We start from the raw sequence: 57671 nt of genomic DNA, 5'->3' as shown, positions 1-57671 counted from the left end.
ATTGATGGTAATGACCAGATTCTGCCATTTACCGAGAACTTCACCGCCGGTGGTGCCGATACATTGCGTGGCTTCGAGAACAATACCGTTGGTCCCCGTGGCGTGCAGTTATTTACCAATGGCCGTCTGATTGGCCCTGATGGCGAAACGTATCCGGGTGATGCGTCGGATGCACAAATTGCTATTTCACCGCGCTCACTGGGCGGAAACGCCATGGCACTTGGTGGTCTTGAGCTCATCGTACCGACCCCCTTTGTTGATGAAGACATGGATAATTCGGTCAGAACCAGTGTGTTCTTCGATGTGGGTAACGTCTGGGATACAGAGTTTGATTACAACAAGTATAAAGATCTGACACAGGCGAATACGCAGAATGCCGGACAGTTAATAGACTATTCAGACTGGAAGCAGTATCGTAGTTCCGCCGGTTTATCTGTACAATGGATTTCACCGATGGGCCCTATGGTATTTAGTTTTTCTAAAGCCATACAAGAACGTGAAGGTGATGACGCCAGGTTCTTCACATTTAATATCGGGCAAACATTCTAATTTTAAAATTGACCTCAGCGTCTTATAAATAATTAAAAAAGGAGTTCCCTTTGAAACAGTTGGCAAAACATTTTGTAGCAACCGCGATGTTAGGTAGTGCGTTGGTTAGCGGTTCGGCCATGGCTGAACAGAAAATCGGCGTTGTAGATGTACAGAGCGTTTTTCAGGCGATGCCTCAGGCAGCTGAAATCTCTAATAACATTCAGATGGAATTTAAAGACCAGATTGAAGAAGTAAACCAGCTTCAAAAAGACGGTCAGTTCTTTGCTGAGCGTTTGCAGCGTGACGCGGCGACAATGAGCGAGCAGGAAAAGAAAGAACTGCAGCAGAAAATTCAGGGTGTTCGCGAACAGTTGGCAGAAAAAGGTCAGCCGCTTCAGCAAAATATCCAGCGCCGTAGCAACGAAGAGCGTAATAAGTTGCTTGGTCTTATCAAGCAGGCAATTGACGGCGTAGCGAAAAAAGAAGGCTATGATCTGGTGCTGACGTCTAATGCAGTTTCGTTCTCTAAAGAACAACATGACATTTCTGAACAGGTACTTAATCAGGTTAAGAAAACCAATTAAGTCACCCGCCTTATGATAGGCAAAGCAATTATCGCTAAATAAAACAGGTCAGACCGATCCGCCATAGGTGTTGGTCTGACTTGTTTTTTGCGTTAAAAAGCGTATGGTTGCCGCCGATTTAAAATTCCAGTTGTCCACCTTCCGGCACCAGCATCACCGACTTTTAATCCATACGAACAATTATTAATCGGTGAGGTAGTAACGTAGCGTGAAACTTGCGAAATCCTATACTTGAGATTCGCCAGTGTATAAGCGACTATAACCCAGATAGGTAGGCTACGACGGCAAACCGTCTGCAATATTCCAACTCGCAGCGGTCAATGGCATAGGAGAGACTTTTGGCCAACTCACTCAACACAATTGATATTCAGGAAATTCTTGAATTACTTCCTCATCGGTATCCGTTTTTGCTCGTGGACAGAGTGACCGACTATGAAATCGGCGAATCCATTAAAGCGTATAAGAATATCACTATGAATGAGCCATGCTTCACCGGACACTTTCCGGGTCGTCCGATATTTCCGGGTGTGCTTATTTTAGAAGCAATGGCACAGGCTGCGGGTGTCCTGGGCTTCAAAACCATGGGCAAATCTGACAAACTTTATCTTTATGCGGGGATCGACTGCGCGCGTTTTAAGCGTCCGGTGGTTCCCGGTGATCGCTTAGACTTTGATGTATGTCTGGTAAAAGAGCGCAGAGGGATTTGGAAGTTTAAGGGCACTGCGAGCGTTGATGGTGAAAATGCCTGTAGTGCAGAATTTATGTGCGCAATCAGAGAGATCGTTTAACGTGATTCATTCTACCGCCGTCATAGCTGACTCTGCGAAAATCGGCAACAACGTCACTATCGGCCCATTTTGTTATGTGGGCGATAATGTAGAACTGGGTGACGACTGCATTTTAGAAAGCCATGTCGTTATAAAAGGTCCGTCCCGAATTGGCAAGGGTAACCGCTTTTTCCAGTTTTGCTCCATCGGAGAAGATTGTCAGGATAAGAAATATGCTGGCGAGCCAACTGAGCTGGTGATCGGTGATAACAATGTGTTTCGGGAAGGAAGCACTGTGCATCGCGGCACAATCCAGGATGAAAGCATCACCATTATCGGTTCCAACAATCTGTTAATGGTTAACGCTCACGTCGCCCATGACTGCGTACTGGGCGACAATGTGATTCTGGCCAATAATGTTTCACTGGCCGGCCATGTGCACATCGGTGACTTTGTTATTTTCGGTGGCGGTGCTGCCATTCATCAGTTTGGCAAGGTGGGTGATCATGCGTTTGTCGGGGCCGGTGCCATTGTGCTGCGCGATGTTCCTCCTTATATCATGGTGAACGGACAAAAAAATGTGCCTGCTGGCATCAATTCTGAAGGTCTCCGTCGTCGCGGGTTCACGTCTGAAGCTGTAATGGCGATAAAACGGGCGTACCGTACACTTTATCGCGCCAACAACACGGTCGATGAAGCGTTAGATATTCTGAAAAATGACGCCGGCACCCACTCAGAACTTAATGTACTGATAAAATTTTTAGAAAGTGCTGAACGCGGAATTATTCGATAAATGGCGTCCCAGAGACCGCTGAGAATAGGTGTTGTTGCTGGTGAGCCGTCCGGCGATGTGCTGGCCGCGGGCATGATTGCCGAACTCAAGCGCCAACACCCGAATGCGGTTATCGAAGGGATAGGCGGTGACAATATGATTGCCGCAGGCTGCGACTCATTATTCGATATGGAAACATTGTCGGTAATGGGGTTAATCGAAGTGGTGGCTCACCTGCCTGCCATCCTTAAAGTGAAAAACGCACTGGTTGCGCACTTTACAAAGCATCCGCCGGATATCTTTGTCGGTGTGGATGCCCCTGATTTTAATCTTCGCGTTGAGGCTGAACTTAAGAAGCTTGGTATTAAAACCGTTCATTATGTTAGTCCGACGATATGGGCGTGGCGTGAGAAGCGAATCCATAAGATTGCCAGGGCAACAAACTGTGTATTAGGTTTGTTTCCCTTCGAGGCAGAGGTCTATCAAAAGTACGGTGTACCGTACCGCTATGTAGGCCACACTTTGGCCGATGCGATTCCCCTGCATCCGGATAAACAGGCGGCACGTGATACGTTATCGCTTTCAAAAGATGATACGGTCATTGCCGTTCTGCCAGGCAGCAGAAACTCTGAGATAAAGTCTCTGCTACCGGTATTTACCGAAACTATGGCTGAAGTTGCACGCCAAAAACCAAATTGCACCTTCGTGATACCCGCTGCAAATAGCTATCGTTATGATGACATCACCGGCTATTTGAGCGAAAACCTGCCAACGACGTTATCATCGTCTCAGGTACAGGTTGTGCGGGGCAATGCCAGAAACGCAATGATCGCCAGTGATGTGATCCTGCTAGCATCAGGTACCGCGACGCTGGAAGCTATGCTGTGTAAAAGTCCGATGGTAGCCGCCTATAAGCTGTCCGGGCTAACCTATAAAATTATGCAATACCTGTATAAAGCGCCATTTTTCACGTTGCCAAACCTTCTGGCAGGTGAAAAAATCATTCCGGAACTGTTGCAGGAGGACGTCAACCCTCACACGCTTAGCGAACAACTGCTGCACTACCTGGAGACTGATAATCAGCCGCTTTTAGACAGGTTTTGTGAATTGCACGAAACACTTAAACAAGACGCGGATAAGCAATCTGCCGCTGCTATACTGGATTTAATTGATGCCTGAACTTATTGCCGGAGTCGATGAGGTGGGTCGTGGCCCCCTGGTAGGCGATGTCGTCACTGCTGCTGTGATTTTAGATCCCTCCTGTTCCATTGAGGGGCTGACCGATTCGAAGAAACTGTCAGCAAAAAAACGCGAACATTATGCCGCACTCATCCGTGAACATGCATTAGCCTGGTCTATCGGCAGGGCAACGCCGCAGGAAATCGATACACTAAATATTCTGCACGCCACAATGCTGGCAATGCATCGGGCTGTAGCAGGTCTGGCGATAAAGCCGGACTTTGTCTATGTAGATGGAAATCGCTTACCAGACTGGCCTTATGCCGCCGAAGCGGTGGTCAAAGGCGATAGTTTGCATCCTCAGATATCAGCCGCGTCCATTCTTGCCAAAGTGGAACGCGATAACGATATGTTGTTGCTGGATAAAGCATATCCGCAGTATGGATTCGCCGGTCACAAAGGCTACCCTACCAAAGCACACTTTGAAGCACTGGCCGAGCACGGCGCGTTATCCTGTCACCGTAAAAGTTTCCGGCCGGTTCAGGCTGTACTCAATCCGTAAAATTTATAAGCAAAAGCAGGTGTTATGACATCGCCCTTTATTCATCTTCGTGTGCACAGTGACTTTTCCATGATGGACGGCCTGAATAAGGTCAAACCTATTCTGGAAAAAGTCTCACAAATGAATATGCCCGCTGTGGCGTTGACCGACCAGATGAACATGTGTGGGTTGGTTAAATTTTATTCCGAATGCCATGGCCGGGGTATCAAGCCTATCATTGGTACCGACTTCTGGGTGACCAACGAGGCCTTCGGCGATACGCCCTTCAGGCTTACCCTGCTGGCAATGAATAATGAAGGTTATAAGAATATCACTATTCTTATTTCCAAAGCTTACCTGCGTGGTCATATATCGCATCGGGCCGTGATAGACCAAAGCTGGCTTGCCGAGCACGCTGAAGGGGTGATCGTCCTCTCAGGGGCACAATTTGGCGATGTTGGCGTAGCGCTCACGAAGAATAATAAGGCCTTGTTAGACGAAGCATTAGCTTTCTATCAGCAGCATTTTAACGAACGCTTTTACCTTGAACTTATTCGCACAGGGCGCCCTGGCGAGGAAGATTATCTGCACCGCGCCGTTGAGCTGGCTGAGCATAAATCCCTGCCTGTGGTCGCTACTAATGAGGTGTGTTTTGTCAGCCGAGAAGGTTTCGATGCCCACGAAATCCGCGTGTCTATTCATGACGGGTATACCCTGGAAGATGTGCGTCGGCCCAAAAACTACAGCGACCAGCAGTATTTGCGCTCAGCAGAAGAAATGGTTGAGCTGTTCAGCGATATTCCCGAGGCGATAGAAAATACGGTTGAGATTGCCAAACGCTGTAACGTCACTGTCCGTCTCAATGAATACTTTCTGCCGCAGTTTCCTACCGGCGGCATGACCACCGAAGACTTTTTGGTAAAAGTCTCGCAGGAAGGCCTGGAAGAGCGCCTGGAATTTTTATTTCCTGATGAAAATGAGAGAGCACAAAAACGACCTGCTTACGATGAACGCCTTGAGATAGAGTTAGGCGTTATCAATCAGATGGGGTTCCCCGGTTACTTCCTGATCGTTATGGAATTCATCCAGTGGAGTAAAGATAACGATATTCCGGTTGGTCCGGGGCGGGGGTCCGGTGCCGGCTCGCTGGTGGCCTATGCGCTGAAAATTACCGATCTTGACCCGCTGGAATTCGATCTGCTTTTCGAGCGATTCCTCAACCCTGAACGGGTCTCCATGCCTGACTTTGACGTCGATTTTTGTATGGACCGGCGCGATGAGGTGATTGACCATGTTGCCGAACTATACGGCAGACAGGCGGTGTCGCAGATTATAACCTTCGGTACCATGGCGGCCAAGGCCGTGGTGCGGGATGTAGGGCGCGTATTGGGCCATCCTTACGGATTTGTTGACAGAATTTCCAAATTGATTCCCTCTGATCCGGGGATGACATTAGGCAAAGCCTTTGACGTCGAGCCGCGCTTGCCAGAGTTGTACGATGAGGACGAGGACGTTAAAGATCTTATCGACATGGCGCGCATTTTAGAGGGTGTCACAAGAAACGCCGGTAAACATGCCGGTGGGGTAGTTATCGCTCCTACTACCATTACTGACTTTGCGCCGCTGTATTGTGATGATGAAGGCAATAACCCGGTTACGCAGTTTGACAAAAATGATGTAGAAACCGCCGGACTGGTTAAATTCGACTTTCTTGGTCTGCGTACTCTGACAATCATTCAATGGGCCATTGATATGATTGAAGAGGGCAAGGGTAAAAAAATCGATATTACATCAATACCTCTTGAAGACACCCGCAGTTTCAGAATGCTGCAAAATGCAGAAACCACCGCGGTATTCCAGCTTGAATCCCGTGGAATGAAAGAGCTTATTAAACGCCTTAAGCCAGATTGCTTTGAAGATATTATCGCATTGGTTGCGCTGTTCAGACCCGGCCCGCTACAGTCCGGGATGGTGGATAACTTTATCGACCGGAAGCACGGTCGCGAGGAAATTTCTTATCCGGATGCGGACTATCAGCATGAATGCCTGAAGGAAATTCTGGAACCCACTTACGGCATTATCCTGTATCAGGAACAGGTAATGCAGATTGCGCAGGAAATGGCGGGTTACTCTCTGGGTGGCGCTGACTTACTTCGTCGTGCGATGGGTAAAAAGAAGCCCGAAGAGATGGAGAAGCAGCGGGCGGTTTTTGCCGAAGGTTCGAAAGAAAATAATATCGATCCTGATCTGGCAATGAAAATCTTCGATTTGGTGGAAAAGTTCGCCGGATATGGATTTAATAAATCGCACTCGGCGGCTTACGCGCTGGTGTCTTATCAGACACTATGGCTTAAAGCACATTTCCCGGCTGAGTTTATGGCTGCGGTGATGTCCGCTGATATGGACAATACCGATAAAATCGTCACCCTGGTTGATGAGTGTCAGCGCATGGGGCTGGAAATCTTACCCCCGGATCTGAACGCCGGCCGGCACAAATTTACCGTGGATGAGCATGGTCGGATAGTCTATGGTATCGGCGCCATTAAAGGCGTAGGTGAAGGCCCGATAGAAGCGATTATAGAGGCCCGCGAAAACCAGGGTAAATTTACTGATCTGTTTGATTTCTGTGCTAAAGTGGATATCAAGCGGGTGAACAAGCGAGTGCTTGAAAAGCTGGTACTGGCTGGTGCTCTGGATAATCTCGGACCGCACCGTGCTGCGCTCATGGCAAGCTTGCCTGAAGCCATTGCTGCCGCCGGACAGCATGCAAAAGCGGAGTCATTTGGTCAGTCTGATATGTTCGGACTGTTAACCACTGAACCTGAAGCGGTGGAGCAGGCATTTGCGGATGTGCCGCAATGGCCCGAAAAAGTGTGGCTTGAAGGGGAAAAAGATACCCTTGGTCTTTACCTGACCGGACACCCTATTAACCAGTATGCGAAAGAAATCAGGCACTATACGGATGGACGGCTGGTCGACTTAAGGCCGACCGGTAAAGAGCAACTGGCCTCAGCGGTGGGTCTGGTGTTAAGTGTCAGGGTATTGACCAATAAGCGCGGTCGGCGTTGGGCAATTGTGACTTTGGACGATAAAAGTGCCAGAATGGATGTTCGCTTTTTCCCGGATATGTACGAACAGTTTGAAAGTATCCTGGAATCTGACAGAATTTTGCTGATAAAAGGACAGGTCAGCTTTGATGATTTCTCCGGGGGCAATACAATCACCGCCCGCGACGCTATGGACATTGTGCAGGCGCGTGAACGAAATGCGCGCGCGCTGGCACTGCAAATTGATTCACAGCAGTGGCAGAATGAAAAGCTGGCTGCGCTGCAAGATATTCTGCAGCAGTTTAATGGTGGCAGTTGTCCGGTCGAGTTGCACGTATTGCATCCGGATGCGGAAGCCGTGCTTGCCTGTGGCGCCCAGTGGTATGTCACTCCGGAAGACCAGCTATTGCACGATTTAAAGCAATGTCTGGGTGAGCAGGCAGTTACCCTCAGTTATCATTAGTCTGACCGGGGTGAGTGGCAGTAAAAATAGGACACAGAATGAATATACAGTTTTTGGAATTCGAACAACCCATAGCCGAACTAGAAGCAAAAATTGAAGAGCTACGGTTGGTCAATCAGGGCGGAGAATTCGATGTCAGCATCGAAGAAGAAATTAACCGTCTGCGTGCCAAAAGCGCCGAGCTGACGAAGAAAATATTTTCTGATTTAGGCGCCTGGCAGATTTCACAGCTTTCACGTCATCCAATGCGCCCGTATACAAAAGATTATCTGGGCCGGGTTTTTACCGATTTTGATGAGCTGGCCGGTGACCGTGCGTTTGCTGATGACAAGGCCATTATTGGCGGGCCGGCCATGCTGGATGACCAGGCGGTCATGCTGATTGGTCATCAGAAAGGGCGTGATACCCACGAAAAAGTCAGACGAAACTTCGGTATGCCAAAGCCAGAAGGCTACCGTAAAGCGCTACGGCTGATGAAAATGGCGGAACGTTTCAATCTGCCCATTATCACGTTAATAGACACTCCCGGAGCTTATCCTGGTGTCGGCGCAGAAGAGCGCGGACAAAGTGAGGCGATTGCCAGAAACCTGATGGAAATGGCAGAACTGCGTGTACCCATTATTTGTACGGTTATCGGTGAAGGTGGTTCTGGCGGGGCACTGGCCATTGGAGTGGGCGATCGCGTCAATATGTTGCAATATTCCACCTATTCAGTGATTTCACCTGAAGGCTGTGCATCTATTCTTTGGAAGAGCGCTGAGAAGGCGCCTCAGGCGGCCGAAGCCATGGGTGTAAGTGCCAAGCAAATCAAAGAGCTGGGTCTGATTAACAGCGTAGTGGATGAGCCGTTAGGTGGTGCACACCGTGACTTCGATGCCATGGGTGCTAACCTGAAAGCAACGTTAAAGCAGCAGCTTAGCCAGTTGCAATCGTTAGATACCAGCGACCTGATGAGTGAGCGCTACGACCGTCTGATGTCATTCGGTTACTGCTAACTAAGGACAATGTAATTGGCGGGTGAGCATAGTGGATTTCAGGACATTCAGTGGTCGCTGAGCCGGCTATTACAAAACGATAACGACCCGCAGCCAGACATCTCCTGTCTGGTTGTCGGGTTTAGCGGTGGGGTAGACTCCACCGTTTTACTTCATGCACTAAGTAATTATTCCTTCGGTATCCCCATCCATGCCGTTTATGTTAATCACGGTCTCAGCGCGTTTGCATCTCAATGGCAAGCGCATTGTCAACGCATTTGCGAATCACTTAACGTCTTGTTTGCTGCACGCACCATCAGTGTCAGCGCGCAAGCCAGACAGAGCCTTGAGGCGGCAGCGCGGGAAGGGCGTTATGACGCGCTTTTAAATTACTGTAAAACGCACCAGGGAGCGCTTGTTCTTGGCCAGCACCAGGATGATCAGGCCGAGACGTTTCTGTTGCAGGCCAAACGCGGTGCAGGGCCCAGGGGCTTAAGCGGAATGCCGTCAAGCGCATACCGGGACGGCATACTTGTGTTGCGGCCCATGCTGCATATTCCCCAGTCTCAGATTACGCAAACTGCTCACCAAGCCGGGCTCTCATGGATTGACGATGAATCCAACGCGGATAACCGCTTTGACCGCAACTTTTTAAGAAACGCTATCATGCCCTCGCTTCGTAAGCGGTGGCCGGGGATTGCCAAAACGCTGTCCCGGAGTGCGGCGTTGTGTGCCCAGCAACAGCAATTGCTTGAAGAAGTGGTTGACGAAAAATTGACAGCGGTATTAGCGGGTGACGCCATCGTTATTTCCTCTCTTCAGCAGCATTCAGTGCAGTGGCAACAGCAGATCATCAGAGCCTGGTTTTCAGCGTCTGCATTGCCAATGCCCGGAGCATCTCAGCTTGAGCAAATCCTCTGTGCGTGTTCAGCCAGAGAAGATGCCCAGCCAGACGTCCACGTGGGAGACCGGCATGTTCGTCGTTTCGCCGGCAAACTTTATCTGGTTCAGCCTCGCTGTGCGCCGGCCCAGGATACGCTGTGTGCTAAGCCTGGTGAAATCATAGATTACACCTGGTCAGCGTCAGGCAGATTTCGGGTAAATCAAGCTGTACAGGTGCGTGCCGGTATGCCATCTGTAACATGCAAAATGACAGAAAGCGGCGTATCCAAGCCGTTAAAAAAATGGATGAAAGAGTGGCAGATTCCCGTGTGGGAACGTCAACATTTGCCGGTACTGTTTGATGCGCAGCGGCCGATAGCGGTCGTTACAGCGACGCAGATATTTTATTTTGCAGAAAAGCCTGATGACTTCAGCGTGACGTTTGTTGACTAGCTAAAAGCGGCAACAGGCTGCCGCCTTTTTGGGTCAGGCGGCAGAGAATGCATTCTTGCCGTTTGCCTTCACTGCATACAGCGCGCCATCAGCGCGGTCGAATAAGCTATTGATATCATCACCGGCACGATAGGTCGCCCCACCAATGCTACAAGACACACCGCGCTCCGTCAGATAAGCATCCTGACCAACTCTGTTTCTGATCCTGCTGGCAACAGAATTTATACATTGCGCTGTCGCGCAGTCCAACAGGCAGCAGAACTCGTCGCCGCCAAATCTGAATGCTTCATCACCGGCGCGCAGCGTATTGCGGATAATGCCCGCTACACGCTCTAACACAGCATCGCCCTCATTATGGCCCATTGTGTCATTAACCGTTTTAAAGTTGTCCAGGTCTATGACGAGCAGCGCGAAGGCATCACCGTAGCGCACTGCGCGGCTAATTAGGCGGATACTGGCTTCATTGAAACCATTACGATTGCTTAAACCGGTAAGCGTATCCTTGGTGGCCATTTTTTTCAGCTGTTCAAAGGCCAGTGCCTGTTTCAGCTGCTGGACGAATATCATATGCATCTGGCCTAGCAGATTACGCTCGCCACGGGTCAAAGTTCGTGTAAAGTAATAAATGCAGGCGTGATCCGCGCGTTCATCGCAGGTATTTCCAATACACAGGCTGATTTTTACAGGGCGTGTTTCTAAAGGCATTTGCTCGCCTACACTTAATGAAGGCGAAATGCTACTAAGTTCGAACTTGCGCACGGGCAAATGGTGACGGGTTTGGTGGAAATACACAGAGCAAAGGCTGCGTGTTTCCAGTGTGGATAAGATTTTATTTACAAATGTGTGTAACTGCGAGCTGTCCAGCTCCGCTGGCGATGCGCATAGCGGATAGGATGTCTCGACAGTGCTGTCATAACCGTTGCTGATAAAATCCATGGTGAGCGCCTTTAACCTGTGCCACGTAAACACGGCAATTTCTGGAATGCGCGAATCGTCAAAAATTTGCCGAATACGCATTTAGTACTAGTTTTTGTTTTGACTAAGCAATATGTGTGCCTTTTCCAAGGTGCAACCGGGAGGTATCGTGCTGGAAAACGGATTCGCTGAAATAGTGATACTTATGACGTTGGCAGTGGCTTTAGTGGCAACCTTTCGACGCATACACTTGCCCGCTATTCTGGCATATTTGGCAGCAGGTATTATTGCAGGTCCATCGCTAAGCGGTTTGTTTACCAACGCGGATGATATGCATCTGCTGGCTGAAATAGGTATTGTTTTTCTGCTGTTTTCCCTGGGGCTGGAATTTTCCTTGCCACGGCTCCTGGCAATGCGCAATCTGGTATTCGGGGCCGGGATGGGGCAGGTATTATTTACCTCTGTATTTTTCTCCGGCATAGCCTACGCCTTTTCCCTGCCGGCTCCCGCCGCAATTATTATTGGCGGTATGCTGGCTTTAAGCTCGACAGCTATTGTTATCAAGCAAATTACCGAGCTGGGCATCATCAATCAGCATCGTAGTCAACTGGCCATCAGCATATTGCTTTTTCAGGATATTGCCGTTGTTCCCCTGCTTATCGCAGTGCCTTTGTTAGGCGATGGGGCGGATACCTCTATCTGGTTTGCGCTGGCTTTAGCGCTGATAAAAGGTGTTATTGTCGTGGCAATCCTGCTTTCAGCCGGAAAATGGGGGCTGCCCTGGTTATTTCGGGAAGTTGCCAGAACGCGTACTGACGAGCTATTTGTACTTACCACTATTTTGGTTGTCCTGCTGGCCGCCGGACTAACGTACGTATTTGGACTGTCCATGGCACTGGGGGCATTTCTGGCGGGTATGATGTTGGGTGAAAGTCAGTACAAGTATCAACTGGAGGCCGATATCCGGCCGTTCAGAGATATCTTGATGGGCCTTTTCTTCATCACGGTGGGCATGCAGCTTGATGTATCCGTGATGTTTGAGCATCTGGCACTGGTTATTGGCGGGGTTATCGGAATTATGGTGGTAAAAGTGGTGATGGTCCGGGCGGCGGCCTGGATCGTAAACTGCGACCCACAACATGCCTGGTCGGCGGGTTTTAAGCTTTGCCAGATTGGCGAATTTAGCTTTGTTATTGCTGCGCTTGCCGCCCGACATAACGTCATCACTCAGGAACAGTCTTCTGTGTTGGTAAGTATGGGTATCATCAGCATGGCGGTTACGCCGTATCTGGTATCCCGAAGCCTGGAGTTTGCCAGAAAACTGGCGCCGTACAAACACGCCAACCAGCTGGAGCAACCACCCTGCGTTACCTCACAACCTCAGACAGGCCATGTGGTCATTGCCGGATTCGGACGAGTAGGTCAGTCGGTCGCTCGTTTACTTAAAATGGAAGGGGTGGAGTTTGTGGTCGCAGACGTCGATCCCATTCGGGTGCATGAAAGTCGAAACGCCGGAGAGCCGGTCATTTTCGGGGACGCCGCTCATAAAGATATTCTTGAATCGGCCGGTGTGAAAACGGCAAAGCTGCTTCTGATCAGTTTTGACCGGCCTGATGTTGCTGTCTGTGTGATTGATGCTGCCCGGCAACTCCAGCCCGGTCTACAGGTGATGGTCAGGACGAAAAGGGATTACGAGCTGGACGGGTTATATGCGGCCGGTGCATCACAGGTTGTTCCGGAATTACAGGAAGGAAGTCTGATGCTCATCTCTCAGGTGCTCCATTATTCAGGTGTTCCCATGTCCCGAATTCTCAAGCGGGTAAGACAGGAGCGTAAAGGCCGGTACGACCATCTGCATGGTTTTTACCCTGGCGAAACAACAGAGATCAGTTACGGCACTGAAGATAAACTGGAGTTTATTCATGCCGTATCGCTGCCGGGTCATGCAGCGTGTCTGGGAAAAGCCATAAACGCACTGACACTTTCGCGCATGCGGGTTTCCGTAAAAGGGTTACGAAGAGACGGCAAGGAAATCAAAGACCCCGACGGAGAAACGTCATTACGCGCCGGCGACGTCCTCGTGATCGCCGGCAAGCCCCGCCGCGTGGAACGGGCTGAACGCTATCTGCTTGAGGGGGGATAACGCGGTCTGTAACTGGCTATGCGACTTTATCGTCTTCTAGATCTTTAAATTTCTTTTTCAGATCGTAGCCTTCATCGGTGACAATAGCTTCAAGGGTTTGAATACGTGTTTTCAGTTCGGCTATCTCGCGTGCCTGTGCACCAAGTGCATTCTTTAGCTCAGCATTTTTTCCAGATGACTTTTCGCCCGTCTTCGTCAGTTTTATAATTGTCGTGGCGATGATTGCGACTATAATGATGGCGGTTAAATTCATGGTATATCTCCTGCCCTTAGCATCCGTTTAGTGTATACAGTATTAACAAAAATTGCTTTTTTTTGCACATGAAGCGCGATCTGCTATTTGATGTAAGCAAATAGACTAAGGCAATTTTCCGGCCGGAATTTATTCTTTATAGAATTCATTAAGTTAGATATGCCAGCTGTAGATAAAATAAAAGAAAATGAGTAACCAGACTATCAATTCGTCAAATTCACCAGATAGTAAAATCAGCACCGCCGAAGATGAGAAGTGGATGCGCTATGCACTGACGCTTGCCGAAAAAGCGCGAGCTATCAACGAGGTGCCTGTAGGTGCGGTCATCGTGAAAGATGACCAGATTATTGGTGAAGGGTTTAATTCGCCCATCCAGGATAATGATCCCAGTGCGCACGCTGAAATGCGCGCTATTCAGATGGCGGCGCTCAACCTTGCTAACTATCGGTTGGTGGATGCTACTTTGTACGCAACATTAGAACCCTGCCCGATGTGTGCAGGGGCGATTGTGCATGGCAGGCTCAAACGTGTGGTGTTTGGTGCTTATGATCTAAAGACCGGTGCTGGCGGCTCTGCCATGCAACTTTTGCAACACGATAGGCTGAATCATCAGTGCCAGATTACCGGCGGTGTCCTGGAGGCTGAATGCGCACAAACGGTATCATCTTTTTTTGCTCAGCGCAGAGCTCAGATAAAGGCGGCCAGAGCAGCGGCAAAACTTAAAGGTTAGCCACCGGTTTAAGCGTAGAGATAAGATCGCTGGTTACGAACAGGCGGCGGCGTTGCAGCATTTTTTGATGAGACCGCTTAAACATAAGCCTGCGGTGGTTGTTGTTTTTCAATGTTCTTCGATTCTTCATAAAGTTGTTTCTTTTCATTCACTCTCCTGATGTTTTTAATGTGTTTTAGCAGGTTAGTGGATCACTTCTAGGGTGCAGTTGGATATCAGTAGCTAAATTAATGCACTAATCCTGCCATACCTAAATGAAGGCAATATGACAGTATTTCAAGAGGACGGCGCGGCCTGGGCACTCAAAAAGCGGGTATTTTCGTCAAGGTAAATCAACGAGTCATAATAACGCCGGATGTTTTCTACATACTGGCGTGCCTCATGTCCGCGGGCGAAGCCATAGCGCGTGGTTTTGTAGTAGCGTTTTTGCTCCAGTTGCGGAAGACGACGCTTTACATCGACCCACAAGTCCGGATTGCCGCCCTGGCGCTGGGTCAGCGTGCGCGCATCTTCTAAATGCCCCATGCCGATGTTGTAGGCAGCCAGAGCCATCCAAAGGCGATCAGGACGCCGTATGCGCGCAGGGATTCGCGCCAACAGGTTACTTACGTATTGTGCACCCCCTTTAATACTGCTCTGGGCATCAGTGCGCGAATCAATGTTCAGCTCACGGGCCGTATCCCGGGTCAGCATCATCAGGCCCCGGACGCCGGTATAGGAAGTGGCATCAGGTTTCCAGTGACTTTCCTGATAACTCATGGCGGCAAGCAGACGCCAGTCAACATCCGATGCATATTGTTTAAACCAATGTGCATAATCTGGCAGCTTTAGCCTGGCAGCCTGTAAAAATACTTTTGTGTCGACGTAGTTGAAGTCTCTGACATGGCCAAAGTATTTATCTTCAAGCGCTTTAAATACACCGGACTGATGAATGGTGCCGAAATATTCGATCACAGCCGCCCGTAGCGAATCATCCTGCTGCTGATTAAGTAACCATGCGATGGGCACCAGACGTTCTACGGTAAATCCAATGCTAAGTTGAGGATACTGCCGGCGCTGAAGCGACAACGTATTCGTGTCGACCAGCGTGTAGGGCAGGCGTCCATTGGCAACATCATCTAACAGCTCCCACGTATCCTTATTGTCTGTCGCTTTCCAGTTAAGCCCTGGATGTGAATCTTTGAGTTGTTCAAGTAAGTGCTCATTACTGCTGCCCTTAACCACGACCAAAGGCTGGGTGAGATCATCAATATCGCGCGGCCGCTGCTGGCCCTGCAAAAAGACCAGCTTGTGGCTCACCTGCTGGTAAACCGGACCGAGCTTGAACTGTTTGCCAAAGTCTTTAGGAACCGCATCGCCGGCGGCGACCACATCAATCCGACCTTGTTCAAGCTCCTTCATCAGGGCCTGATAGGAATAAAAAGGGTAAATCTGAACTTCAACGTCAAGATAACTGGCAAAGCCTTTGGCCAGCTCAAACTCAAAACCGCGCGGCGCCTCGCTACCGTGATAAAAGGTGGTTCGGCCAAACATGGTGCCGATTTTCAGTACACCATCGTCGACAACTTTTTCCAGTGACGAACGGGTAGAGACAGGCTGGCAACTGATTAGTACCAGTAACCAGAGCAAGACGATGACATAACGCACACACCCGACCTCGATACGTCTGCTACATCCTGGGGAATAGTGGTTAACGTTCTTTTGCATACTTTGAGCGATAAAAAATCCTGCTGAATCTGTGCCGCGAGGTTATCAAGCGCGCAGATTTCATCTATAATCCGCGCCGAAAACCCGTCAAACTAAAGATAGTCCGTGTTTGCACAACGCGCTATCATTAAACAATCAGGTAAAGCGATATGTTGGTCCTTCGAGGCGCTCCCGCACTGTCTGAATTTAGACAAACTAAACTTATTGAACGGCTGGGTCAATCCGGCATTACGATTAACCAGGTCACCGCGCAGTTTATCCACTTGGTGAAGACCAAAACGGCATTGAGTGATAGCGAACAGGCTGTTCTGGATAAGCTACTCACGTACGGACCCAAAAACGCCTCATCTGCCGCAAAAGGCACCCTCTTCTTCGTCACTCCCCGCCCCGGCACTATTTCTCCCTGGTCTTCAAAAGCAACTGACATCGCACACAATTGTGGTCTTGATGCTATTGAGCGAATTGAGCGGGGCTGTGCTTATTATATTGAGCATGAGGGTGAACTAAGTGCTGCAATGCGCAATGATATTGCTGCTCAGTTACATGATCGTATGACCGAGTATGTGTACGATGACCTTGAGCAGGCGCATGTTCTTTTTGAGCACGCCGATGGTAAATCGTTTGAGTCAGTTGATATCCTTGGTCAGGGCAAAGGCGCGTTAGAAGCGGCGAATCAGCGCTTAGGGCTGGCACTGGCTGATGATGAAATAGATTATCTGTTTGACAGCTTTACCCGGCTTGGGCGTAATCCGAATGATGTAGAGCTATATATGTTCGCGCAGGCAAATTCGGAGCATTGTCGTCATAAAATCTTCAATGCCAGTTGGACTATTGACGGACAGGAACAGGAAAAATCCCTGTTCAAAATGATCAAAAACACTTACGAACTGTGTCCGGACCATGTGCATTCGGCCTATAAAGATAATGCCGCTGTTATGCAGGGCTGGCCGGCAGGACGCTTCTTCCCGAACCCGCAAACCCATCAGTATGAATATTCGCACGAAGACATTGCGATTCTGATGAAGGTGGAAACACATAATCATCCAACCGCAATCTCTCCGTTTCCTGGTGCAGCGACCGGCTCCGGGGGGGAAATCCGGGATGAAGGCGCGACGGGACGTGGCTCTAAACCAAAAGCAGGTCTGGTTGGTTTCAGCGTATCCAACCTGCGTATACCTGATGCAATACAACCGTGGGAACGCGAGTACGGCAAGCCAGGGCGCATTGTCAGTGCTTTGGATATTATGATGGACGGGCCATTAGGTGGCGCGGCATTTAATAACGAATTCGGCCGTCCTAATCTGCTTGGTTATTTCAGAACCTACGAGCAGGAAGTGACCAGCTTTAACGGGACCGAAGTGCGTGGTTACCACAAGCCCATTATGCTTGCCGGCGGTCTGGGCAATATACGTCATGATCACATCGAAAAAGGTGACATCACGGTAGGTGCCAAATTAATCGTGCTGGGCGGGCCTGCTATGAATATTGGTCTGGGTGGCGGCGCCGCGTCATCGATGGCATCTGGCCAGTCCAATGAGGATCTTGATTTTGCCTCCGTTCAGCGCGACAACCCGGAAATGGAGCGTCGCTGCCAGGAAGTGATCGATGCATGCTGGCAGCTTGGCGACGACAATCCTATTCAGTTTATCCACGATGTGGGCGCCGGTGGATTGTCAAATGCGTTGCCGGAGCTGGTTAATGATGCCGGCAGAGGCGGTAATTTTGAGCTGCGTAACGTGCTGACCGATGAGCCGGGCATGTCGCCGCTTGAGATTTGGTGTAATGAGTCGCAGGAACGCTATGTATTGTCCGTGGCACCAGAAAATCTTGCTCAATTTGACGCAATTTGTAAGCGTGAGCGGGCACCGTATGCGGTAGTGGGCGAAGCTACAGAAGCACAGCATCTGAACCTTAATGATGCACAGTTTGATAATAAACCTATTGATATGCCACTGGATGTGTTGTTAGGCAAACCGCCTAAAATGCACCGTGATGTGCAGTCGACGAATGCCAGTAAAGCACCCGTTGAAAAAGCGTCAATGACAGTCAGTGATGCGGTTACCCGTATTCTTCAGTTGCCCGCTGTAGCGGAAAAAACGTTTCTGATTACTATTGGCGACCGCTCTGTAACGGGGCTGGTGCATCGTGACCAGATGGTTGGTCCGTGGCAGGTGCCTGTCGCGGATGTTGCTGTCACTGCCACTGCCTATGACACCTACCACGGTGAAGCAATGGCGATGGGTGAACGTACACCCACTGCATTATTGTCACACGGAGCATCGGCCCGTCTGGCAGTGGGCGAAGCGTTAACCAATATTGCAGCAGCAAATATCGGGGATTTGAAACGGATTAAATTATCGGCAAACTGGATGGCAGCAGCGGGCCATCCTGGCGAGGATGCCGGTTTGTACGAAGCGGTTAAAGCCGTGGGCGAGGAGTTATGTCCAGAGCTTGGGCTGACGATTCCTGTTGGTAAAGATTCCATGTCCATGAAAACAGCCTGGCAGGATGATACCGGCGCTGATAAGTCAGTGACTTCACCGTTGTCTTTGGTTATCTCTGCGTTCGGCGCGGTGAAAGATATTCGCAAAACACTTACGCCACAGCTGCGCACGGATAAAGGTGATTCGCGGTTGCTGCTGATTGATCTGGGCAACGGTCAGAACCGCCTTGGTGCTTCCGCGCTTGCGCAGGTTTATAGCCAGTTGGGCGATGAGCCGGCTGATGTAGATAATCCGGCATTGCTGAAAGGCTTTTTCAATGCAATTCAGACACTGATCGAAAAGGATTTGCTACTGGCTTATCACGACCGCTCTGATGGTGGTTTATTTACTACCGTTACAGAAATGGCGTTTGCCGGTAAGACCGGTGTTGATATTGCGATTGACGGGCTGGGTGATGATGACCTGTCTGTTCTGTTCAGCGAAGAATTGGGTGCGGTAGCGCAGATTAAAGCATCTGATGCTGATGCGGTTAATGCAGTACTGAAAGAGTTTGGTCTTGCGGATATAAGCCACGATATCGGCACACTTAACTCACATGATCAGATTAATATCGAAAAAGGTAACGCGCCGGTATTTTCTGATAGTCGCGTCAGCTTACGTACCCAGTGGGCGCAGACAACCCGCCATATGCAACGTCTGCGGGATAACCCTGAGTGTGCTGAACAGGAATTTGACGCCAAACAGGACGTTGCTGACCCGGGTTTACACGCAAACCTCACATTTAAGACAACGGAAGATGTCGCGGCGCCAATGATTGCTATCGGCAGCAGACCGAAAGTCGCCATACTGAGGGAGCAGGGCGTTAATTCTCACAACGAAATGGCTGCGGCGTTTACCCGTGCAGGCTTTGCTGCTATTGACGTGCACATGAGCGATATCCTTTCCGGGCGTCAAAGCCTTAAGGAATTTAGCGGACTGGCGGCATGCGGCGGCTTTTCTTATGGTGACGTATTGGGAGCTGGTGAAGGTTGGGCGAAGTCAATTCTGTTCAACGAACTGGCTAAAGCCGAGTTTGCTGACTTTTTTGCACGACAGGACACTTTCAGTCTGGGTGTCTGTAACGGCTGTCAGATGCTGTCTAACCTGAAATCACTGATTCCGGGAACGGATCACTGGCCGCATTTCGTCACTAACCGCTCTGAGCGCTTTGAAGCCCGTGTTGCGATGGTTCAGGTCAATGAGTCTCCGTCAGTATTACTTAAGGGGATGGCCGGCTCAATGATGCCCATCGCAGTATCGCATGGGGAAGGTCGGGCTGAGTTTGTCGCTACAGACGGCATTTCGCAGCTGCAAAGCAATCAACAGGTAGCTATGCAGTATGTCGATAACTATGGAAAAGTGACGGAACGTTATCCGGCTAATCCGAATGGCTCGCCAGAAGGGATCACGGGCTTAACGTCCCAAGATGGTCGCTGTACCATCATGATGCCTCACCCTGAACGCGTTTTCAGAACTGTCGCCAATTCCTGGTATCCGGAAGACTGGCAGGAAGACGGTGCATGGATGCGAATGTTCAGAAACGCGCGGGTTTTTGTTGGCTAAGTGTCAAAAAAACATGGCAAGGTGTCAATTTATTGAGTTGTTACCTTGTCATTTTTTAATCAGTCTATTAAAGTGGCTGGTGCCAGGGTGGCGAAAGTAAAAAGGATTATAAATTAATTAGATCATCGAAAGATGATTGTTGTAAGAACAAGAGACGACTATGAATCGTTCATCACGAGGATTTGGCTTAACAGGGGTAGCTGTAGCAGTGATCTTCATGATAGTCACAGCAGTTTTCAGTTCCTCTGCCAGTGCCAGTAGCGCAATAAGTGCCTGCGAAATTCAATCAGGCCGATAACATTTCTGTCGTACGCCGGCTTACCGGCGTACGATGAAATTACCCTTTCTTATTTTTCTCTCTGTTTATCAGCTTCTGATCCGGATGCTTTTTTAGTAAAACATACGTGGCAGCTGTGCCGCCATGTTGGCGCTGGGCCGTATGGTACGCAATGACTTCCTCAAGCTCATCGAGCCAGTGCTTAACGTAGCTTTTCTTAAGTGCGGGGAAGGGGCTGCTGTTTTCGCCCCTGCCGTGTTGTATCAGCAGCGCACGGGTTCCCCTGGCGTGACATTTTAAAATCTCTTCATAAAAGGCATCGCGACACGCTTTTAACGGCATACCTTTCAGGTTCAGGCGATATTCGATGGGGTACTTGCCCATACGCAGGTTTTTAAATACCCCATCCTGTATTCCTGGTTGCTGGTAGCTGAGAAAATCATCGGGTTGAACCGGCGTCACGCCGTCCATACTAAGCGGGTTCAATGTCGCTGAATGCAAGGCGTGGGGACGTGCCCTGGCTTGCTTTTCTTTGATTTGCTGTTCAGGAGAATGATGATGGACCTTGTCGTCAGGACCGATGGGTCTGACCCCGTCCATTTCTTCCAAGAATGCATTTAATTCTTCGTCGTACTTATGCATAGATACCCCTCGCCCAAACGACCTGTAAACTCATTACGTGACAATGTTTTTCACAGTTCACGATTTGGTTTTCTTATATATAGGGAGAAGTAACTGGATTACAAATCTTTTTGCAAAATAAGCGCCCCAAACAGGGCGCTTTAGTATTAAGCGCCAAGCTTTTGAATAGGCTCGATATTAGTAGAATTGTTTTTAATATAATCCGCTACGTCATGAATTTCATCGTCACTGAAGCCTAACTTCGCTTTGATCGAAATTTTGCCGTCAAGGTGTTCGGTCAGCGTAAACTGATTTACACCCAAAGTTCGTGAAAATAACGTGTGAACCTGCTCATTTTTTATATCTACCACTTTTACTTTTGTTGATGTGCGGTAAAAAGCCAGTGGACCTTCGGGAGTATTTACCCAACTGATTGACCAATAGTAGTGACTGTTATTAGGTAAACCCAGCTTTGTGTAAAGTGACTCTTTGAACTCAACATTTTCACACTTATTAATTACTGCATTTTGGCGCTGGCAGTTAGAGTGCTCGGCAATATTCTTACCCTTGATATTCACATCAAGGGGCACCGGCGTTGCTTTATCGAGGTTTACAAGTACGTAATGGTCGACTTTGTTCAGACCTAGCGTGTTTCCCAGGTTTGTAAACGAATCCATCAGACCACCCACGTCATCGTTTTCATCTCTCGGATCTTTTTCTAACAAAATATATCCAGTGGAGGCAGCATCACCATTTTGATATTTTGCGATGTGGTAGCCGCTTAACAAGTTTATGTCGCTAGGTTGTTCATTCCCTATAACATAACGAAAGGCTGAACCGCTGCGGCCTACGATAAATCCATCTGAGGTAGGAATGACGGAATTACCTGTAAAGGTACGATTTGTAACGGTACGCACTTTAAAGACAGCCCCATTTTTATAAACAGTCGCAATCTTCACCGGAGCGGAACTCGAGTTGGCTCTGTGATATTTGAGGTTGAATGAGCCATCAAAATTTCTGACAGCGTAAGTAAACTCGCCAGTTAGCTTGTTACCCCCAAAGTTTGCAACGGAGCCCTCATAATCATTGTATATTTCACCGTTGATTGAAATTCCATCTTTCTTTCGAAAAAAGATAGCCGGTCCACCAGTGGAATCAATGCTTGCTTTTTTCGCTAACAGCTCAGCCTCACTGATAGTTGGCTCCGGAGCAGCTTGTTGAGTTTGCTGCTGAGGTGCCTGCTGACCAAGTAAAGCCTGAGCTCCGCCTAGCTGTTGTACTTTTCCCAAGAGTGCTTGCTGCATCTTATTCATCATTGCTTTTTCTTCGGGCGTAGGCGGTGTCGAACCACACCCAGACAATAAAGTGGTGGCAATGGAAAGCGAAAGGAGTGTTTTTTTATTCATTTTTTTCTCTTGCTACAGTTGATTTACACTGAGATAGATTCAGTGCTTCGCGTGCGCGCCATGCATTACTAAGCTTAAGGAAGCATACGCGAGCGTTGACTGCGCAAGAGCAAGTCGTCACATCCTGTGAAAAGCCATCCTTAATTAGTATTTTTATTGCTGGCTAACAACAGAAAGTAATATAAATCAATTAGAAAGGAATAACAATGTGCCACAAGCATGGCGTCCCCACCGCGACTCGAACGCAGATCTAAAGCTTAGGAGGCTCTTGTTTTATCCGGTTAAACTATGGGGACGTAGGCGCATTATAACCATTCGGCCATCAAGTTGAACCCTTAGCGCTTGGCGACAAAATCATTTGGCTGAATATTCATCAAAATACCGTCATTTGCAACGGTAACCGTGGCGGAATCTGCGTAGGCGGCTGTGACCGTTACCTTCTCAGGGTAGAGGTTATACTGAATAAAATTGTCGTTGAATGGATTGCTGATTTGTTTAGTCTGGTATAAGAACAATTCATCGCCCACTTCAATGCCATGTGAGCGCCCCAGGGAGACTTCTAGCGAGTTACCGGCAACCTGAATAACTCTGCCTGTTGCAGGCTGGCAGGCAAGCTTGGCGGCAACATCACTGCTGATCTGTTGAAGAGTATTATTGATCGCCTCACCGTAGGCTGATTGCCAGAACGGTGCACCCGAGGCATCAATATCCTCAAACCGGTCAAAGTGCCATGGAGCACGGTCTCGATACTGCTTTTGCATCAGCACGCCGCCGTGGACGCCGTCAATAAGCGAAATATCCAGCGAAAAGTGACGTGTAGCCTGTTCGCCTTTCCAGAAAGAAAGCATAGATGCCTGCTTGCGTGTCAGGCTAAGATCGGTGATTGTAGCGGCAATGACATACTGTGTGCGGGACTGTCTGGCCAGCGTCGGAGCCTGGCGTCGTAAATTCTGCTTGCGCCAGTCAATGGGGTAGTCGGTAATCTGAGCAATTGTTGCTGCATTTGTTTGGTGAGCAAGCGACGTCTGCAGTTTGCGTGGAATGACCGAGGATAACTCCTGAATTTGGCCGTCCTGAGCCTGAGCTGGCGTGGCAATCAAAAATTCAGTGGTCGCGATGGTCTTCAAAAAGCCGGCCGCTTCACATGACGCAGGCTTTGGAAAAATGTCTGCACGAATTCGCACGGTGACAATATCCTGCTCCCAGATCTCATCGATAAGCTCAACGTTTTGCACCTCACCATTGGCAGTAACCGTGAGCTGTTCCTTTTTCAACAGTCCATTGGCCAGCGTCTGCACGCTTTGCACCGAGGCGCCGGCGAACAACATAGCCTGGCGCAACGCTTCTTGCGTAGCTTCTTGTTTTGCCGCTTCCTTGTCACCTTCTATTACCAGTGCCTGACCCTGCGCCTCAAACCAGGCGGCAGAAACCTGCCAGGGGCAGAGCACCGACATGCTTAAAATGGCAACAATTGCCCTGGAATAATACCCGGGTCTTAAAAATGTCAGCGTGCAAAGCATAGAAATTAATGATGTCATAAACTGCCTGAAAACCGTCATATCATGAGTAGGATTCGTTAGATAAACAACATGTAGCAGGTTTTATTCCAAAAGTTTCTCCGACGCACCAGATTTTGAGAGCAACAGGCACAATACTTGCCTTAACTGTTAAAAATGCCTGTTATGCGCCCGCCGCTGTCAGGTTATTGTCATCTGTTTTTAAGGGTCAGGTATGGTATGAAAAAGTCTCTGATAAGTTATGCAGCATTAGCACTTTGTCTTACGTTGCCGGGTTGCACGTCCATGTTTAACAAGCATGTGGAGTGGGAAACGGTTGAGCCTGAAAGCTATCCAACGCTATCGGCCGTTGGTTATGCACCTGTCACTTCTCAGCAGGGCAGTTCAGAGGCGCAACGGACGATAATGGCCATGAAAGCATCAAAGCTGGATGCTTACCGGGAATTAACCGAACAGGTTTATGGTCAGCAAATTGACGGTGAGCAAACGGTAGCAAATATGGTGATGACCAATAGCCAGCTTAAAAGCTCGGTGGAAGGGGTCATTCGGGGTGCAAGGGTGGTGAAAGCCTATCCTGTTGGTGACGATACGTATGTGACCGAACTGGAATTAGATATGGCGCGAGTTTACGATTTATATCTGTCGACCGCTAAGCCGCAGCGAATTAAAAATGTGACCTACTACTAAAGCTCTGGCAGACTTATCAGGCACTAACGCCTGAACCCAACTTACCGCCTGACGGCTTGCCTTTTTTATCATAGGTCAGCGACTCTTTAGCCCGTACCTCTAACATAAGATTACGCAGATGGGTCAGACGGAGCTGACCCTGTTCTACTGCAGTTTGGTTAATTTGCGTCTGATACTGACACTGTTCCAGGCATTTTTGCGCCTGATCAAGGCGTGCCTGAACATCCTCAGAACGATTCTCGGCTGACAGCTGTGATTGGTAGTGACGGTGTATCTCACTGTCAATCGCCTGAATGCTCTCCAGAGTTCCCTCTTTTTCTTTGAGCAACGTCATCAGTTCTTCAGCGTTTCGGGAGCTGATTAAATGCAGTTCTTTATCCAGCAGGACAGCCAAATTTTCCAGATGGGCAATTTGCGAATCCAACATTGATAATAATGACTGCATAATAGCTACCTTAAGACTTTATCCCGAATACCTGCGCTTCAAGGCGGGCGATTTTGCGTGCCAGAGATTCTGGGTCAACGCGGTATTCACCCGCTTCAATCGCTTTTTTCAGCTTATCGACTTTTTCCTGATCAACCGGCGCTTCAGAACTTTTCTTCTGTACTTGCGACAACTGTTGAGCAGATTGGGTCAGCGAAACGGAATCCTGACGAGGCGCTTTATCTGCCTGGGATTTCGATGCCGCTTCCTGTTGCACAGCAGTCTGATTCTGCGACTGCTGCTGAGAAACTTTTGAATTGTCTAACGGCGTTTTTGGAACCCCGTTATTGTTTACATTATTAATAGCCATAATTATATTCCACTACCTACAAACACCTCGTATGTGTTATCGGCAGTGCCGATAGGTTCTTTAGCATTATTTTAGTTAATTTCAACCAATATAACTACAAACGAACCACGACTTTCTCGGTACTCGCCACCTCGGCAACAACCGTCTTTTGAGAACTGGCATTGGTTACAGTAATCGTATCGCCAATTACGCCATCCTGTTTTGCGATACCCGATGTTTTCACCTGCATACCGCCTACTTCAGCGCTTATTGTAATCCGGTCACCTTCACATATAAAGCATAACATATTTGACTGTACGGGCTGGCCCTGTCGCACTCTGTGTTTCATTCGTGCACCGACAAGCTCTTCAACCTGCTGATACGCAGTGTGGCGCAGACGGTTTGTTTCAATCTGTGTGACTGCCAGATTCGCTGCGCTTAGCACTGTGCCGGGACTGAGCATGCCTGCGGTTACCACCACGGGTTGTGTTTTCTGTACCCTGGCATTGGCAAACAGATACCACGCATTATTGTCGCAACTGACCCGAACAGACACATAAGCCTGCGACAAGTTCTGTTCATCGGCAAAATATTCAAATCCTTGAGGACAGGCGGGCACACTGATTCTTTCGTCTATCTGAGAAACGTCAATATTTATATTTTGCCCGTTGCTCAATGCGGCAAGCTGTTCCTCAAGATATGATTTTACACCTTGCTGGATTTGGGCATGATTACTGCTATCTTTTGTCTGAGCTGAGGCTTCTGCCGCCATGCTTAAAAACAGCCCAATAGATAACAACACAATTTTACTGGCTTTTTTAATAATCATAACGGGATGTTCACTTTTTCGTATTCGTTCCGGACTAATTTGTCTATGATTAAAAGCAACGGTCGTCGGTACAGACCCTTTACGGTGTCACTTTTTTGGCGATTTTAATGTTCTTTATGTTGTGGCAATCTTAAACGCAATGATCGTGCCCGATTTTATTAGAGGTGATGTATGTCAGGTATTCTCGACTCCGTAAACCAGCGAACCCAGCTTGTGGGACAAAATCGTCTGGAGTTACTGCTGTTCCGGCTTAACGGTCGCCAACGTTTTGGAATTAACGTCTTCAAGGTCAGGGAAGTACTACAGTGCCCGCCGTTAACATCCATACCAAAATTAAATGCTCTGGTCAGAGGGGTTGCCCATATTCGCGGTCAGACGATTTCAGTCATCGATCTTAGTATGGCTACCGGCGGCAAGCGTATTGAGAATCTCGACAACGCCTTCATTGTAATTGCCGAATATAATCGCTCTGTGCAGGGGTTTTTAGTGGGTGCGGTAGAGCGCATCATCAACACTAACTGGGATGCCATTATGCCTCCGCCTAAAGGCACAGGACGCGCCAGCTACCTGACCGCCGTGACGGAAGTAGAGAATGAATTAATTGAAATTCTCGATGTTGAAAAAATCCTCAATGAAATCTCACCGCTGGGCACCGATGTCAGCGAAGAAGTGGCAAAAACACTGACGACAGAGGGCAGCGAAAATAAAATTATCTTTATTGCCGATGATTCTTCGGTAGCACGCAGCCAGGTGAAAAAAGCACTGACAACGCTGGGGCTTGAAATTGAAGTAGCAAAAAATGGTCTGGAAGCGTTGCGCCGGCTAAAAGAAATTGCTGAGGAAACCGGAGATGTTACCGATAAGGTGGGTGTGTTAGTGTCTGACATTGAAATGCCTGAAATGGATGGCTACACGCTGACCGCGGAGATAAAAAACACGCCGGAATTGCAGAACCTGCATGTGGTGCTCCATACCTCCTTAAGTGGTGTATTCAATCAGGCAATGGTTAAAAAAGTCGGTGCGGATGACTTTATCGCTAAGTTCCATCCGGACGAATTGGCTACCGCTGTTCAAAAATGGTTGGTCAATACAGATAAATGATGGAGCGGCTTTCGCTTGAAAAATAAAGAGGTATCGCTGAAATGTTATCAGCAGTTCAGCGAGTTTCTCGAAAAGCAGTGCGGCATTGTGTTGGGAGCGAATAAGCAGTACCTGGTGCGTAGCCGCCTCTCACCGTTACTCTATAAGTATCCCTTCGATCAGCTGGACGATGTCATTCGTGCCGTGCTGGAGAACCGTGACCGGTTATTACTGCAGGATGTTATTGATGCGATGACCACTAACGAGACATTGTGGTTTCGCGATACTTATCCGTTTGAATTACTAAAATCCCACATATTACCGCAATTGAAAGGCGCCAATCGTCGGATCAGAATATGGAGTGCGGCCTGTTCGTCAGGGCAGGAGCCTTATTCCATTGCCATGACGGTGCTGGAATACCAACGACAAAAACCCGGCGCCCTGCCATATGGTGCTGAGATCGTCGCCACGGATTTGTCATCTTCCATGCTGACCAAATGTCAGGCAGGCATATATGATGAATTGTCTCTGGCCCGAGGTTTGTCTCCGGATCGCAGGCAACGGTTTTTCAGCGCTCACGTCACTGGCATGATGCAGATTAACCAGGACGTGCGCAATATGGTGTCCTTTCGCTCGCTTAACCTGCTGCATTCCTATGCCGGGTTAGGCCGTTTCGATATTGTGTTTTGTCGTAACGTGTTGATTTACTTTGCACCTGACGTCAAACAACAAATACTGCAACAAATTGCCGCCCAGTTGCAGCCCAGCGGCATGCTTTTCCTCGGCGCCTCCGAATCCATCGGTAGCGCGGGGGAACACTTCACTATGCAACGTTGCCAGCCAGGCCTTTATTATCAACGTAAGGGCTAATATTTAGCCTTAAATTGCAGTGTCAAAAAATATTTGGCACTTCATTTGCACTATCCTCGTTGCAAATGAGGAGTGTCATTTATGGCAATAAATCTGGATAAACTTGTCGGCTTTCACCAGCGCGCTGTCAACATACGCGAAGAGCGTATGGAAGTGATTGCCGGGAATCTGGCAAACGCAAATACCCCTGGTTACAAAGCAAGAGATATTGATTTTAACAAAGCGATGTCTTCTGCCCGCGAGCACCAGCAAGGTTCTATGACCCGTACCAGCGATAAACATTTCGCCGGAAAAATGACAGCCAGTCAGTTCGACTTGCAATATCGGGTGCCCAATCAGCCGGACACCGGCGATGGCAACACCGTGGAAGTGCAGTCAGAGCGAAATGCGTTTCTGGAGAACGGGATGCGTTACCAGGCCTCATTACAGTTTCTTGATGGTAAATTAAAAGGCATGAAAAAAGCGCTGAGCGGAGGAAATGGCTAATGGGCTTATTTAATGTAATGAACATCTCTAGCACCGGAATGGAAGCGGAGAACGTCAGACTAAACACCACCGCCAGTAACATCGCCAACGCGAATACAGTCAGCAGCAGCTATGGTGAGACGTACAAGGCGCGTCATCCGGTCTTCGCCGCTGAATTACAGCGTGCCACTGACCACCAGAGCAAAGGTGCCGGTGTACAGGTAAAAGGCATCGTTGAAAGTGATGCGCCGCTGAATGTGGAGTACGCGCCGAATAACCCGCTCGCTGATAAAGACGGTTATATCTATAAACCGAATGTGAATGTGGTTGAAGAGATGGCCAATATGCTGTCTGCCTCTAAAGGGTATGAAACCAATGTTCAGGTAGCTGATACCACAAAGCGGTTGTTCCGTCGTGTGTTGCAGCTGGGTCAGGGTCAGTAGGTTCAGGGTAAAGGAAGCGCACCGTGAATACAGTAGATAACAAAGGCCTGATAAACGATCTGTACTGGCAGGAAGAGAAAAAGCCGGTAGCGGATGGTAGTGAGCAAAAACTGTCTCAGGAAGATTTTTTCTCGCTACTTACCGAGCAGCTTGCACATCAGGACCCCAGTAAGCCGGTAGATAATGACCAGATGGTCTCCCAGATGACATCGTTTTCGATGGCTGAAGGTATCACCGATCTTAACAGCAAGTTTAAAGATTTTGCCGCATCAATGACGTCTAATCAGGCGCTGCAGGCATCCAGCTTAATCGGCCAGAATGTATTGGTTGAAAGCAACATTGGCTATATGGGCAGTGCCGGCTCTGGTTTTTCCGGTGTTGTGGTCAATGAAGAAACCGTTCAGGACATGAAGATCACCATTAAAAACTCCCAGGGTGAAGTGGTGAAATCCATTGATGCAGGTACCCAGGGTGCTGGCAATATTCAGTTTGCCTGGGACGGAACCGATCAACAGGGCAATCCAATGCCGCCAGGTCAGTATGTGGTCAGTGCATCTGGTCAGGCACGGGGTGAAGGGGTTGCCATCCCTACGGCGATGAATCGCCATGTAGGTAGCGTAAGCATGGCCGGTAGTGGCCAGGGCGTAATTTTGAATTTGGATGGTGACGTCAGTATCAATCTTGATGATGTCATTCAAATCAGCTAGCAGGAGAAGTAAAAAATGTCTTTTAATATTGCATTAAGTGGCGTATCCGCCGCGCAAAAAGATTTGGATGTCACTTCAAACAACATCGCCAACGTAAATACCGTTGGCTTTAAAGAGTCACGGGCTGAGTTTGGTGATGTATATGCCTCATCCCTGCTGGCTGGCAGTAAAACCAAAGTGGGTGATGGTGTCTTGACACAACAGGTTGCCCAGCAGTTCTCACAGGGTAGTTTGCAGTTTACTAATACAGCGCTGGATCTGGCGATTACCGGCAATGGCTTTTTTGCCACTGTGCCTGAAATCACCTCGCGTGACTTTTCATTTACCCGTGCTGGTCAGTTCAAGCTGGATGAAGATAATTTCGTGGTAAACAGCAACGGCGACAATCTATTGGGCTTCCCGGTTAACTCAGATGGTACTAGCGCTTCAGTTGCACTTAGTACCACCGAGCCTGTTCGTATTCCTGATTCTTCCGGTTCGCCGCAGGCAACCAGTGAAGTCGATATCAGAATGAATCTGCCGGCGGCAGACCAGGGCAAGGATCCGGCAAAATTTGACCCAAAAGATCCGCTTACTTATAACTCGGCTACATCGGTCACCGTTTATGACTCACTGGGTGACAGCCACGTAATGACATATTATTTTATCAAAGATAATACCGCAGGCGTAGATAATGAATGGTATGTGGCGACAGCAGTCGATGATCAGATGGTTGATCTGGTTAACTCTGATGGCACCGATGCAGATCCTACGTTGTCGGCTAACTCTGTGGGCGCGGACACGGGAAATCACACTGCGGCAGCGCGCATGAAGTTCAGTGCTGGTGGTGACTTCATTGGCATTGAGTCGCCTGACGGCAATGCACAGACTGACTTTAAAATTCAGACGGAATCGCTGGGTCAAGGTATCCTGACCAATGGTTCGGACGATGGTCAACAAATCTCTGTGGATTTTAATCTTGAGCCGGGTAATGCAACACCTAACGAACCCACACAGTTTGCGTCTAGTTTTGAGGTAACGTCACTGGAGCAGGATGGGTTGCCGGTGGGGCGTCTGACAGGAATTGACATCGGCGCGGACGGTTTGGTTCGTGCAACGTTCTCCAATGGTACCTCTGAGCCCATCGTACGGGTAGCGCTGGTACGTTTCGCCAATGAACAGGGTCTGACGCAGGAAAGCAGTACCCAGTGGAAAGAAAGCCTCGAGTCCGGTGAAGCCCTGGCGGGTGAGGCAACCACAGGTACCTTCGGTGAGATTAACTCTTCGGCCCTTGAGCAGGCTAACGTGAACCTGACCACAGAGCTTATTGATTTGATCATTGCACAGCGTAACTTCCAGGCAAGTTCAAAAGCGCTGGAAGCCAACAATCAGCTTAACCAGACCATTTTGAATATTCGATAAACGATTACTCACACCGTTCGGGGGGCCGCATTCTGCGGCCCTTTTATTATCTGCACCACCTAATTGTTCACTTTTGGCACTACCCTTGCAGAATTAAGGGTAACTACACATAAAAACGTCAAAAGTCAGTCATGGATAAACTTCTGTATATCGCTGCAAGCGGCGCCAAACAAGACCTTCTGGCCACTGGTGTCAGAGCCAATAATCTGGCGAATGCGCAGACCACAGGCTTTAAAGCACAGCTGGAACAGGCAAGAGCAATGCCGGCTTACGGCGAAGGTTTGCCGACTCGCGTGTTTTCAATGACCGAAAGTCCGTCAAATAACTACGAAGGTGGTGCGATGGTGCAGACGGGACGGGAACTTGACGTTGCTATTCAGGGCAATGGCTGGTTTGCCATGCAGGGGGCTGACGGAAAAGAAGCCTTATCCCGCGACGGGAGTTTTCAGCTTGGCCCTGACGGAGTTTTGACGGACATGCATGGCAACATTGCCATGGGCGACAACGGCCCGATTTATTTGCCAGTGCCACTGGATAATCTGAACATCGCCTCTGACGGCACTATCTCTGTCCGCCCTGTCGGCGCACCGGAGACAGTCTCGCAGGAGGTTGGGCGGCTTAAGTTGGTGAACCCGGATTTAAACAGTATTCAGCGCGGTGCTGATGGCTTGTTTCATACCAAAGATGGGGCGGTGTTAAATGCTGACCCACAGGTGCAGGTTCGTTCCGGTATGGTCGAAGGCTCGAATGTAAACGCAGTAGATGAAATGGTCGATATGATCAGCCTGCAAAGGCATTACGAAATGCAGGTCAAAATGATGAAAAAAGCGGATGAATTATCCACCCGCGGCAACATGTTATTAAGAATTCTATAAATTAGATTACAAGCCCGGCGGTAAGCCCGCCCAAACGCTTGAGGAGTAGAGTATGCATCCGGCATTGTGGATTAGTAAGACAGGTCTAGACGCTGCACAAACCGATGTTTCGGTGGTTTCCAACAACCTGGCCAACGCATCAACAGTAGGGTTTAAAAAGGATCGCGCGGTATTTGAAGACTTGCTGTATCAGAATATCAATCAGCCGGGTGGCCGATCATCAGCAGACACTGAGCGTCCCTCAGGACTGATGCTAGGGTCCGGGTCTAAAGTGGTGGCCACGCAAAAAGCCCATACACAGGGTAATATTCAAAGCACGGAAAACTCGCTGGATATGTCTATTCAGGGGCGCGGTTACTTTGAAATTCTGCAACCTGACGGGTCGATAGCGTATACGCGTAATGGTCAGTTCTCATTAAATGATCAGGGGCAAATCGTCACCGCGGGCGCAGGCTTTCTTTTGCAGCCGGAAATTACCGTGCCTGAAGACGCGCAGCAAATTTCTATTTCACAGGACGGTGAGGTCTCTGCTTCCATGCGTGGGCAGGCTGAACCGCAGGTTCTGGGACAAATTAACGTGGCCGACTTTATCAACCCCACCGGCTTGCAACCTACCGGTCAGAATCTGTTTGTAGAAACGGCCTCAAGCGGCGCACCGATTCAGGGTGTACCGGGTCTGCAAGGGCTTGGGACGATTTCTCAGGGAACACTGGAAACGTCAAACGTGAACGTGACGGAGGAGCTGGTGAATCTGATTGAAAGTCAGCGCCTGTATGAAATGAACTCAAAAGTCATTTCGTCTGTGGACCAAATGCTTGGTCAGGTTATTCAGCAGCTATAACGAGTAGTCTTATGCGTATTTTCGTAGCGGTTTTCAGTGCAATGGTACTGGCAGGGTGTAACAGTACACCCAAGCCACCGGTTCAGGCCAATGATCCCTCTTTTGCACCGGTGGTGCCAAATATCCCTCGCGAGCATATTGCTGAAGATGGCGCGCTGTTTAAGCCTTATATGGCAAACAGCCTCTATTCGGATGTGACCGCACGCCGGGTTGGCGACATCATCACCGTCACACTGCGTGAAAATACCAACGCAACAAAATCGGCCGGTACAACGACGTCAAAAGAAACCGGCGTTGATGTGCAGCCTATTATCGGGCTGGGCGGCAACGCGGTAAATATCGGAGGCGAGTCCATACAGCTTGGCGTAAACGCAGCCAATGAATTTGCCGGTGATGCGCAGGCCAATCAACGAAACAGCCTATCGGGCGCCATTTCAGTCACCGTGGTTGATGTGCTGCCCAATCAGAACCTGGTAATACGCGGCGAAAAGTGGCTGACGCTGAACCAGGGTGATGAGTATATCCGGCTGACCGGCATTATTCGTCCGGCCGACATCAGCCCGGAAAATGAAATTGTTTCAACGAAAGTTGCTAATGCCCGCATTCAGTACAGTGGTACTGGAAGCTTTGCCCGGGCGCAGGAAAAAGGCTGGCTGACCCAGTTTTTTGCCTCTCAATACTGGCCGTTTTAAGGAGTGGTTATGAAAGCGGTGAAAGTGCTCTTTGGTTTGATGATTTTACTGTGCGCTGCACAGGCATCAGCCCAGCGTATAAAAGATGTGGCCAGTATTCAGGGCGTGCGATCCAACCAGCTTATTGGTTATGGTCTTGTGGTGGGTCTGCCAGGCACTGGCGAGCAGAGCCCGTTTACCGAGCAAAGCTTTCGCACCATGCTGACCAATTTTGGCATTAGTCTGGATCCGAATACCAAGCCTAAAATTAAGAATGTGGCAGCGGTCGCGGTTCATGCAGAGCTACCTGCGTTTACCAAGCCTGGTCAGACGATTGATGTGACCGTGTCGTCGGTGGGTGAGGCCAGCAGCCTGCAAGGTGGTACGTTGCTTCAGACCTTTTTGAAAGGGGTGGACGGAAAGGTCTACGCTGTAGCACAGGGCAGCCTGGTAGTCAGTGGTTTTGGCGCGCAGGGTAATGATGGGTCCAAGATTGTCATCAATACGCCCACCGTTGGCCGGATTCCTAACGGAGCATTAGTCGAACAGGCGGTGCCCAGTGGCTTCGCGGCCGGCGATTCGCTGACACTGAACCTGCACTATCCTGATTTTACGACGGCCAAACGCCTGGCGGATACCATTAATCAGCGTCTTGGGGCTGATCCGGATAAAGGCTATAGCATTGCCACGCCACTGGATGCCGCTTCGGTTAAAGTGACTGCTCCGCGCGATGCCGGGCAGCGAGTAGGGTTTTTAGCTGTGCTTGAAAATTTTGAGTTTGAGGCAGCAGAAGCCCCCGCCCGTGTTGTTATCAACAGCCGTACCGGTACCATTGTCATCGGTCAGGATGTCAGGCTTCTGCCGGCAGCGATTACGCATGGCGGTCTTACGGTTACAATTTCTGAAAATCAACAGGTGTCTCAGCCTAATGCGTTTGCCGATGGTAATACTGCGGTTACAACGCAATCCATCGTAGATGTCGATCTGGCTGACAGCAGAATGTTCAAATTTGAGCCGGGTGTCACCCTTGATCAGCTGGTCAGAGCGGTCAATGAAGTGGGCGCAGCACCGGGTGATTTGATGGCAATATTGGAAGCGTTGCGTCAGGCCGGCGCATTGCGTGGCGAGTTGGTGGTCATCTGATGGATACGCTGCACACCCGTAATCAAATGGAAATGGCGCGAAACGTTCATGATGTCAGTAGTCTGAACAATCTGCGCGAGGCTATTGCAAAAGGCGAAGATCAAAGCGCGCTACAGGAAACGGCCAAACAATTTGAAGCGATTTTTGTGCAGATGATGCTCAAGTCGATGCGTAAAGCGCAAGAGGCAATGGCGGATGAAGACAGTCCGTTTAATTCCCAGCAGGTAAAGTTTTATCGTGACATGCATGACCAGCAGCTTGCCGTAGACTTAAGTTCAAACGGCGGGCTGGGACTGGCTGACCTGATCGTGAAACAGCTGGGTCAGAATAATCCTGATTATACCTCCGCCAGCGTTATTCGCGGTGACGGTAACTTGTCGTCCATCAACCGACAAGCCGTTAACGATGTGCAAACTGCCCAGGATGCAGTTTTGCCGAACAGTCCAGCTCCTGTCGGGCCAGCTTATAAAGCGCCAATCGCAGCTGATCAAAACGCATTTATAGAAGCACTCTATCCACACGCTCAAAAAGCGGCGGAACAACTGGGTGGCGATCCCAAGGCGATTATTGCTCAGGCTGCCGTGGAAACGGGCTGGGGACAGTATGTGATTCATGATGGCAGTGGCACCCCTTCTTACAATTTGTTTGGTATTAAGGCAGATAAAGGGTGGCAAGGTAAGCAGGCTGTGGTGGACACGCTGGAATTTGACAAAGGCATGCCGTCAAAGCAAAAGGCGGCATTCCGGTCTTACGATTCCATTGATGAAGCCATGCAGGATTATGTGCGCTTTTTGCAATCCAGCCCCCGCTATGAAAAAGCGGTGTCTGAAAGCCAGGATAGTCAGGCTTATTTTAATGCCTTGCAGCAAGCCGGCTATGCCACGGATCCTGCCTATGCGGACAAGCTCATGTCGGTATACCGGGGTAACACTTTGAATGGTTTCCAGCCGTAAGCGGGTAAGAGGATTGGTACAGTGATTGATTTATTTTCTATTGCCAACAGCGGTGTAAGCGCCAGTAACAAGCTGCTGCAAACTACATCCAATAATATCGCGAACGTCAATACTGAAGGCTATGTTCGTGAACAAACTGTTTTTACCAATTCCAATACACAGGGGGCCGGCCGGGGCACCACAGAACGTGTTATCAATACCTTTGCGCAGAATCAGTTGCGCCGTGATATTACCGCCGTTGGCGAATTAGAAGCCTTTAAACAAAAAGCCAGCGCTATTGATAATCTGCTGGCCGGTGAGGCCAATGCGTTGTCGACCGGGCTGAGCAAGTTTTTCTCTGCTTTACAAACCGCAGCCGACGATCCTACGAATCTTGCATCGCGGCAGTCAGTGTTAGGAGAAGCGCAGGGGCTACTGTACAGGATGTCCACATCCTCGGACTACTTGCTGGCGAAAGAAAAAGAGCTAAACCTCGAATTTGATGCGCAAGTGACTCAGGCTAACGAACTGATACAGAACATCGGTGATTTAAACCAGAAAATACTTAGCATGCAGGGGGCCAGTAACGATCAGCCCAACACCTTACTGAATGAACGTGACAAGGCCATTAATCAACTGGCCGAAATGATGTCCATTGAGGTGCGGGAAAATAAAAATGGGACAAAGGCCGTTAACTTAAGCTCTGGCGAATCGGTGGTACTTGAAAACGGCGGCTTTAACATCTTTGAGCTAAAAACCGGTGCCGACACGGGTCAAAAGCATCTTCAGCTGGCATTTAATATGGTAGATAGCCAGCCTCAGGCATCAGTGCCCATTACAGAAGATAGGCTAGGCGGTAGTCTGGGTGGCTTGTTCCGTTTTCGTAACGAAATCCTCAGCCCTGCTCAACGGGATATAGGCCAGATTGCCGTTGCCATGGCCGATGCGGTCAATGCGCAAAATAGACTGGGCATGGATATGGACATGCAGCTAGGCGGTGATATTTTCAGTCTGCCGGAGCTTTCCGGGCTTAATTTTGATAATTCTGATAACAGTCTGACGATGGCCGGTCGGTTCACGCCGGGTAAAGGCAATGAAGTGACCGATGCTGATTTAAAGGTTGTGGTGACCTCAGTAGATGGGGCGGGTGCTCCTGCGACCTTTGATGTTCATATGATAAGTGCCGATGGCACACCAAAGCGTGATCAGAACGGAGATCCGCTAATTTACACCGGTCTTAGCGTAGTTACCGGTGGCTTTACTGAAATTCCCGGCGGAATGGAAATTGAGTTCGACGCTGCAAATCCTTACGCTGTCGACGATGCATTTTTGTTGCAACCCACCAAAGCTATCGCATCCAATCTGTCATTGGCTACAGAGCGTCCGGAAGATTTGGCCTTTGCTTCTCCGCTGCGCGTTGAATCCGGTTCTGCCAACCTGGGTGATGCCAGAGTGAGCGCAGTGAATGTGACAAATACCGAGTACGATGTGTCTGCCTTTGATGGTGCCGGCGGCATTGCCACACCACCCAGTGCCGGTACAGAGGCGCCGGTTAAGGTTGTCTTCACTTCTGCTACTGATTTTGACGTGCTGGATAGTGCAGGAAATACGCTTGCTTCTGCTACTGTGGGCAATAACTATAATGATTTACTAAAGCAAGCCGGCTTTGGTGCCGATTATCCCGGATATGATTTCTCTTTAAGTGGTCAGCCAGCGGCCGGGGATGCGTTTAACCTGGGTTATAATTCGCAGGGTATTAATGACAATACGAATGCTGTAAAGCTGGCAGAAATTCAGAAAAAAGGCGTGGTACAGTTAAGTACGAATTCTGCGAGTCAGACTCGCACCTTACACGATGCCTATTCCTCGCTGGTGGGAAGGGTAGGGGAAAAGTCCTCGACAGCAGATGTGTCTTTGCAGGCAGCTGAGGCGATGAAAGAACAATCGCAGTCATGGTTTGACTCCGTGTCAGGAGTCAGCCTGGATGAAGAGGCGGCGAATCTTATTCGTTACCAGCAGTCTTATGCAGCGGCGGCGCGGATCCTTTCCACCGCGCAGGAACTTTTTGATACCATTTTATCGGCGGCCAGGTAACGTATTATGCGTATTTCTACGAATCAACTCTATGACAGAAATATCCGTGCAATTATGGATAATCAGCGCGGGCTATCTGAAACGCAGAACGAACTAAGTACGGGTAAAAAGTTAAATAAGCCATCGGATGATCCTGTGGGGGCTGCAAAAGTTATCCGTTTGACTGAAGAGCTCGACAAATTAAAACAATATCAGCGTAATAATGACTTTCTTGTCAATGCCCTGGAGCAACAGGAAACAGTTTTTGATAGCATCAACAATACTGCAACACGCGCTCGCACGCTTATTTTACAAGCCGGCTCAGGTGCATTAAGTGACAGCGACAGAAAAGCCATTGGTATAGAGCTGGGGCAGATGAGAGATGAAATGCTGGGGTTGATGAACTCGCAGGATGCCAACGGTAATTATATTTTTGGCGGTCATCAGTCACAAAATCAGCCCTTTGTCTTCAACGGCGGTGCGACAAATGCCGTGTCCTATCAGGGTGACAGTGGTCAGAACACGGTGAAGCTTGCTGATGGTGTAGAGGTACAGCGCTCAGTTAGTGGTCAGGACGTCTTTGAAAATGTATTGGCCAGACGTAACTTCAGTGTGGTAAATACGCCGTCAGCGGTTGTAGAAAGCAGCGGTATCGACAGTCAGAAGACATTTGATGCGTTTAGTAAAGCGAATTACGATCCTGTCACACCAGCAAATAATACCTTTCAGCTTCAAATCACCGCTGCCAATCAGGTGACTTTGACTAATCCGGGAACCGGTGAGACGGTGGGGAGCACAGCATTTACTCCCTCACAGCCTTTTTCAATTCAGGGCATGACATTTACCTTAAGTGGGAACCCCGGAGATAGCGTCGAGTTTGCGCTTGACCCTCCCCAGAAAAAGAACCTCGCTGAAACGCTGCATGATGTATCGTCTATGCTTATGGATGACTCATTAACAACTGATGCTATCAGCAACGCGCTGGACGACGCGCTAATTGGCCTGGACAACGGCGTAGACAAAGTTGCACAGGAACGCTCTTCGGTGGGTGGGAGGTTGAATCTCGCCAGCTCAATGTATCAAACCAATGCAGATTTACAGATAGAAGCCAAGAAAATACGTTCGTCCATCGAAGACGTTGACTTCGCAGAAGCGGCTACTGAACTGACCAAACGTGAAACCGCGTTAAACGCAGCGTACTCATCGTTCGGGAAAGTGACGGGCCTGTCACTGTTTAATTATATTAAGTAATTGTTATATCTTTATTTTTATAATCAGGAAAAAATCTTGCGGAAAGGCCTGATTGCACCTTAAGGAATTATGTTAACTGCCGATATGATGTGTATAAAGCGGCGCACCTCAACTGCATAAGCACGGGTAGCCAGTCGCATCATTTTAATTCAGACATGCATTGAGCGTTTCATTGCACTAAAAACGAATCGGAGTTTATATGTCTTTACGAGGTATCAACGCATACAAAAAAGGTAACGTTAAGCAGGATATTTCCGCTGCCGATCCGCATCGCCTGACGCTGTTGTTATTTCAGGGCGCGCTGGACCGTATAGCTTATGCTAAAGGTGCCATCGAGCGTAACGACTTCGAGGCTAAATCAGAGAACATTTCAAAGGCTGTTTCTATATTGATCTATCTGAGAGACACGTTGGATGTTGAAGTCGGTGGAGAGATTGCGGAAAATATGTACGCGCTTTACACCTACATGATAGAAAAAGTCAATGAAGCGTTGTTAAGCAATAATATCGGACCACTGGAAGAAACCTACGCGTTGCTGGAACCTATTCGCACAGCGTGGGTACAGATTCCTGAAGCCGATAAGCAGGAAGCTTACGCGCGCCGCGCAGGGTAAAAACGTCTGCGACAGCTTTCTCATATCGAACCTCACACAATTCATTCCTGATCGATGTTTACTGACAGGCTCATTTGCTGCCAAAGCAATGACAGAGCCTGTCGCAACAGTTACGCCTCCATCCGTGCTATTTTCTTCTTTTAACATCACCGATGTATCGATACTGTTTCCTGAACCCTCTTCGCTATAAAGGTGTCGCGCGTGTTGCGTCTGACGAGTACTGGCAAGCCTGATAATAGATGTGCTCAGTGCAGCTGTCGGATTCCGATAATATAACTAAGCGGGCATAACGTCTTGCTCAGCCTCAGTACAGCGGTAGCTCAAACAGGTTATCCGGACGCGACCTGTTAATCATCCTGCTCAGTTTTCACTTACCATTTTGCTTAATACCAGCTGCCGCTTATCCACATTACTCGTGACTCAAATATGAATGACCCGGCGCCTGTCATCGGTGTGTCGAAGGAGAATTTAGGACTGGCTTTGTTCGGCACCCCTACTTCATAGAACGTAGTGCAAATGCATCGGATAAAAGATTTTTGTCATTATTTTTTAACGCGACAATAGTTGAAAAAAGATTTATAAATCATTGTCTTATTTTATTTTTACTTACCCCGCTGGTTATTCGCCCTCAGAAAATACCATCAAAAATTGAAAAAATGTCTTAAGTAATTTTCGGTAGCGCCGTTAACTTAATTGTCCGGAGATGAGAGACCGGAATCAACAAAACGAAGGGATGACCAGGCCAGAGCCGGCACACCTTTTTTAGTAAGATTGAGGAGATAAATCATGGCTTTAACAGTTAACACTAATGTAAGTTCATTGAATGCACAACGTCAGATGATGAGCTCATCAAATGGTCTGGATCAGGCTTTCGAGCGTCTTTCATCAGGCTTTAGAATTAACAGCGCAAAAGACGACGCGGCAGGTCTGCAAATCAGTAACCGTTTGCAATCACAGATTATGGGCCTGGACCAGGGTATTCGTAACGCCAACGACGGTATCTCACTAGCGCAAACTGCTGAAGGTGCCATGGATGAGATTACTAACTCTTTCCAACGCGTAAGAACGCTGGCTTCACAGGCTGCGAATGGTTCTAACACTGATGAAGACCGTATGGCGATTCAGGAAGAAATTAAATCGCTGATGACCGAAGTTAACCGGATTGCAAAGGATACTACTTTCGGTGGTCAGAACCTGCTGGACGGTACTTACGATGCCACATTCCAGGTCGGTGCGGATGCAGCACAGGCAATTGGTTTTAGTATGCAGAATGTTGGCGGGTCGGCAAACAGTTTGAGTGCCGATGGTGGTTTCTCGCTGTCGGGTATTGCCAGCGTAGCCAGTGCGGTTACAGGTAAAACTCTGGCTGCAAACGTTGCAGGCATCAGTGAAGCTGGTGGTACTGCTGCGGCGGCATCCTACGACTTTGCTGGTACGTTCGCACTAAGTACAATCAGCGTATCAAGTCAGGGCAACGCCCAAGCGGTGCTCGGCGGAATGGATAGCCTGATAGCCGTTGTAGATAAAAAGCGCGCTGAGCTGGGTGCTGTACAAAACCGGTTCCAATCGGCAATCAATAACCAATCTAATATTTCTGAGAACCTGTCAGCCGCGAAATCCCGCATCAAAGATGCTGACTTTGCTGCTGAAACAGCGAAGCTGACACAAAACCAGATTCTGCAGCAGGCATCGCAGTCTATCCTGGGTCAGGCAAACCAACGCCCTCAGGCTGCTCTTAGCTTATTACAGGGTTAATAAGTAAAGGTAGGAAAAGCACCCTCATCGTTAGGGGTAGTGATAAGGGTGCTTAAAGTATGGCAAGCTAGAAGTGGAGGCTTGTACCATAGTAACAAAAGTAAGGCGTACAAACTTTTGACACAATAAAAGTGAAGCAAAACCTGCGCCAGTTTTCCACGGGTTTATCTCTCTCAATCGTAAGTCAAGCGGAAGGTCTTTGCCTTCCGCTTTTTTTGTCCTGGTGAAAAGTGAATACCATTCTGATGAGGCGGCAATGTTTTTCATTTTTTGTGACAATTATTGCCGCCTCGGCAGCGTTTAACGAAGAAAAATATAAACGCTGATTTATATCTACATGTAATGGCGCGGCGTGCACTATCCTTAGTCGGTATCAATTAAACAAAGGCCCCAGCTCGCCTTTGTCCCTATAAAGCCTTATTAATAATTTATCTCATCCTAAAGTGTTAACCAAAAAGCAACGAAAAAACTAAAGGTTGAGGAAATGTAGTCGATATCCTTAATTAGAGGATCTATTCAGGTTACTCGTAAAACCCGGAATTACTTGCTTAGGGGTAGGCAATGATACCGGATACTATATAAAGAAGTGGAGGCTACAATGGCTTTAACTGTAAATACTAATGTAAGTTCACTGAACGCACAGCGTCAGTTAATGAACTCTGGAAATCGTTTAGATCAAGCCTTTGAGCGGTTGTCTTCAGGTTTTCGAATCAACAGCGCGAAAGACGATGCGGCGGGCTTACAAATTTCTAACCGCCTGGAAGGTCAGATCAATGGTCTGAACCAGGGTATCCGTAATGCCAACGACGGTATTTCACTGGCGCAAACTGCTGAAGGTGCCATGGATGAAATTACTAATTCATTCCAGCGTGTAAGAACTCTGGCATCACAAGCCGCCAACGGCTCTAACACTGACGAAGATCGCCTGGCAATCCAGGAAGAAATCAAGTCTTTGATGACCGAAGTTAACCGTATTGCCGAGGATACAACCTTCGGTGGTCAGAACTTGCTGGATGGTTCCTACGATGCCAAGTTCCAGGTAGGTGCAGACGCGACCCAGGCTATCGGTTTTAGCATGAAAAATGTGGGTGGAACTGCGGCCGGTAACTCGTTAACTGCCAACGGTGGATTTACATTGTCAGGTATCGCTGGTGCAGCCAGTACAGTAACTGGTAAAACTTTAGCTGCTAATGTAGCGGGTATCAGTGAAGCCGGCGGTACAGCTGCTGCTGCCTCTTACAGCTTTGCGGGATCGTTCTCGCTGAGCACGATCAGCGTTTCAAGCCAGGGTAATGCCCAGGCCGTTTTGGGTGGCATGGATAGTCTGATTGCGGTTGTTGATAAAAAGCGTGCCGAGCTGGGTGCGGTTCAAAACCGTTTTCAGTCTGCTATTAACAACCAGTCGAACATTGCTGAAAACCTGTCTGCCGCGAAATCGCGTATCAAAGATGCTGACTTTGCAGCTGAAACAGCGAAGCTGACGCAAAACCAGATTTTGCAACAGGCTTCTCAGTCTATTCTTGCCCAGGCTAACCAGCGTCCACAGGCTGCACTGAGCTTATTAGGCTAAGTTATATTTGTTTCTTTACCTTGAGAAAATGCCCGGTATGGGCATTTTCTATTAATGGTAATGAAATTGGAGACGGATATGGCGGTAAATAATTTATCAGATATTAAAAGCTATTCCTCGACACAGGGTGATAGTCAGCTTTCTGCCAAAGTAAACCTGGATGTGGAAGCCAATATCAAAGCATCAAAGGCAGAGACTGAAAAGAAAGATTCAGTCACTTCAACTGTTTCTACGTCTTCTGATGACGCCTCACAAATGCAAAACAACGCAGAGCCGGATAGTCAGGCTATTTTGGAACGTCTATCTACCATCAATGAGCAGTTTCCTTTAAAAGCGACCAGTCTTGTATTTGAATTTGATGATACAAACGATCCACCGGTCATAAAGGTTGTCGATAAAGAAAGCGGCGACGTTATCAGAGAGCTTCCGCCTAAGGAACTTCGCGAGATCGCTAAAGCGTTGAGCGATATTGCCGATAGCCTAAAAGAGCAGGCACATAATCTGCATGATGAGCAGGAAATACATGCGTCTGGCATTTTCATTAACGAGCGCTTGTAAGTCTATTTATGTAAGGGCGGAGTATGGCAACAATCACAAATGCTGGTGTAGGTTCAGGAATCGATCTCGAATCTATTATTTCAGCAACCCTTCAGGCCACTAACCAACCAAAATTACAGAAATTCGCCAAGCGCGAGTCTGAATTGTCCGTTGAGCTTACCGGCATTGGCGGTATCAAATCCGTGATGAGTAAGCTGCAGGATATTTTTGAAGAGCTCTCAGATCCTGACAAGTTTAATCAGCGCGCTGCCACCGTTCGCCAACCTGACACGTCCGGCTCATTAGGTGATCTTGTTTCGGTAAAAGCGGATGAAACCGCTACAACCGGCTCGTTTGATATCAGTGTTTTGCAACTGGCGCAGGGTAGCCGCGCTCAGACTGATACATCTAACCCCGCCAATACATTCACTTCGGCAGATGAAGTGGTAGCAACAAGCGCCAGTACTTTGACGTTTTCAGCAGGCACCAATTCGTTTGATATTGATATTGACGCCGGGGCGACTCTTGAAGACATCCGCCAGGCGATCAATGACGCAAGCGGCTCATTTGGCGTGTCAGCAAACATTATCAATACGGGTTCTGAGAGCTTGCTGGTCATTGAGTCATCTGAAGCGGGTACGGGTAATGATCTAGTCATCACCAACAACAACCCTGAACTTGACCGGTTGTCTACCGTTGCTAATGGCGGGGGAGCGGGTGGGCTGGCCATCGCACCTGAAGATGTTGCCCAGGATGCAATTATAGAAGTCGATGGAATTCAGATAACCAACGATAGCAACGTTTTCAGCGATGCCGTGCAAGGACTGACGATCACCGCCAAAAGACCCAGTGAGAATGGCGAGATTGCTAATGCGGATATCGCCTTTGACCGTGAAGGGGTGACAGAGAAAATCGATAGCTTCGTTACAGCGTTTAATAATACGATTGATATGATTAACCAGCAATCAGCATCGGTCAATGCCCCCTTGTTTGGTGATGCCACGGTCAGAGCGATTAAAGACCAGCTTACTAACGCATTAACCACACAAATCAGTGGTGCCGGTGATTTTCAAACCATTTTTGATGTAGGTTTGTCATTGAATCAGAACGGTAAGCTGGAAAAAGAGAATGTGGTTCGCAGTGTCAACGAGGCGCTGGACAGCGGCTTTTCTGATGTAGGTAAGCTGTTCACAAACCCGGGTGGTCTTGCTGAGACCTTTGGTAACATTCTTGATAGCTATGTTGACAGTGGCGGTATTCTTAAACAGCGTCAGGATTATCTGAATATTCAAAAAGATGATTTAGAAGATGACCGCAGTGACCATCAATATCGGATGCAGCAACTTGAAGCCAGTTTGCGTAACAAGTATGCCTCACTGGATACTCTGATTGCATCGATGCGAAGCACCGGTAGTTATCTGATGGGACAACTGGACTCTTTACCAGGTTTTGTCAGGGAAAAGTAATTGCCGCCCCCTGACGTTTCACTAATCGTGATACCTTTATAACGCAGTTTATGCCCGCTTGCGGGCAGGCTGCCGTTTATCAACATCTGCTTTACCGCGCTGCCCCTGCCTGATTATTGACACATATGCCGTAAAAACGACGAGGCAAAACAGGCATACTTTGTGCTTTTACCACGAACGTAGGCCAACATTGACAACGATCCTGCTTTTGCTGTTGATTACATCCAGATAACGAGCACAGAGAAATGCCAAATAATAACTTTAATGATGTCACCCTTCATGCGGCAGCGCTTGCTGAACTTATCGAACAAGAGCAGTACGATGATGCGGTATCGGTGGCAGATAAATTAGCGGCGTCAATACGGCAATTATCGCAATCGGAATTAATGGCGTTAAGCGCTGAGCAGCAGCGTTATCTCTACGAACTGGCTGCATGGCTAACGGACGAAGAGGGGGCGATGAATAAACGCAGTCGTCAGCTCATTGATGTGATCGCTCCGTTCAATAAAAAAAGCGAATTAAAAACGAACAATAAATATCAGGGTAAAAACACGCATGGATAATCTACAGGCTTCACTGCTGGAACTTGAACAAAAACTCAGGGAGACGCAGGATTACCAGGCGCGCCAGGCCAGGTTTGCCAAAGATTCTGAACAGCGTTTTCAAAATAACCTGACGGCGTTTAAAACATACTACCCTGAGCTTTTTAAACAAATTTCGGATTTTACACCGCGTCAGGATTTCAATGTATTTGCCAGCCCGTCCGGCGACGGCAATTTTGTGCCGCGTGATGCCACGGTGCCGCTTTACGGTGATGATCCGTATCAGCAGTCGCAGCGCCAGGTGTCAAAAAATACAGCGGACGCAACGTTTGGTCGCTCGCTGTTATATCGTGGTGTTGATGCATCGATAAAGGCTGATAAGCGTTTACACATGCGCTATATGGCTGAACTGGCGCAAACACTTACTGAAAACGTCCCGGAAGATGAACCGCTGCTGGAATCTCTGCCTGCGCATTATCCAACCTGTATCATGTTTGGTGTCGGACTGGGTTACGCACTCACAGCATTACTGGAATCCCATACCTTCGACTACATTTTTGTATGCGAACCGGATTTTGAGATGTTCTATGCCAGTCTTTTTTGTACCGACTGGGAAGCAATCTTTAAAAAGGCCGATGTGGAAAGTGGCTGCGTGTTTCTGCATGTCGGTGTCACTTATGATGTGTTCTTCGAACAAATTCAGCAAATTTATAATGATGTGGGTGCCTTCTCACTTATCAGTAGTTTTTGTTATCAGCACACCCCCGGCGAGACAACCAACGCGCTGATAAAGGAATTTTTTAATCACTTTCATCAGATTCAGCTTGGGTACGGCTTCTATAACGATGCGGTAACAGGGCTTGCGCACTGCATTGAGAATTTCAACGAAAATCAGTGCCCGTTATTCGTGGGGTCTAAAGAAAAAGCGAAGTTTAAGCAGTTAACAGCCTATGTTGTTGCCAACGGTCCCTCGGTTGATGAAGCTATCGACGTGATTCGGGAAAACCGCGACGACGTTATCTTATTTGCCGCGGGAACAGCCCTGCCCACGCTAACAAAGTTGGGTGTAAAGCCTGATTTTCATGTGCTGGTAGAGCGCCCAAAAATTACCTACGACGTGCTGCTGGAAACCAATGAGCGAGAGATGCTTAAAGATCTCAATCTGTTGGCAGTAGATGTTATGTATTCGGAAGTCCCCTCGCTATATCAATGGACAGGTTTGGGCTTAAAAGGCCCTGAAGCGGCGACCGTATTTTCGCAGTTTGAGTATTTTAAGCAGCATCAGCACATCGTTTCTTCGTTACCTTACGCCGGGCCTCTGGTTGCCAATACCGCCCTGTCATTTGCAGCAATGATGGGATTTGGTGAGATCTATATGTTCGGCGTTGATAACGGCTACCCTGTAGATGGCTCAACGCATTCATCCCATAGCGTATATCGCGATCCGGCTTTTAAACAAAAACTGGTTGCTGAGACAAATGCACCGTTTGAATTGGAAGGCAATCTGGAAGGGCATGTGAAAGCTACCAGTTTGCTGGTTCAGTCAAAGCAACAGCTTGAATATCTGGTCAAATACTCTCCACATTCCCAGTTTTATAATGTGGGACATGGGGCAAAGATTAATGGTGCTGAACCATTGCAGGCGGACGATATTCTGTGTGTGCCGCTTAAACACAACAAGCAGGCGCTCATTGAAGAAATAAAAAGCACCTTCTTCCGTCGCTTTACCACAAGTCAGCCTGAAGAGGCTGTCGGTATTGCCGAGTTTGAATCGCTATGTGATTATTTACTGGAGATTGCCCGGCGTCCTTATTCAACGCGCAAGCAGGCTTCGGACCTCTTACGTGCACAAGCCAGAGTCGTGTTTGCGTATCGTGGCAGACGATATGGTCATCTGTTTCACGTTATCAAAGGTACGCTTTTGTATTTTCACGGTCCGATGATAAGCCTGCTCTATCTGTATGAGAATGAAGAAAAAACGCTGGATTGGTTCGCTCAGGCGTTGGAAGTATGGTCAGCATGTCTGGAGGCGATGAAAAATGATTACCGGCATGCGTGGAATCAACGCTGCGATCACTCTCTTGAACAGCATAATAAAATTCGACAGTTAAACGATCGATCATGACACGTTCATAACTGCCCACGGTCAGGGTTTTGCTTTCGTATGTATAGTAATGCTGTGAGAACGCTCAGCTTTTTATAATTACTAAAAATTTCTTTTCCTGAAGGTGCTTTCATGACGGATGTTTTACAGCTAATCGGTCGACAGAACGAAATATTTAGCGACGATATCTATGAACGAGAGAACGCGCTTAACACAATTGTCAGCAAGTCTCGCTTTTTAGTTTTAGGGGGGGCAGGCACGATTGGCCAGGCGGTGACCAAAGAGGTGTTTAAAAGGCACCCCAAAAAGCTATACGTTGTCGATATCAGCGAGAACAACCTGGCAGAACTGGTCCGTGATATCAGAAGCAGCTTTGGCTATATAGACGGTGATTTTCAAACCTACGCGCTTGATATCGGTTCTGTCGCCTATGATGCTTTTATCAAAAGCGCAGGAGAGTTTGATTACGTACTTAACCTGTCAGCACTGAAGCATGTCAGAAGTGAAAAAGATCCATTCACGTTAATGCGTATGATTGATGTAAACATTTTCAATACACTGAAAACGCTTCAGCAATCCGTCCAAAGCGGTGTGAAAAAATATTTTTGCGTGTCCACAGACAAAGCGGCGAACCCGGTGAATATGATGGGCGCGTCGAAGCGCATTATGGAAATGTACCTGATGCGTGAAAGTCAGTCTGTTGCTATTTCCACGGCCAGATTTGCCAATGTGGCATTTTCGGATGGCTCTTTACTGCACAGCTTCAATCAGCGTCTACAAAAAAAACAGCCTATCGTGGCGCCGAACGACATTAAACGCTATTTCCTGACACCCAAAGAGTCAGGAGAACTTTGCCTTATGTCCTGTATCTTTGGTGATAACAGAGATATCTTTTTTCCTAAGCTTTCTGAGTCATTGCATTTGATTACCTTTGCTGAGATTGCAGAGAAATATGTAAGGTTACAGGGGTACGCCCCTTACCACTGTGAGTCCGAGCAGGAAGCACGATCACTCATGGCGACACTACCTGCAAAGGGCCAATGGCCTTGTTTGTTCACAAGCAGCGATACGACCGGCGAAAAAGATTTTGAAGAATTCTTCACCGCTGATGAAAACGTAAATATGGATAGCTTCAAAAGTATAGGCGTTATTCAAAATGCACTAAACGTCAGTGAGGAGCGGCTTCACTACTTTTCCGACGCTATCGACGCACTGAAGCGTGCAGGCTATTGGGAAAAAGCTCAGCTTGTTGAGCTGTTCAGCGAAATGCTGAACAACTTCAATCATTTGGAAACCGGTAAATACCTGGACAGCAAGATGTAAAGGCAAACAGATGATGAGCAAAATGATTAATGAATTTATTCGGGATTTGTACAAAACCAATGAATTCATTCCTTTACACGCGCCAACGTTTGATAGTACGGAAAAGGCGTTTTTGTTGGATACCATCGACAGCACGTTTGTTTCCAGTGTCGGCAAGTATGTTGATGAGTTTGAAAAACGGGTGGCCAACTATACCGGCGCTACCAGAGCGGTTGCCACAACAAATGGTACGGCGGCCTTACACACAAGTCTGCATCTGGCTGATATTAAAGCCGGTGATCTTGTCATTACTCAGGCCCTCACCTTTGTGGCAACCTGTAATGCATTATTTCATCTTGGGGCGGAACCTGTTTTCGTCGATGTATCTGCCAATACGCTGGGTCTGTGCCCGAACGCTGTTGACGATTTTCTTGAACAGCATGCAGTATTAAGTGAACAGGGCTGTATTCATCAAAAGTCCGGTAGACGTATTAAAGCCGCGCTGCCTGTGCATACCTTCGGCCATCCTGTGGAGTTGGACGCGCTCATCAGCGTATGTGAAAAGTGGGGTATCACTCTGATAGAAGATGCCGCCGAAAGCCTGGGCTCTTTTTATAAAGGACAGCATACCGGAACATTCGGTCTGTTCGGTGCGATAAGTTTTAATGGCAATAAGATTATTACGACCGGCGGAGGTGGTATGGTGCTTTGCAATGATGCTGCCCTTGGCGATCGGATAAAGCATATTACTACCACCGCGAAAGTGCCGCACCCCTATGAGTTTTACCATGATGAAGCGGGCTTTAATTACAGAATGCCGAATCTGAACGCGGCCCTGGGGTGTGCCCAAATCGAAAAACTGGACACCTTCATTAAAAGCAAGAGAGAGTTGGCCGCAAATTACAAAGCATTTTTCGACAACTCAATCTTCAGGTTCGTCGATGAACCAGCGCACGCAACATCTAATTTTTGGCTAAATGCGGTCCTGTGCCCTGACCAGGAAACACGTGACAAAGTATTGGCTGAAACCAACGGTGATGGGGTAATGACCAGGCCGGTATGGCGACTGATGCACAGGTTACCTATGTATGAAAATGCTTTACGGGGCAGCTTACCCAATGCTGAGTATTTTGAGGCTCACCTGATCAATCTGCCCAGCTCGCCAGTTTCTGTCTGATGTGGGTTAACAAATCATGGATATAAAAAAAGTCACCGTTTTTACCGGTACCCGAGCAGACTACGGGTTGTTGTATTGGCTGATGAAGGACATTCAGAACGACCCCGCCCTGAAGTTACAACTGCTGGTAAGCGGTTCTCACCTGAGTGAAGAGTTTGGCAATACCTATCAACAAATTGAGAAAGACGGATTTTTTATCGATGAAAAGATTGAGATTTTACTTTCATCGAATTCAGCGTCGGCGGTAGCCAAAAGTATTGGCTTGGGTGTACTGGGCTTCACCGATGCATTAGTCAGACTCAAGCCAGATATTATCGTTATTTTGGGGGATCGCTACGAGGCACTTGCCGCCGCACAGACTGCCATGATTCTGGGCATTCCGGTACTCCACCTACACGGTGGGGAAATATCAGAAGGTGCTTATGATGACAATATCAGGCACGCGATAACAAAGCTAAGTTATCTGCACGGTGTCTCAACCGAAGAATACAGACAACGGGTGATTCAGTTGGGGGAAGCGCCGGAGCGGGTCATTAATGTGGGGGCGTTGGGGCTGGATCACTTAACAAAGTCGACTCTGTTATCACCAGAAGAGCTTAGTGCATCGCTGGGCTTCAAGCTTGCCCGGCCTTACGTTGTTGTAACCTATCATCCTGTTACATCTGGCGATGAGGATCCGGAACAAACTTTCAGCGCATTGTTGAATGCTTTGGACGACTATCCTCACTTGCAGGTCATTCTGACCTATCCTAACGCCGATAATGGTGGCAGAAAAATTATTCCATTACTGGAAGCATATGGCGCAAAAGCACCAGAACGTGTGCTCACTATTCCATCACTCGGGCACATAAGATACTTAAGCGCGATAAAGCATTGCTCTGCGGTGATTGGCAATTCGTCAAGTGGCATTATTGAGGTGCCGTCCTTTGATATTCCGACCATCAATATCGGGGTTCGACAAAAAGGACGCCTGGCGGCCAAAAGCGTTTTACATTGTGAAGCGACTCACCGAGCAATCAGTGAGGCGGTGGGGGTTGCTCTTGATAGAGGTTACAAAGCGGCTGACGAGAATATTACCAACCCCTATGGTCAGGGCGATAGTAGTGAAAAAGTCCTGCAAATCATCAAACGTTTTTCCGGGCCACCATTCAAAAAATTTTTCAATCTAAAGGTAGATGACAGTGACATTGATAATTGCTGAAGCTGGCGTAAATCACAATGGTAGTGAAGATTTAGCATTTAAGCTTGTCGACGCCGCCTGTGCAGCAGGCGCTGACGTGGTCAAGTTCCAAACCTTCAAAGCGGCCAAGCTGGTTACAGCCCAGGCCAGACAAGCGGATTATCAGGTGCACAACACCCAGCGTGAGGAATCACAGTTGTCGATGCTGTCGCGCCTGGAGCTTTCTTATGAAAGCCATCACAAACTGATGTCTTACTGCCATCAGTCTGGAATTGAGTTTTTATCAACCGCATTCGATCTGACAAGCCTTCATTTTTTAGTTAACGAGCTTGGATTGTCGCGACTTAAAATTCCTTCTGGCGAGCTGACTAATGCTCCGTTAGTTTTGGAGTACGCCCGCGCCGGTTGCCAGCTTATTCTGTCAACCGGAATGGCATCGGAAGCAGAAATTGAGGCTGCCCTTGGCGTCATTGCCTATGGGCTGACAGCCGATACCACATCTAAACCGTCAAGACAGGCATTTGACGACGCTTATCATTCCATGGCAGGACAAAAAGCACTGAAAAACAGCGTCACCTTGCTGCACTGTACAACGGAGTATCCCGCTCCGTTTGACGAGATAAACTTAAGAGCCATGGATACGCTGAAACGTAAATTCGGGCTTGCTACAGGATATTCTGATCATAGCTCAGGTATATCTGTGCCAATTGCAGCGGTTGCCAGAGGCGCCGTGGTAATAGAAAAGCATTTTACGCTGGATAAAAATATGGACGGGCCGGATCACAAGGCGTCACTGGACCCCACTGAATTATCGCAGATGGTCAAGTCTATTCGTGAAGTAGAGCAGGCTTTGGGCTCTGACCAAAAATCTCCTACACCGTCTGAACTGAAAAACAAAGATATCGCCAGAAAAAGTGTAGTGGCTGCACGTGAGATCCCCAAAGGAGAAGTATTCAGCGCAGCGGATCTGACAACCATGAGGCCTGGTAGCGGCGTTTCTCCTTATCAGTATTGGGAGATGCTGGGGCGACGTGCGTTGCGGCATTATCGGGCGGGGGACCTAATCGTTGAAGAATAATACGGGCCTGCCGATAATATTAATTGGAGGCGGTGGGCATGCCCGGGTTCTGGCAGATATCTTAGTGCAGCAGGATAAGCAAATAGCTGCTGTGGTCTGCCCTGAACCACTGATGAGAAGTCCGCTGTTTGATGGTATCAAACATCTTAGCAGCGATGAGGATGTTAGACGCTATGCGCCTGACGAGGTCTCATTGGTCAATGCTATCGGGATGCTTCCGGGCGCAGACAGCAGAAAGAAAGTTTGTGAGTACTTTCTGGCACACGGGTATACCTTTGAATCGGTCATTGCACCGACTGCAACGGTCTCTGCTTATGCAACAGTAAAACAAGGTGCACAAATAATGTCGGGCGCGATCATTCAGGCTGGTGCGGTTATTGGCGAGCAGACAATCGTTAATACCCAGGCTGTCATAGAGCACGATTGCCAAATTGGTTTACGCAATCATATTGCTCCTGGTTCGACTGTTTGTGGTGAAGTAACAACAGGTAACGACGTTTTCGTCGGCGCGGGAGCTACGATAATTAATGGCATGACCATCGGCTCGAATGCCATTATTGGCGCAGGCACATGTATAACGCGCGCCGTCGAAGATGGGAAAACAGTTCGTCGCTAACTGTAGAACTTATAGTAGACCTTACGACAAGGACCTGAATTATGTCTTATCACTGGCAAAAAACGCTGATTTCTTCTTCAGGCACGATCAAAGAAGCTATTGAGATCATAAACAGCGAGTCTTTAGGTATTGCGTTGGTGGTTAGTGAGGGCAATCGCCTCATGGGCACGATCACTGACGGTGATATCAGAAGAGGTCTTCTGCGGGAAGTATCCATAGGCGACTGCGTCCAAAAGGTGATGAATGCAGCGCCAGTGACAGCACCCTACAATACGTCAAACGACAGATTGTTAGAGCTTATGAAGGGAAAACGCCTGTCGTCGGTGCCGCTTGTCGATGATGAGTATAATGTTGTTGGTCTTAAAACGCTTCATGAAGCAATCCGCAAGAGAAAGTATGACAATCCTGTTTTCATCATGTCTGGTGGGTTCGGAACGCGGTTAAAGCCGCTTACCGATAGTTGCCCGAAGCCAATGCTCAAAATTGGCGATAAGCCAATTCTTGAAATCATCATGCGGCGCTTTATAAAACTGGGCTTTTACAATTTTTATATCTCTACACATTACATGGCCGAAAAAATAACGAACCACTTTGGCGATGGTGAAGAGCTGGGCGTGAATATTACATATGTGCACGAACAGGAGCCATTGGGGACCGGTGGGGCGTTGGGTTTGTTGCCCAAAACAATATCGAATAGTCCGATAATCATGATTAACGGTGATGTATTAACCAATGTAGATTTCAAGGTTCTGATGGATTTTCATCAGGATAATGGCGCCTTCGCCACCATGTGTGTGAAGGAATACAATTATCAGGTGCCTTTTGGCGTGATTGAGAACGAAGGCAACAAGATTGTCGGCATGACAGAAAAACCTGTCCACCACTTTTTTGTGAATGCCGGTATCTATGTGGTTTCTCCGGAAATAATCGATGCCGTTCAAAAAGATACGAAAATAGACATGCCGTCATTGTTAGAGCAGTGTCTGAAGAAAGAAAAAAATATTTTGATGTTTCCTATCCATGAGTACTGGATGGATGTGGGAAGAATGGATGACTTTAATCGTGCCCAGGCCGATATAAAGTATCTGGACCTGGAATAATGTCCATGCATGTTGTAGTGGTTGGTATCGGAAATATTGCTCAGCGTCATCGCGCTAATATTAAAAAGATGTTTTCAGGGGCAACCGTGTACGCCCTGTCTTCAAGCGGACGCACACCCGATACGATACCGGACAACTGTGATGTGTTTTTAAGCTGCTTTGACGCTATCCCTTTTACTGATATTGATGTGGCGATTATCGCTTCGCCAGCCCCGTTTCATAAAACGCACGCGCTTGTTTTTATAGAAAAGAACATACCGACATTGATTGAAAAACCGGTTGCCACCAACGTTCATGATGTTGAAGAAATCATGAGCGCTTCCAGCAAAAATCGCACCCCGGTAGGCGTAGGCTATTGTCTGAGGTTTTTGTCCTCCGCTGGCGTGGTAAAAAAGTTGATCAGCGATAACAGGCTGGGAGAGATCTATAACGTGATTATCGAAACGGGGCAGCATTTGTCGCAATGGAGACCGGGCAAAGATTATACGCAATCGGTAACAGCCCAAAAGGCATTAGGCGGTGGTGCCCTGTTTGAGCTAAGTCACGAATTTGATTATTGCCAGTGGATTTTTGGCGCACTGACCCTCCGGCACGCCATTGTGCGATCCTCCGGTCAATTGAACCTGGACGTAGAAGATCAGGCAGATATTGTGGCAAGTCTGTCTGCTGGCGGGGTGGTTAACATTCATCTGGATCTTCTGCAGCATCAGGTCAGAAGAACCTGCCGGGTTATTGGAAGTGAAGGGACGCTTGAGTGGGATTTAGTTGCCAACAAAGTGGTTGTTTTTGACAAGCAGGGCGAGCGAATAATTTATGCAGACGCGCAATGGGACAAAAACTCGATGTACATTGCGATGCTCAACGACTTTATCTCCAACACTGACAACGAGCACACTGTCGCCACATTGGCAGAATCACTCAGTGTTATCAGGCTGATAAATGATATAAAACAAATTGCCCAACACTAAAATTACATCAAAGAGTCAGCTCAAATGAAAACATTTGCTTTTGTATTTGCCCGGGGCGGTTCTAAGGGACTTCCGGGAAAAAATATCAAACCATTGGCGGGCAAACCTCTGCTGGCCCACGCCATTGAGATGGCTAAAGCGAGCAGTGTGATTGACCGGGTATTTGTGTCAACCGACGACGCGGGCATTGCTGAAGTGGCGCAATACCACGGCGCTATCGTGATTGAACGGCCTGACGCGCTTGCTACCGACACCAGCCCGGAGTGGCTTTGCTGGCGTCACGCAGTAAATTGGGTGAATGAGCATTATGGCGCGTTTGATATTTTTGTCAGCCTTCCCGCTACCAGTCCAATCCGCCGTATCGGGGATGTGGAAGCGTCCATTGAAAAGATAAAAAGTAAGGATGGCGATATTTGTATTTCCATTGCTAAAACGCACCGTAATCCCTTTTTTAATGTCGTGAAATTGCGAGAGGACGGCTTGGTGGAGCTAATGAATACGCCCGATGCGATAATCACCCGCAGACAGGATGCACCGCAGGCTTTCGATATTGTCACGTCGTTCTATACCACCACACCAGATTACATTTTGACACAGTCGGGTTTATTTGAGGGCAGGGTGTCACATGTAGAGATCCCTAAAAGTCATGCGGTGGATATTGATGATATCTATGACTTTAAGCTAGCTGAAATAATGATGAGGGAAACGGGTTGTGAATGCGCTGCTAAAAAATAAAAGTATTCTGGTAACCGGTGCCGCCGGACTGTTGGGAACGCAACTGTGCCAAGCGATCCTGGCGCAGGAAGGAAAGGTCATTGCAGTAGATTTAACGTTCGACAAGAATGACTTTTTTTCTCAGAAAAACCTGGCTGAAAATAAAAACCGGCTTGAAACGGTAAAGACGGACGTGACTCAGTCCCGTGCGGTTGAAGCGTTGTTTGAACAGATTGATAGCATCGATGGTGCCGTAAACTGTAGTTACCCGCGAAATAAGAACTACGGTCAGCACTTCTTCGATGTAACAATGGAAAGTTTCAATGATAATGTGGCGCAGAATCTGGGAAGCGCCTTTTTGTTCATGCAGCAATGCGCGAAATATTTTAAAAAGGGTACGCAGCCATTTTCATTGGTGAATATATCTTCAATTTATGGGGTGGTGGCTCCAAAATTTGAAGTTTATGAGAATACACCAATGACCATGCCAGTTGAGTATGCGGCTATTAAAGCAGCCCTGCAGCATCTGAGCCGCTATGCAGCTGCTTATGTCAATGACAGTAAGTTCAGGGTGAACTGTATCTGCCCGGGGGGTATCTTTGACAATCAGTCGCAAAGCTTCCTGAGCGCCTACAAGCAGCAAACAAATGGTAAGGGAATGCTGGATGTCGACGACGTTACCGGCTCTATCATATTTTTGCTTTCGGACTTGTCATCGTACGTTACCGGGCAAAATATTGTGGTTGATGACGGCTTCTGCTTATAGCCTCAGGTCTGAGATTTCATACTTACGTATTTATAGTGTCTGCAGAATTTTTGCCTCTCAACTATACTGTGTGCAAAAAGCGGAGGCGATATGACAGGCATAGCAGACTCTACGTCCGGTCTGGGCGTTCCGAAACAGGTTCAGGATAATAGTCAGGTTCAGGAAAAAAAGACGGATCTGATGGAAAAACTGGCCAGTGGCAAGCAAATCAATAGTGCTTCAGATGGTGGCGCCGCCCAACAGATTATTGATCGGTTCACCTCACAGATTGAGGGCAATCGACAAGCTCTTAGTAATGTTTATGACGGTATTTCGTTAACTCAGGTTGCTGAAGGTGGCCTGGAGGGCATCAACAACGATGTCTCGCGCATCCGGGAATTAACACTACAGTCGGGTAACGGCATGCTAAACGATGCGGATAAGCGCGCCCTGCAGTCTGAAATTTCCGCTTTGCAGGAAAATATATCCCGTAGTGCTGAGCAGACCACTTTTGCCGGTAAGCCCTTACTCACCGAGCAGAGCGCATTGCGCTTCCAGGCCGGCGCTGATGCCGGTGGGAATATTGATGTACAAACCAATGACGTGGTGAAAGAGATCGCGTCGGTTCTGAATATTGATGTTACCACCAACAGTGTTAATGATGCGCTGGCTGCTACAGATGCCGCGCTGGAAACCGTAGGCGCGTATCGGGCTGAGCTGGGCGCTGCACAAAACCAGCTGGCCAGTTCGGCCAGAAGCCTGACACAGGCAGATGTGAATACCTCTGCGGCACAAAGCCGTATTGCTGATACGGATTATGCACAGGCGTCATCGCAGCAGGCTGCGTTGGACGTACAGAGACAGGCAGTAATGTCGGTTCAGTCGATGGCAACGCAACAGGAAGGACAGGTGTTAGCGCTGTTAAGTTGAAGCAATGTGTCGTATCCTATTAAAAAGCAGGCTCGCCTGCTTTTTTTCTGACCAATTTTACGCGATCAATTGTTGCGCTAAGTTTGATTACCGCTACAATCATGCAGATGCGCTAGATTGTTAATAATAAAATCGCATCTTTTCGGGGATTTAATGAAGGATATTCTGCTCGTTAGTGATAACGGCGATCTTATTCATAAGCTTGAAACCATTGTTTCGTTTATTGGTGAGCCTTGCTCAAGCTGTTCGTTCAAAAGCAGTGCTGAGTATTTGAAGACTCATTCGGTAGATGCGGTTTTGGTTGATTTTTCTGTGTCCACAGCACAGGAATTGATTCTTCAGTTTCCTCACATACCGTTCGTGGCGGTCGTTGCTGAAGACGGCGTGGTCAACCCGGAGCGAAATCTTGTTGGCGCCTGTATCCT

General features: G+C 48.3%; 53 protein-coding genes and 1 tRNA gene (2 of these 54 only partly in view). 44 read left to right on the top strand and 10 right to left on the bottom strand.

From position 1 onward, the window contains the following. The 9 genes from bamA to tilS all read left to right on the top strand — a co-directional run. A protein-coding gene (gene bamA / locus HHX48_RS06570) for an outer membrane protein assembly factor BamA (RefSeq protein WP_191023386.1) crosses the window boundary here: on the top strand, window positions 1-549 show its 3' end. Its footprint begins 1932 nt before the window's first position; only the last 549 of its 2481 coding nucleotides appear in the window; the start codon falls outside the window, past its left edge; the stop codon is at window positions 547-549. Window positions 550-599: 50 nt separating this feature from the next. Then, window positions 600-1115: an OmpH family outer membrane protein gene (locus HHX48_RS06565; RefSeq protein WP_191023384.1), complete on the top strand. Its 516-nt coding sequence runs from the start codon at window positions 600-602 to the stop codon at window positions 1113-1115. A 338-nt stretch (window positions 1116-1453) separates the two neighbouring features. Then, window positions 1454-1903 (top strand): 3-hydroxyacyl-ACP dehydratase FabZ, encoded by a 450-nt coding sequence (gene fabZ / locus HHX48_RS06560; RefSeq protein WP_139757052.1) that lies wholly within the window; start codon window positions 1454-1456, stop codon window positions 1901-1903. 1 nt (window position 1904) lies between these two features. Then, entirely contained in the window at window positions 1905-2675 is a 771-nt protein-coding gene (gene lpxA, locus HHX48_RS06555; RefSeq protein ID WP_191023382.1) for an acyl-ACP--UDP-N-acetylglucosamine O-acyltransferase, read from the top strand. Next, on the top strand, window positions 2676-3833 hold the full coding sequence (lpxB, locus tag HHX48_RS06550) for a lipid-A-disaccharide synthase (protein WP_191023380.1): 1158 nt from the start codon (window positions 2676-2678) through the stop codon (window positions 3831-3833). Further along, window positions 3826-4395, top strand: coding sequence for a ribonuclease HII (rnhB, locus tag HHX48_RS06545; RefSeq protein ID WP_191023378.1), 570 nt, complete (start codon window positions 3826-3828; stop codon window positions 4393-4395). The genes lpxB and rnhB overlap by 8 nt, the downstream gene beginning before the upstream one ends. Before the next feature lie 24 nt (window positions 4396-4419). Next, window positions 4420-7884 (top strand): DNA polymerase III subunit alpha, encoded by a 3465-nt coding sequence (gene dnaE, locus HHX48_RS06540; protein ID WP_191023376.1) that lies wholly within the window; start codon window positions 4420-4422, stop codon window positions 7882-7884. A gap of 38 nt (window positions 7885-7922) precedes the next feature. Further along, complete coding sequence (accA, locus tag HHX48_RS06535) at window positions 7923-8879, top strand: acetyl-CoA carboxylase carboxyl transferase subunit alpha (RefSeq protein WP_191023374.1); 957 nt, start codon at window positions 7923-7925, stop codon at window positions 8877-8879. A gap of 15 nt (window positions 8880-8894) precedes the next feature. After that, on the top strand, window positions 8895-10193 hold the full coding sequence (gene tilS, locus HHX48_RS06530; RefSeq protein ID WP_191023372.1) for a tRNA lysidine(34) synthetase TilS: 1299 nt from the start codon (window positions 8895-8897) through the stop codon (window positions 10191-10193). Window positions 10194-10226: 33 nt separating this feature from the next. Here tilS and HHX48_RS06525 read toward each other — a convergent pair whose 3' ends face one another. Beyond that, the gene (locus tag HHX48_RS06525) at window positions 10227-11129 is read right to left on the bottom strand and encodes a GGDEF domain-containing protein (protein ID WP_191023370.1); all 903 of its coding nucleotides are present in this window, start codon (window positions 11127-11129) and stop codon (window positions 10227-10229) included. 151 nt (window positions 11130-11280) lie between these two features. Between HHX48_RS06525 and HHX48_RS06520 the strand changes: the two genes are divergently transcribed. Further along, window positions 11281-13251, top strand: a complete 1971-nt coding sequence (locus tag HHX48_RS06520; protein WP_191023695.1) for a monovalent cation:proton antiporter family protein — start codon at window positions 11281-11283, stop codon at window positions 13249-13251. Between the two features lie 16 nt (window positions 13252-13267). Here the strand turns inward: HHX48_RS06520 and HHX48_RS06515 are convergent, their stop codons facing one another. Beyond that, window positions 13268-13504, bottom strand: coding sequence for a hypothetical protein (locus tag HHX48_RS06515; RefSeq protein WP_191023368.1), 237 nt, complete (start codon window positions 13502-13504; stop codon window positions 13268-13270). A 187-nt stretch (window positions 13505-13691) separates the two neighbouring features. On the opposite strand from HHX48_RS06515, the gene tadA reads away from it, so the two are divergent. Beyond that, window positions 13692-14234 carry a tRNA adenosine(34) deaminase TadA gene (tadA, locus tag HHX48_RS06510; RefSeq protein ID WP_191023366.1) on the top strand — a complete coding sequence of 181 codons (543 nt, stop codon included), beginning with the start codon at window positions 13692-13694 and terminating at the stop codon, window positions 14232-14234. Window positions 14235-14510: 276 nt separating this feature from the next. On the opposite strand, the gene mltF is transcribed toward tadA, so the two are convergent. After that, window positions 14511-15881 (bottom strand): membrane-bound lytic murein transglycosylase MltF, encoded by a 1371-nt coding sequence (gene mltF, locus HHX48_RS06505; RefSeq protein WP_317983483.1) that lies wholly within the window; start codon window positions 15879-15881, stop codon window positions 14511-14513. A 209-nt stretch (window positions 15882-16090) separates the two neighbouring features. On the opposite strand from mltF, the gene purL reads away from it, so the two are divergent. Then, window positions 16091-19987 carry a phosphoribosylformylglycinamidine synthase gene (gene purL, locus HHX48_RS06500; RefSeq protein ID WP_191023362.1) on the top strand — a complete coding sequence of 1299 codons (3897 nt, stop codon included), beginning with the start codon at window positions 16091-16093 and terminating at the stop codon, window positions 19985-19987. A gap of 337 nt (window positions 19988-20324) precedes the next feature. Here purL and smrA read toward each other — a convergent pair whose 3' ends face one another. The 4 genes from smrA to HHX48_RS06480 form a co-directional block, all read right to left on the bottom strand. After that, on the bottom strand, window positions 20325-20906 hold the full coding sequence (gene smrA / locus HHX48_RS06495; protein ID WP_191023360.1) for a DNA endonuclease SmrA: 582 nt from the start codon (window positions 20904-20906) through the stop codon (window positions 20325-20327). Window positions 20907-21052: 146 nt separating this feature from the next. Then, the gene (locus tag HHX48_RS06490; protein ID WP_223858084.1) at window positions 21053-22291 is read right to left on the bottom strand and encodes a hypothetical protein; all 1239 of its coding nucleotides are present in this window, start codon (window positions 22289-22291) and stop codon (window positions 21053-21055) included. Window positions 22292-22511: 220 nt separating this feature from the next. Continuing rightward, window positions 22512-22587 (bottom strand) — tRNA-Arg (locus HHX48_RS06485). 39 nt (window positions 22588-22626) lie between these two features. Continuing rightward, window positions 22627-23829, bottom strand: a complete 1203-nt coding sequence (locus HHX48_RS06480; RefSeq protein ID WP_191023358.1) for a flagellar assembly protein T N-terminal domain-containing protein — start codon at window positions 23827-23829, stop codon at window positions 22627-22629. A gap of 198 nt (window positions 23830-24027) precedes the next feature. Here HHX48_RS06480 and HHX48_RS06475 point away from each other — a divergent pair, with 198 nt between their 5' ends. Then, window positions 24028-24495, top strand: a complete 468-nt coding sequence (locus HHX48_RS06475; RefSeq protein ID WP_191023356.1) for an LPP20 family lipoprotein — start codon at window positions 24028-24030, stop codon at window positions 24493-24495. A gap of 16 nt (window positions 24496-24511) precedes the next feature. On the opposite strand, the gene flgN is transcribed toward HHX48_RS06475, so the two are convergent. The 3 genes from flgN to flgA all read right to left on the bottom strand — a co-directional run bounded on the left by flgN (window position 24512) and on the right by flgA (window position 26097). Next, complete coding sequence (gene flgN, locus HHX48_RS06470) at window positions 24512-24940, bottom strand: flagellar export chaperone FlgN (RefSeq protein ID WP_191023354.1); 429 nt, start codon at window positions 24938-24940, stop codon at window positions 24512-24514. Window positions 24941-24950: 10 nt separating this feature from the next. Beyond that, complete coding sequence (gene flgM, locus HHX48_RS06465) at window positions 24951-25289, bottom strand: flagellar biosynthesis anti-sigma factor FlgM (protein ID WP_191023352.1); 339 nt, start codon at window positions 25287-25289, stop codon at window positions 24951-24953. A gap of 94 nt (window positions 25290-25383) precedes the next feature. Continuing rightward, complete coding sequence (gene flgA, locus HHX48_RS06460; RefSeq protein WP_191023350.1) at window positions 25384-26097, bottom strand: flagellar basal body P-ring formation chaperone FlgA; 714 nt, start codon at window positions 26095-26097, stop codon at window positions 25384-25386. A gap of 171 nt (window positions 26098-26268) precedes the next feature. Between flgA and HHX48_RS06455 the strand changes: the two genes are divergently transcribed. The 31 genes from HHX48_RS06455 to HHX48_RS06305 form a co-directional block, all read left to right on the top strand. Beyond that, complete coding sequence (locus tag HHX48_RS06455; protein WP_191023348.1) at window positions 26269-27198, top strand: chemotaxis protein CheV; 930 nt, start codon at window positions 26269-26271, stop codon at window positions 27196-27198. 15 nt (window positions 27199-27213) lie between these two features. Next, a complete protein-coding gene (locus HHX48_RS06450; protein WP_191023346.1) occupies window positions 27214-28047 on the top strand; it encodes a CheR family methyltransferase in 834 nt (277 codons plus the stop codon). Between the two features lie 81 nt (window positions 28048-28128). Next, the gene (flgB, locus tag HHX48_RS06445; RefSeq protein ID WP_191023344.1) at window positions 28129-28533 is read left to right on the top strand and encodes a flagellar basal body rod protein FlgB; all 405 of its coding nucleotides are present in this window, start codon (window positions 28129-28131) and stop codon (window positions 28531-28533) included. Next, the gene (gene flgC, locus HHX48_RS06440; RefSeq protein ID WP_191023343.1) at window positions 28533-28955 is read left to right on the top strand and encodes a flagellar basal body rod protein FlgC; all 423 of its coding nucleotides are present in this window, start codon (window positions 28533-28535) and stop codon (window positions 28953-28955) included. The genes flgB and flgC overlap by 1 nt, the downstream gene beginning before the upstream one ends. A gap of 23 nt (window positions 28956-28978) precedes the next feature. Further along, window positions 28979-29662: a flagellar hook assembly protein FlgD gene (locus tag HHX48_RS06435; RefSeq protein WP_191023342.1), complete on the top strand. Its 684-nt coding sequence runs from the start codon at window positions 28979-28981 to the stop codon at window positions 29660-29662. Between the two features lie 15 nt (window positions 29663-29677). Continuing rightward, on the top strand, window positions 29678-31063 hold the full coding sequence (gene flgE / locus HHX48_RS06430) for a flagellar hook protein FlgE (protein ID WP_191023340.1): 1386 nt from the start codon (window positions 29678-29680) through the stop codon (window positions 31061-31063). Between the two features lie 131 nt (window positions 31064-31194). Continuing rightward, window positions 31195-31938 carry a flagellar basal body rod protein FlgF gene (locus tag HHX48_RS06425; protein WP_191023338.1) on the top strand — a complete coding sequence of 248 codons (744 nt, stop codon included), beginning with the start codon at window positions 31195-31197 and terminating at the stop codon, window positions 31936-31938. Window positions 31939-31990: 52 nt separating this feature from the next. Next, window positions 31991-32779: a flagellar basal-body rod protein FlgG gene (gene flgG / locus HHX48_RS06420; RefSeq protein WP_139757028.1), complete on the top strand. Its 789-nt coding sequence runs from the start codon at window positions 31991-31993 to the stop codon at window positions 32777-32779. Between the two features lie 11 nt (window positions 32780-32790). Further along, window positions 32791-33471 (top strand): flagellar basal body L-ring protein FlgH, encoded by a 681-nt coding sequence (gene flgH, locus HHX48_RS06415; RefSeq protein WP_191023336.1) that lies wholly within the window; start codon window positions 32791-32793, stop codon window positions 33469-33471. Window positions 33472-33480: 9 nt separating this feature from the next. Continuing rightward, window positions 33481-34593: a flagellar basal body P-ring protein FlgI gene (locus tag HHX48_RS06410; protein ID WP_191023334.1), complete on the top strand. Its 1113-nt coding sequence runs from the start codon at window positions 33481-33483 to the stop codon at window positions 34591-34593. Further along, window positions 34593-35546 carry a flagellar assembly peptidoglycan hydrolase FlgJ gene (gene flgJ, locus HHX48_RS06405; protein ID WP_191023332.1) on the top strand — a complete coding sequence of 318 codons (954 nt, stop codon included), beginning with the start codon at window positions 34593-34595 and terminating at the stop codon, window positions 35544-35546. Before HHX48_RS06410 ends, flgJ begins: the two co-directional genes overlap by 1 nt. Window positions 35547-35567: 21 nt before the next feature. Next, window positions 35568-37619: a flagellar hook-associated protein FlgK gene (flgK, locus tag HHX48_RS06400; protein WP_191023330.1), complete on the top strand. Its 2052-nt coding sequence runs from the start codon at window positions 35568-35570 to the stop codon at window positions 37617-37619. A 6-nt stretch (window positions 37620-37625) separates the two neighbouring features. Further along, window positions 37626-38849 carry a flagellar hook-associated protein FlgL gene (gene flgL, locus HHX48_RS06395; RefSeq protein ID WP_191023328.1) on the top strand — a complete coding sequence of 408 codons (1224 nt, stop codon included), beginning with the start codon at window positions 37626-37628 and terminating at the stop codon, window positions 38847-38849. Window positions 38850-39048: 199 nt separating this feature from the next. Beyond that, window positions 39049-39462, top strand: a complete 414-nt coding sequence (gene fliS, locus HHX48_RS06390) for a flagellar export chaperone FliS (RefSeq protein WP_191023326.1) — start codon at window positions 39049-39051, stop codon at window positions 39460-39462. Window positions 39463-40248: 786 nt separating this feature from the next. Continuing rightward, a complete protein-coding gene (locus HHX48_RS06385; protein ID WP_191023324.1) occupies window positions 40249-41217 on the top strand; it encodes a flagellin N-terminal helical domain-containing protein in 969 nt (322 codons plus the stop codon). Window positions 41218-41815: 598 nt separating this feature from the next. Next, the gene (locus HHX48_RS06380) at window positions 41816-42787 is read left to right on the top strand and encodes a flagellin N-terminal helical domain-containing protein (RefSeq protein ID WP_191023322.1); all 972 of its coding nucleotides are present in this window, start codon (window positions 41816-41818) and stop codon (window positions 42785-42787) included. A gap of 78 nt (window positions 42788-42865) precedes the next feature. Next, entirely contained in the window at window positions 42866-43345 is a 480-nt protein-coding gene (locus tag HHX48_RS06375) for a flagellar protein FlaG (protein ID WP_191023320.1), read from the top strand. Between the two features lie 23 nt (window positions 43346-43368). Continuing rightward, complete coding sequence (fliD, locus tag HHX48_RS06370; RefSeq protein WP_191023318.1) at window positions 43369-44790, top strand: flagellar filament capping protein FliD; 1422 nt, start codon at window positions 43369-43371, stop codon at window positions 44788-44790. A gap of 245 nt (window positions 44791-45035) precedes the next feature. Next, window positions 45036-45353 (top strand): hypothetical protein, encoded by a 318-nt coding sequence (locus HHX48_RS06365; RefSeq protein ID WP_191023316.1) that lies wholly within the window; start codon window positions 45036-45038, stop codon window positions 45351-45353. Then, window positions 45346-47457, top strand: a complete 2112-nt coding sequence (locus HHX48_RS06360) for a motility associated factor glycosyltransferase family protein (RefSeq protein WP_191023314.1) — start codon at window positions 45346-45348, stop codon at window positions 47455-47457. Before HHX48_RS06365 ends, HHX48_RS06360 begins: the two co-directional genes overlap by 8 nt. A 111-nt stretch (window positions 47458-47568) precedes the next feature. Further along, window positions 47569-48759, top strand: a complete 1191-nt coding sequence (locus tag HHX48_RS06355; protein ID WP_191023312.1) for a UDP-N-acetylglucosamine 4,6-dehydratase — start codon at window positions 47569-47571, stop codon at window positions 48757-48759. Window positions 48760-48772: 13 nt separating this feature from the next. Further along, on the top strand, window positions 48773-49915 hold the full coding sequence (locus HHX48_RS06350; RefSeq protein WP_223858148.1) for a LegC family aminotransferase: 1143 nt from the start codon (window positions 48773-48775) through the stop codon (window positions 49913-49915). A gap of 16 nt (window positions 49916-49931) precedes the next feature. Then, window positions 49932-51116: a UDP-N-acetylglucosamine 2-epimerase gene (neuC, locus tag HHX48_RS06345; RefSeq protein WP_223858082.1), complete on the top strand. Its 1185-nt coding sequence runs from the start codon at window positions 49932-49934 to the stop codon at window positions 51114-51116. Beyond that, window positions 51097-52173, top strand: coding sequence for an N-acetylneuraminate synthase (gene neuB / locus HHX48_RS06340; RefSeq protein WP_317983482.1), 1077 nt, complete (start codon window positions 51097-51099; stop codon window positions 52171-52173). Before neuC ends, neuB begins: the two co-directional genes overlap by 20 nt. Continuing rightward, window positions 52163-52789, top strand: coding sequence for an acetyltransferase (locus tag HHX48_RS06335; RefSeq protein WP_191023306.1), 627 nt, complete (start codon window positions 52163-52165; stop codon window positions 52787-52789). Before neuB ends, HHX48_RS06335 begins: the two co-directional genes overlap by 11 nt. A 41-nt stretch (window positions 52790-52830) precedes the next feature. Next, window positions 52831-53889: a nucleotidyltransferase family protein gene (locus tag HHX48_RS06330; protein WP_191023304.1), complete on the top strand. Its 1059-nt coding sequence runs from the start codon at window positions 52831-52833 to the stop codon at window positions 53887-53889. Further along, window positions 53889-54857, top strand: a complete 969-nt coding sequence (locus HHX48_RS06325) for a Gfo/Idh/MocA family protein (protein WP_191023302.1) — start codon at window positions 53889-53891, stop codon at window positions 54855-54857. Before HHX48_RS06330 ends, HHX48_RS06325 begins: the two co-directional genes overlap by 1 nt. A 24-nt stretch (window positions 54858-54881) precedes the next feature. Continuing rightward, window positions 54882-55592 carry an acylneuraminate cytidylyltransferase family protein gene (locus tag HHX48_RS06320; protein ID WP_191023300.1) on the top strand — a complete coding sequence of 237 codons (711 nt, stop codon included), beginning with the start codon at window positions 54882-54884 and terminating at the stop codon, window positions 55590-55592. Further along, complete coding sequence (locus HHX48_RS06315) at window positions 55570-56337, top strand: oxidoreductase (protein WP_191023297.1); 768 nt, start codon at window positions 55570-55572, stop codon at window positions 56335-56337. Before HHX48_RS06320 ends, HHX48_RS06315 begins: the two co-directional genes overlap by 23 nt. Before the next feature lie 90 nt (window positions 56338-56427). Then, window positions 56428-57246: a flagellin gene (locus HHX48_RS06310; protein ID WP_191023295.1), complete on the top strand. Its 819-nt coding sequence runs from the start codon at window positions 56428-56430 to the stop codon at window positions 57244-57246. A 153-nt stretch (window positions 57247-57399) separates the two neighbouring features. After that, window positions 57400-57671 carry the start of a sigma-54 dependent transcriptional regulator gene (locus HHX48_RS06305; protein WP_191023293.1) on the top strand. It continues 1198 nt past the right edge of the window, so 272 of the gene's 1470 nt are visible here — the first part of the coding sequence; the start codon lies at window positions 57400-57402; the stop codon falls past the right edge of the window.

This window comes from Salinimonas profundi (assembly GCF_014750655.1).
GTDB classification, from domain to species: Bacteria; Pseudomonadota; Gammaproteobacteria; order Enterobacterales; family Alteromonadaceae; genus Alteromonas; species Alteromonas profundi_A.
This window is presented reverse-complemented; position numbering and strand designations above follow the sequence as displayed.

Bases quoted from the DNA above. Each gene is read 5' to 3' on its own strand.
- lpxB (WP_191023380.1), top strand. From the start codon at position 2,676: ATGGCGTCCCAGAGACCGCTGAGAATAGGTGTTGTTGCTGGTGAGCCG.
- rnhB (WP_191023378.1), top strand. From the start codon at position 3,826: ATGCCTGAACTTATTGCCGGAGTCGATGAGGTGGGTCGTGGCCCCCTG.
- dnaE (WP_191023376.1), top strand. From the start codon at position 4,420: ATGACATCGCCCTTTATTCATCTTCGTGTGCACAGTGACTTTTCCATG.
- accA (WP_191023374.1), top strand. From the start codon at position 7,923: ATGAATATACAGTTTTTGGAATTCGAACAACCCATAGCCGAACTAGAA.
- HHX48_RS06525 (WP_191023370.1), bottom strand. From the start codon at position 11,129: ATGGATTTTATCAGCAACGGTTATGACAGCACTGTCGAGACATCCTAT.
- HHX48_RS06515 (WP_191023368.1), bottom strand. From the start codon at position 13,504: ATGAATTTAACCGCCATCATTATAGTCGCAATCATCGCCACGACAATT.
- tadA (WP_191023366.1), top strand. From the start codon at position 13,692: ATGAGTAACCAGACTATCAATTCGTCAAATTCACCAGATAGTAAAATC.
- purL (WP_191023362.1), top strand. From the start codon at position 16,091: ATGTTGGTCCTTCGAGGCGCTCCCGCACTGTCTGAATTTAGACAAACT.
- smrA (WP_191023360.1), bottom strand. From the start codon at position 20,906: ATGCATAAGTACGACGAAGAATTAAATGCATTCTTGGAAGAAATGGAC.
- HHX48_RS06490 (WP_223858084.1), bottom strand. From the start codon at position 22,291: ATGAATAAAAAAACACTCCTTTCGCTTTCCATTGCCACCACTTTATTG.
- HHX48_RS06480 (WP_191023358.1), bottom strand. From the start codon at position 23,829: ATGACATCATTAATTTCTATGCTTTGCACGCTGACATTTTTAAGACCC.
- HHX48_RS06475 (WP_191023356.1), top strand. From the start codon at position 24,028: ATGAAAAAGTCTCTGATAAGTTATGCAGCATTAGCACTTTGTCTTACG.
- flgN (WP_191023354.1), bottom strand. From the start codon at position 24,940: ATGCAGTCATTATTATCAATGTTGGATTCGCAAATTGCCCATCTGGAA.
- flgM (WP_191023352.1), bottom strand. From the start codon at position 25,289: ATGGCTATTAATAATGTAAACAATAACGGGGTTCCAAAAACGCCGTTA.
- flgA (WP_191023350.1), bottom strand. From the start codon at position 26,097: ATGATTATTAAAAAAGCCAGTAAAATTGTGTTGTTATCTATTGGGCTG.
- HHX48_RS06455 (WP_191023348.1), top strand. From the start codon at position 26,269: ATGTCAGGTATTCTCGACTCCGTAAACCAGCGAACCCAGCTTGTGGGA.
- flgB (WP_191023344.1), top strand. From the start codon at position 28,129: ATGGCAATAAATCTGGATAAACTTGTCGGCTTTCACCAGCGCGCTGTC.
- flgC (WP_191023343.1), top strand. From the start codon at position 28,533: ATGGGCTTATTTAATGTAATGAACATCTCTAGCACCGGAATGGAAGCG.
- flgE (WP_191023340.1), top strand. From the start codon at position 29,678: ATGTCTTTTAATATTGCATTAAGTGGCGTATCCGCCGCGCAAAAAGAT.
- HHX48_RS06425 (WP_191023338.1), top strand. From the start codon at position 31,195: ATGGATAAACTTCTGTATATCGCTGCAAGCGGCGCCAAACAAGACCTT.
- flgG (WP_139757028.1), top strand. From the start codon at position 31,991: ATGCATCCGGCATTGTGGATTAGTAAGACAGGTCTAGACGCTGCACAA.
- flgH (WP_191023336.1), top strand. From the start codon at position 32,791: ATGCGTATTTTCGTAGCGGTTTTCAGTGCAATGGTACTGGCAGGGTGT.
- HHX48_RS06410 (WP_191023334.1), top strand. From the start codon at position 33,481: ATGAAAGCGGTGAAAGTGCTCTTTGGTTTGATGATTTTACTGTGCGCT.
- flgJ (WP_191023332.1), top strand. From the start codon at position 34,593: ATGGATACGCTGCACACCCGTAATCAAATGGAAATGGCGCGAAACGTT.
- flgL (WP_191023328.1), top strand. From the start codon at position 37,626: ATGCGTATTTCTACGAATCAACTCTATGACAGAAATATCCGTGCAATT.
- fliS (WP_191023326.1), top strand. From the start codon at position 39,049: ATGTCTTTACGAGGTATCAACGCATACAAAAAAGGTAACGTTAAGCAG.
- HHX48_RS06385 (WP_191023324.1), top strand. From the start codon at position 40,249: ATGGCTTTAACAGTTAACACTAATGTAAGTTCATTGAATGCACAACGT.
- HHX48_RS06380 (WP_191023322.1), top strand. From the start codon at position 41,816: ATGGCTTTAACTGTAAATACTAATGTAAGTTCACTGAACGCACAGCGT.
- HHX48_RS06375 (WP_191023320.1), top strand. From the start codon at position 42,866: ATGGCGGTAAATAATTTATCAGATATTAAAAGCTATTCCTCGACACAG.
- fliD (WP_191023318.1), top strand. From the start codon at position 43,369: ATGGCAACAATCACAAATGCTGGTGTAGGTTCAGGAATCGATCTCGAA.
- HHX48_RS06365 (WP_191023316.1), top strand. From the start codon at position 45,036: ATGCCAAATAATAACTTTAATGATGTCACCCTTCATGCGGCAGCGCTT.
- HHX48_RS06360 (WP_191023314.1), top strand. From the start codon at position 45,346: ATGGATAATCTACAGGCTTCACTGCTGGAACTTGAACAAAAACTCAGG.
- HHX48_RS06355 (WP_191023312.1), top strand. From the start codon at position 47,569: ATGACGGATGTTTTACAGCTAATCGGTCGACAGAACGAAATATTTAGC.
- HHX48_RS06350 (WP_223858148.1), top strand. From the start codon at position 48,773: ATGAGCAAAATGATTAATGAATTTATTCGGGATTTGTACAAAACCAAT.
- neuC (WP_223858082.1), top strand. From the start codon at position 49,932: ATGGATATAAAAAAAGTCACCGTTTTTACCGGTACCCGAGCAGACTAC.
- HHX48_RS06330 (WP_191023304.1), top strand. From the start codon at position 52,831: ATGTCTTATCACTGGCAAAAAACGCTGATTTCTTCTTCAGGCACGATC.
- HHX48_RS06325 (WP_191023302.1), top strand. From the start codon at position 53,889: ATGTCCATGCATGTTGTAGTGGTTGGTATCGGAAATATTGCTCAGCGT.
- HHX48_RS06320 (WP_191023300.1), top strand. From the start codon at position 54,882: ATGAAAACATTTGCTTTTGTATTTGCCCGGGGCGGTTCTAAGGGACTT.
- HHX48_RS06310 (WP_191023295.1), top strand. From the start codon at position 56,428: ATGACAGGCATAGCAGACTCTACGTCCGGTCTGGGCGTTCCGAAACAG.